Annotated in this window: 50 protein-coding genes and 1 riboswitch (1 of these 51 only partly in view); of the genes, 17 read left to right on the top strand and 33 right to left on the bottom strand. The window is 68.2% G+C overall.

The window, feature by feature from the left end:
* From FFS52_RS10660 to thiO, 6 genes are all read right to left on the bottom strand, one after another.
* A protein-coding gene (locus FFS52_RS10660; protein ID WP_137809665.1) for a LuxR family transcriptional regulator crosses the window boundary here: on the bottom strand, positions 1–86 show its start. It extends 2,521 nt beyond the left edge of the window; 86 of the gene's 2,607 nt are visible here — the first part of the coding sequence; it begins with the start codon at positions 84–86; its stop codon lies beyond the left edge, outside the window.
* 127 nt (positions 87–213) lie between these two features.
* A complete protein-coding gene (locus FFS52_RS10655; RefSeq protein WP_137809664.1) occupies positions 214–960 on the bottom strand; it encodes an ABC transporter permease in 747 nt (248 codons plus the stop codon).
* Positions 957–1,940, bottom strand: coding sequence for an ABC transporter ATP-binding protein (locus FFS52_RS10650; protein WP_249356204.1), 984 nt, complete (start codon positions 1,938–1,940; stop codon positions 957–959). Before FFS52_RS10650 ends, FFS52_RS10655 begins: the two co-directional genes overlap by 4 nt.
* A 71-nt stretch (positions 1,941–2,011) precedes the next feature.
* On the bottom strand, positions 2,012–2,800 hold the full coding sequence (locus tag FFS52_RS10645) for a thiazole synthase (protein WP_068970961.1): 789 nt from the start codon (positions 2,798–2,800) through the stop codon (positions 2,012–2,014).
* A gap of 58 nt (positions 2,801–2,858) precedes the next feature.
* Complete coding sequence (thiS, locus tag FFS52_RS10640; protein WP_137809663.1) at positions 2,859–3,071, bottom strand: sulfur carrier protein ThiS; 213 nt, start codon at positions 3,069–3,071, stop codon at positions 2,859–2,861.
* The gene (thiO, locus tag FFS52_RS10635) at positions 3,068–4,132 is read right to left on the bottom strand and encodes a glycine oxidase ThiO (protein ID WP_137809662.1); all 1,065 of its coding nucleotides are present in this window, start codon (positions 4,130–4,132) and stop codon (positions 3,068–3,070) included. The genes thiS and thiO overlap by 4 nt, the downstream gene beginning before the upstream one ends.
* A riboswitch (TPP riboswitch) is annotated at positions 4,129–4,238 on the bottom strand. Its footprint overlaps the gene before it by 4 nt.
* 48 nt (positions 4,239–4,286) lie before the next feature.
* Between thiO and thiE the strand changes: the two genes are divergently transcribed.
* Together thiE and FFS52_RS10625 are read left to right on the top strand one after the other, a co-directional pair.
* The gene (gene thiE / locus FFS52_RS10630; RefSeq protein ID WP_137809661.1) at positions 4,287–4,997 is read left to right on the top strand and encodes a thiamine phosphate synthase; all 711 of its coding nucleotides are present in this window, start codon (positions 4,287–4,289) and stop codon (positions 4,995–4,997) included.
* 316 nt (positions 4,998–5,313) lie between these two features.
* Positions 5,314–5,697, top strand: a complete 384-nt coding sequence (locus tag FFS52_RS10625) for a hypothetical protein (RefSeq protein ID WP_137809660.1) — start codon at positions 5,314–5,316, stop codon at positions 5,695–5,697.
* 4 nt (positions 5,698–5,701) lie between these two features.
* Here FFS52_RS10625 and FFS52_RS10620 read toward each other — a convergent pair whose 3' ends face one another.
* A complete protein-coding gene (locus FFS52_RS10620) occupies positions 5,702–6,184 on the bottom strand; it encodes an NUDIX hydrolase (protein ID WP_058249916.1) in 483 nt (160 codons plus the stop codon).
* Positions 6,185–6,533: 349 nt separating this feature from the next.
* On the opposite strand from FFS52_RS10620, the gene FFS52_RS10615 reads away from it, so the two are divergent.
* The 3 genes from FFS52_RS10615 to FFS52_RS10605 are packed head-to-tail and all read left to right on the top strand — an operon-like array spanning position 6,534 to position 11,583.
* Positions 6,534–7,985: a hypothetical protein gene (locus FFS52_RS10615; protein ID WP_058249606.1), complete on the top strand. Its 1,452-nt coding sequence runs from the start codon at positions 6,534–6,536 to the stop codon at positions 7,983–7,985.
* Entirely contained in the window at positions 7,982–8,977 is a 996-nt protein-coding gene (locus FFS52_RS10610) for a glutamate ABC transporter substrate-binding protein (protein WP_078113226.1), read from the top strand. Before FFS52_RS10615 ends, FFS52_RS10610 begins: the two co-directional genes overlap by 4 nt.
* 5 nt (positions 8,978–8,982) lie before the next feature.
* Positions 8,983–11,583 carry a serine/threonine-protein kinase gene (locus tag FFS52_RS10605; protein WP_137809697.1) on the top strand — a complete coding sequence of 867 codons (2,601 nt, stop codon included), beginning with the start codon at positions 8,983–8,985 and terminating at the stop codon, positions 11,581–11,583.
* Here the strand turns inward: FFS52_RS10605 and FFS52_RS10600 are convergent.
* Positions 11,580–13,418 (bottom strand): HNH endonuclease signature motif containing protein, encoded by a 1,839-nt coding sequence (locus FFS52_RS10600; protein ID WP_137809659.1) that lies wholly within the window; start codon positions 13,416–13,418, stop codon positions 11,580–11,582. The two genes, FFS52_RS10605 and FFS52_RS10600, sit on opposite strands and share 4 nt — an antisense overlap.
* Before the next feature lie 638 nt (positions 13,419–14,056).
* On the opposite strand from FFS52_RS10600, the gene FFS52_RS23675 reads away from it, so the two are divergent.
* Positions 14,057–14,221, top strand: coding sequence for a hypothetical protein (locus FFS52_RS23675; RefSeq protein WP_171011605.1), 165 nt, complete (start codon positions 14,057–14,059; stop codon positions 14,219–14,221).
* Between the two features lie 542 nt (positions 14,222–14,763).
* On the opposite strand, the gene FFS52_RS10590 is transcribed toward FFS52_RS23675, so the two are convergent.
* From FFS52_RS10590 to FFS52_RS10560, 7 genes are all read right to left on the bottom strand, one after another.
* Positions 14,764–16,431, bottom strand: coding sequence for an RNA-binding domain-containing protein (locus FFS52_RS10590; protein ID WP_137809657.1), 1,668 nt, complete (start codon positions 16,429–16,431; stop codon positions 14,764–14,766).
* Positions 16,432–16,695: 264 nt separating this feature from the next.
* Positions 16,696–17,898, bottom strand: a complete 1,203-nt coding sequence (locus tag FFS52_RS10585) for an acetate kinase (RefSeq protein WP_137809656.1) — start codon at positions 17,896–17,898, stop codon at positions 16,696–16,698.
* Positions 17,895–20,093: a phosphate acetyltransferase gene (pta, locus tag FFS52_RS10580; RefSeq protein ID WP_137809655.1), complete on the bottom strand. Its 2,199-nt coding sequence runs from the start codon at positions 20,091–20,093 to the stop codon at positions 17,895–17,897. The genes FFS52_RS10585 and pta overlap by 4 nt, the downstream gene beginning before the upstream one ends.
* A gap of 41 nt (positions 20,094–20,134) precedes the next feature.
* Complete coding sequence (locus FFS52_RS10575; protein WP_171011604.1) at positions 20,135–21,787, bottom strand: FAD-binding oxidoreductase; 1,653 nt, start codon at positions 21,785–21,787, stop codon at positions 20,135–20,137.
* Positions 21,784–22,389, bottom strand: coding sequence for a TetR/AcrR family transcriptional regulator (locus tag FFS52_RS10570; protein ID WP_137809653.1), 606 nt, complete (start codon positions 22,387–22,389; stop codon positions 21,784–21,786). The genes FFS52_RS10575 and FFS52_RS10570 overlap by 4 nt, the downstream gene beginning before the upstream one ends.
* 17 nt (positions 22,390–22,406) lie before the next feature.
* Complete coding sequence (locus FFS52_RS10565) at positions 22,407–23,006, bottom strand: hypothetical protein (protein WP_137809652.1); 600 nt, start codon at positions 23,004–23,006, stop codon at positions 22,407–22,409.
* Positions 22,964–24,055: a DMT family transporter gene (locus tag FFS52_RS10560; protein WP_137809651.1), complete on the bottom strand. Its 1,092-nt coding sequence runs from the start codon at positions 24,053–24,055 to the stop codon at positions 22,964–22,966. Before FFS52_RS10560 ends, FFS52_RS10565 begins: the two co-directional genes overlap by 43 nt.
* 96 nt (positions 24,056–24,151) lie before the next feature.
* Here FFS52_RS10560 and FFS52_RS10555 point away from each other — a divergent pair, with 96 nt between their 5' ends.
* Positions 24,152–25,051 (top strand): LysR family transcriptional regulator, encoded by a 900-nt coding sequence (locus tag FFS52_RS10555; protein WP_137809650.1) that lies wholly within the window; start codon positions 24,152–24,154, stop codon positions 25,049–25,051.
* On the opposite strand, the gene fgd is transcribed toward FFS52_RS10555, so the two are convergent.
* On the bottom strand, positions 25,052–26,062 hold the full coding sequence (fgd, locus tag FFS52_RS10550) for a glucose-6-phosphate dehydrogenase (coenzyme-F420) (protein WP_065630452.1): 1,011 nt from the start codon (positions 26,060–26,062) through the stop codon (positions 25,052–25,054).
* Between the two features lie 233 nt (positions 26,063–26,295).
* On the opposite strand from fgd, the gene FFS52_RS10545 reads away from it, so the two are divergent.
* Positions 26,296–28,212, top strand: a complete 1,917-nt coding sequence (locus FFS52_RS10545) for an ABC transporter ATP-binding protein (RefSeq protein ID WP_137809649.1) — start codon at positions 26,296–26,298, stop codon at positions 28,210–28,212.
* Positions 28,213–28,417: 205 nt separating this feature from the next.
* Here the strand turns inward: FFS52_RS10545 and FFS52_RS10540 are convergent, their stop codons facing one another.
* The 3 genes from FFS52_RS10540 to FFS52_RS10530 form a co-directional block, all read right to left on the bottom strand.
* Positions 28,418–28,699, bottom strand: coding sequence for a hypothetical protein (locus tag FFS52_RS10540; protein ID WP_137809648.1), 282 nt, complete (start codon positions 28,697–28,699; stop codon positions 28,418–28,420).
* Between the two features lie 75 nt (positions 28,700–28,774).
* Positions 28,775–29,182: a DUF202 domain-containing protein gene (locus FFS52_RS10535; RefSeq protein ID WP_068972081.1), complete on the bottom strand. Its 408-nt coding sequence runs from the start codon at positions 29,180–29,182 to the stop codon at positions 28,775–28,777.
* A 4-nt stretch (positions 29,183–29,186) separates the two neighbouring features.
* On the bottom strand, positions 29,187–30,161 hold the full coding sequence (locus FFS52_RS10530) for an alpha/beta hydrolase (RefSeq protein WP_137809647.1): 975 nt from the start codon (positions 30,159–30,161) through the stop codon (positions 29,187–29,189).
* Between the two features lie 159 nt (positions 30,162–30,320).
* Here FFS52_RS10530 and FFS52_RS10525 point away from each other — a divergent pair, with 159 nt between their 5' ends.
* The gene (locus tag FFS52_RS10525) at positions 30,321–34,187 is read left to right on the top strand and encodes a Pls/PosA family non-ribosomal peptide synthetase (protein WP_137809646.1); all 3,867 of its coding nucleotides are present in this window, start codon (positions 30,321–30,323) and stop codon (positions 34,185–34,187) included.
* Positions 34,188–34,353: 166 nt separating this feature from the next.
* Here the strand turns inward: FFS52_RS10525 and FFS52_RS10520 are convergent, their stop codons facing one another.
* A complete protein-coding gene (locus FFS52_RS10520; protein WP_137809645.1) occupies positions 34,354–34,941 on the bottom strand; it encodes a DUF308 domain-containing protein in 588 nt (195 codons plus the stop codon).
* A 107-nt stretch (positions 34,942–35,048) separates the two neighbouring features.
* Here FFS52_RS10520 and FFS52_RS10515 point away from each other — a divergent pair, with 107 nt between their 5' ends.
* Positions 35,049–35,927: an acyl-CoA thioesterase domain-containing protein gene (locus FFS52_RS10515; protein WP_065630363.1), complete on the top strand. Its 879-nt coding sequence runs from the start codon at positions 35,049–35,051 to the stop codon at positions 35,925–35,927.
* Between the two features lie 80 nt (positions 35,928–36,007).
* Positions 36,008–37,078: a DUF4185 domain-containing protein gene (locus tag FFS52_RS10510; protein WP_058252206.1), complete on the top strand. Its 1,071-nt coding sequence runs from the start codon at positions 36,008–36,010 to the stop codon at positions 37,076–37,078.
* 45 nt (positions 37,079–37,123) lie between these two features.
* Here FFS52_RS10510 and FFS52_RS10505 read toward each other — a convergent pair whose 3' ends face one another.
* The 4 genes from FFS52_RS10505 to FFS52_RS10490 form a co-directional block, all read right to left on the bottom strand.
* Positions 37,124–37,633, bottom strand: a complete 510-nt coding sequence (locus FFS52_RS10505; protein WP_137809644.1) for a nitroreductase/quinone reductase family protein — start codon at positions 37,631–37,633, stop codon at positions 37,124–37,126.
* A gap of 155 nt (positions 37,634–37,788) precedes the next feature.
* Positions 37,789–38,436 (bottom strand): DUF305 domain-containing protein, encoded by a 648-nt coding sequence (locus FFS52_RS10500; RefSeq protein WP_058252208.1) that lies wholly within the window; start codon positions 38,434–38,436, stop codon positions 37,789–37,791.
* Between the two features lie 103 nt (positions 38,437–38,539).
* Positions 38,540–38,956 carry a DUF6153 family protein gene (locus tag FFS52_RS10495; protein ID WP_068971226.1) on the bottom strand — a complete coding sequence of 139 codons (417 nt, stop codon included), beginning with the start codon at positions 38,954–38,956 and terminating at the stop codon, positions 38,540–38,542.
* A gap of 17 nt (positions 38,957–38,973) precedes the next feature.
* Complete coding sequence (locus FFS52_RS10490) at positions 38,974–40,245, bottom strand: phosphatase PAP2 family protein (RefSeq protein ID WP_137809695.1); 1,272 nt, start codon at positions 40,243–40,245, stop codon at positions 38,974–38,976.
* Positions 40,246–40,499: 254 nt separating this feature from the next.
* On the opposite strand from FFS52_RS10490, the gene FFS52_RS10485 reads away from it, so the two are divergent.
* Complete coding sequence (locus FFS52_RS10485) at positions 40,500–40,715, top strand: hypothetical protein (protein ID WP_058252309.1); 216 nt, start codon at positions 40,500–40,502, stop codon at positions 40,713–40,715.
* A 115-nt stretch (positions 40,716–40,830) separates the two neighbouring features.
* Positions 40,831–41,601: a deoxyribonuclease IV gene (locus FFS52_RS10480; protein WP_068971224.1), complete on the top strand. Its 771-nt coding sequence runs from the start codon at positions 40,831–40,833 to the stop codon at positions 41,599–41,601.
* A gap of 8 nt (positions 41,602–41,609) precedes the next feature.
* Here FFS52_RS10480 and FFS52_RS10475 read toward each other — a convergent pair whose 3' ends face one another.
* Complete coding sequence (locus tag FFS52_RS10475; RefSeq protein ID WP_137809643.1) at positions 41,610–42,176, bottom strand: hypothetical protein; 567 nt, start codon at positions 42,174–42,176, stop codon at positions 41,610–41,612.
* 252 nt (positions 42,177–42,428) lie between these two features.
* Here FFS52_RS10475 and FFS52_RS10470 point away from each other — a divergent pair, with 252 nt between their 5' ends.
* The gene (locus tag FFS52_RS10470; RefSeq protein WP_137809642.1) at positions 42,429–44,264 is read left to right on the top strand and encodes an acyl-CoA dehydrogenase; all 1,836 of its coding nucleotides are present in this window, start codon (positions 42,429–42,431) and stop codon (positions 44,262–44,264) included.
* 103 nt (positions 44,265–44,367) lie between these two features.
* Here FFS52_RS10470 and FFS52_RS10465 read toward each other — a convergent pair whose 3' ends face one another.
* The 6 genes from FFS52_RS10465 to FFS52_RS10440 form a co-directional block, all read right to left on the bottom strand.
* Positions 44,368–45,114 carry a hypothetical protein gene (locus FFS52_RS10465; protein ID WP_226511758.1) on the bottom strand — a complete coding sequence of 249 codons (747 nt, stop codon included), beginning with the start codon at positions 45,112–45,114 and terminating at the stop codon, positions 44,368–44,370.
* A 131-nt stretch (positions 45,115–45,245) separates the two neighbouring features.
* Positions 45,246–46,463 carry a glycerate kinase gene (locus tag FFS52_RS10460; RefSeq protein ID WP_137809641.1) on the bottom strand — a complete coding sequence of 406 codons (1,218 nt, stop codon included), beginning with the start codon at positions 46,461–46,463 and terminating at the stop codon, positions 45,246–45,248.
* A gap of 94 nt (positions 46,464–46,557) precedes the next feature.
* Entirely contained in the window at positions 46,558–48,123 is a 1,566-nt protein-coding gene (locus tag FFS52_RS10455) for an SLC13 family permease (RefSeq protein WP_137809640.1), read from the bottom strand.
* Between the two features lie 147 nt (positions 48,124–48,270).
* Complete coding sequence (locus FFS52_RS10450) at positions 48,271–49,050, bottom strand: SDR family NAD(P)-dependent oxidoreductase (protein WP_058252218.1); 780 nt, start codon at positions 49,048–49,050, stop codon at positions 48,271–48,273.
* Between the two features lie 106 nt (positions 49,051–49,156).
* Positions 49,157–50,854, bottom strand: a complete 1,698-nt coding sequence (locus FFS52_RS10445; RefSeq protein ID WP_240198748.1) for a VanW family protein — start codon at positions 50,852–50,854, stop codon at positions 49,157–49,159.
* Positions 50,855–51,152: 298 nt separating this feature from the next.
* Complete coding sequence (locus FFS52_RS10440; protein ID WP_137809639.1) at positions 51,153–52,466, bottom strand: acetyl-CoA C-acetyltransferase; 1,314 nt, start codon at positions 52,464–52,466, stop codon at positions 51,153–51,155.
* A 90-nt stretch (positions 52,467–52,556) separates the two neighbouring features.
* On the opposite strand from FFS52_RS10440, the gene FFS52_RS10435 reads away from it, so the two are divergent.
* Together FFS52_RS10435 and FFS52_RS10430 are read left to right on the top strand one after the other, a co-directional pair.
* A complete protein-coding gene (locus FFS52_RS10435; protein WP_137809638.1) occupies positions 52,557–53,921 on the top strand; it encodes a 3-oxoacyl-ACP reductase in 1,365 nt (454 codons plus the stop codon).
* Entirely contained in the window at positions 53,921–54,808 is an 888-nt protein-coding gene (locus FFS52_RS10430) for a MaoC/PaaZ C-terminal domain-containing protein (protein WP_137809637.1), read from the top strand. The genes FFS52_RS10435 and FFS52_RS10430 overlap by 1 nt, the downstream gene beginning before the upstream one ends.
* 114 nt (positions 54,809–54,922) lie before the next feature.
* Here the strand turns inward: FFS52_RS10430 and FFS52_RS10425 are convergent, their stop codons facing one another.
* Positions 54,923–55,525 (bottom strand): TetR/AcrR family transcriptional regulator, encoded by a 603-nt coding sequence (locus FFS52_RS10425; protein WP_137809636.1) that lies wholly within the window; start codon positions 55,523–55,525, stop codon positions 54,923–54,925.
* A 108-nt stretch (positions 55,526–55,633) separates the two neighbouring features.
* Positions 55,634–56,797 carry a glycoside hydrolase family 3 N-terminal domain-containing protein gene (locus tag FFS52_RS10420; protein ID WP_137809635.1) on the bottom strand — a complete coding sequence of 388 codons (1,164 nt, stop codon included), beginning with the start codon at positions 56,795–56,797 and terminating at the stop codon, positions 55,634–55,636.
* Between the two features lie 98 nt (positions 56,798–56,895).
* Between FFS52_RS10420 and FFS52_RS10415 the strand changes: the two genes are divergently transcribed.
* A complete protein-coding gene (locus tag FFS52_RS10415; protein ID WP_137809634.1) occupies positions 56,896–57,453 on the top strand; it encodes a universal stress protein in 558 nt (185 codons plus the stop codon).
* The last annotated feature ends 218 nt before the right edge of the window (positions 57,454–57,671 follow it).

Genomic DNA, 57,671 nt, shown 5'->3' with positions numbered 1-57,671 from the left:
CCACAGCCGGTCGTCTCACCCCTGAGAGCCGCCTGGATCGTGCGGAACTCCCGATCGCGCTCGACGAGCGGCCAATTCGTGGACATAACCGCGAATTTTAGTCTGCCGGGCCCTACAATGGGCCGCCCGGAAGCACCAATGTGGTCCGACCGGATGGCCCTGTCGACACGCGGCTAATCCCGGATTTGACATCGACGGAAGAAAATCCGCGAACTACGCATCCCGGGCATTGGTCACGGCCACTGCCGCCGCCAGCAACACGATCGTGAAGCCCGCGAAGTAGGCCAACGAACCGTAGGCGTTCCAGTGGAGCGTGTCGCTCCCGCCGGCGAGGAAGTTCCACCCGTTCAGGAACGGCAGGAACGACACGATGTGCTCACCCACGCGCGGGAGCACCGACACGATCCGCTCGAGGGCCAGCATCCAGACGAGCACGATCGCCACCGCACCGGCCGAATGCCGCACCAACGCACCCACCGCGAGGCCGATCAGCGCGCACAGCATCGCGAAAACCGGCGTCCCCCAGAGATGCCGGACGGTCTCGGGCCCGGTCAGCGAGACTCCGACGCCGGCGAGCACCTGCGCCGCCACGACCGCGACGACGGACACGATGGCCACCACCGCGAACGAGAGTCCGCCGAACACGACCGCTTTCGCGAGGAGGACCTGGGGCCGACGCGGGATCGCCGCGAACGTCGGTCGGATCGTGCCGAAGCGATATTCGGTGGTGACGCCCAGGATCGCCATGATCGCGAGCACCGCGACCCCGAACTGGTTGACGCCGAGCAGGAAGTCGTCGGTCAGGGTGTCGGTCTCGCCGGGACTGCCGTAGGAACCGCCGGCGATGGCGCCGAGCAGCACCGCGAAGCCCAGGCCCAGCACCACGACGACGCCGAGGCACCAGTACGGCGACCGGGTGCTGGCGAGTTTGATCCGTTCGGCGTTGATCGCGGCGATCACCGGTTCACTCCCCCGTGGTTCCCGACGGCCCGGTTGTGGGCGTCGGGGTCGTGGACGGCGCGGTTGTCGACGGCGGTGTAGTCGACGGCGTGCGCCGTCATCGACATGAAGACTTCTTCCAGTGACGCCGACTCGGCGGCGAGTTCGTGCAGGGTGATGCCCGCGGCGGCGGCGAGGTCGCCGACCCGATCGGTCGTGGTGTCCGGCACGCGCATCACCGGGCGCCCGTGGGCATCCGGGTCACCCGGCGCGGGATTCAGCCCCGCCGCCGCGAGCGCGGCGTGCAACTGTTCGAGCTGCGGGCCGCGCACCCGCACCGACTGCCGGGCCCGCCCGGTGAACTCCGCCACCGAACAGTCGGCGATCAGCCGGCCCCGCCCGATGACGACGAGATGGTCTGCGGTGACTGACATCTCGGTGAGCAGATGGCTCGACACCAACACCGTCCGCCCCTCCGCGGCGAGCTTGCGCATGAACCCGCGGATCCACACGATGCCCTCCGGGTCGAGACCGTTGACCGGCTCGTCGAACAGCAGTGTGTGCGGGTCGCCGATCAGGGCACCCGCCAGCCCGAGCCGCTGCGACATACCGAGCGAGAAGCCGCCGGCGCGCTTCTTGGCCACCGAGGTGAGCCCGACCGTCTCGAGCACCTCGTCGACGCGGGCGGCCGGGATCCGGTTGCTCGCCGCGAGCCACCGCAGGTGGGACCGCGCACTGCGATTGGGATGCACCCACCGGGCGTCGAGCAGCGCACCGACCTGCCGCAGCGGATGCTCGAGGTCCCGGTAGCGCTGCCCGTTGATCGTCGCCGTGCCCGATGTCGGGCGGTCGAGTCCGAGCATCATCCGCATGGTCGTCGACTTGCCCGCACCGTTGGGCCCCAGGAAACCGGTGACCCGTCCCGGACCCACCTCGAAGGTGAGGTCGTCGACCGCGCGTTGACCGCCGAAGTCCTTCGTCAGATTCGCTACCTGCAACACGCCTCGACCATAGCCGCCGAACCCGGAGCGGCCCGGTCTGTCGTTCGGATGGCCGGTCGCGGGTCCGCGCGTCAGTCCCGGTCGCGCCCGGGCGAGGACGCGTGCGCCCAGAAGCGCTTGGGGATCCGGCCGGCGCGCGCGGCCAGTCGGCCCCCGGCCACCGCGTGCCGCATCGCCGTCGCCATCAGTTCGGGGTTCTCCGCCCGGGTCACCGCCGTGGCCAGAAGCACACCGTCGCAACCGAGTTCCATCGCCAGGGCCGCGTCGCTCGCCGTCCCGATGCCCGCGTCGAGAATGACCGGCAGCGGGTCGTCGAAGCGGGTGTGGCAGTCGTCGACGATCATCTCGATGTTGTGCGGGTTGAGGATTCCGAGTCCGGTCCCGATGGGCGATCCGAGGGGCATCACCGCCGCCACCCCGAGATCGGCGAGGCGCGCGGCCAGGACCGGATCGTCGTTGGTGTAGGCCAGCACGACGAAACCATCGGCCACCAGTGCGGCCGCGGCGTCGACGAGTTCGATGGCGTCGGGCATCAGGGTGCGTTCGTCCGCGACCACCTCGAGCTTCACCCAGTCGGTCTCGAACGCCTCGCGCGCCAGCTGGGCGGTCAGGACGGCCTCGGCGGTGGTGTGACAGCCCGCGGTGTTGGGCAGGACGGCGATGTCGAGCCGGCGCAGCAGATCGAAGACCCCGGTGCCCGAGGCCGCGTCGACGCGCCGAACCGCGACGGTGGTCAGCTCGGTCCCCGACGCGACCAGCGCGCGTTCCAGGGTCGCGAGATTCGACGCGCCGCCGGTGCCGGTGATGAGTCGCGACGAGAAGTCGCGACCGGCGATGCGCAGATGGTCCGCATCCGGGATCGTCTCGTCGCCGGACTTCTGCTCGGTCCGCGAGGCGTCGGGCTTCAGATCGGCGAGGTCAGCCACCCTGCACCGCCGTGACGATCTCGACGACGGCGCCGTCGGTCATGGTGTGCCGGTCCCAGCGGCCGCGCGGGACGACCGCGCCGTCCACCGCGACCGCGATCCCCCGGTCCGGCAACCCCAGCCCCATGACGACGTCGCGCACCGACGTGTCGGCGCCGACGTCGACGCTCTTGCCGTTGACGGTGATGTTCGCGCTGATGCTCATTCCTCTGCTCCTTCCAGAATCGACAGCACGCGGGCGGCGGTGCCCGGGGCGAGGACGATCCCGTTGCGCCCGTGCCCGGTCGCCACGACCGTTCGTGTGTCCACACGGGTGACGATCGGCAATCCGTCCGCGGTGCACGGCCGCAGACCGGCCCCCGCTTCGGTCAGTTCGTAGGTCCGCAGCCCGGGGAAGACCTCGATCGCGTCGGCGAGCAGATCCGCGACCCCACCGGCTTGCGGCGCGCGGTCGGCCGTCCCCTCGGCCTCGTACTGGGTGGCGCCGACGACGACTCCGTCCTCGCGCGGCACCAGGTACACGGCCCGCCCGTGGAGGCGTGCCCGGACGACGTGGCCGGGCGGCGGCACCGACCAGCGCGTGCGGCGCAGGCGGAGGATCTCCCCCTTCGCCGCATGCAGGTCCACGTCCGGCCAGAGGGCCGCGGTGCCGAGTCCGGCGGCGAGCAGGATCTGGGTGTCGGAACCGAGGTCGTCGAGATCGGCCAGGGATTCGACGCGCGCGGAGACCAACTCGGCACCCGCCGACGTCGCGGCGGCGCGCAACGCCTCGAGCAGCCGCCGGTTGTCGACGGACCACTCGCCGACCGCGCGGTAGCCACCGACCAGTCGAGAGCTCAGCGACGGTTCCAGGGTCCGGATGTCGCGGCCGGTCACCGACTGCAGCGCGGCATCGGTGGCGGGCTGCCCGGCCCAGACGAAATCGGCGAGATGCCGCAGGTACTCGATGTCGGTGGCCGAGGCCGCGACGAACAGCGAGTCGGTGGCGGTGACGACACCCGGGTCGTCGAGCCGCTTCACGAGCGCCGGCCACAGCCGGACCGATTCGACCGAGAGGGCCAGGGACGCGTCCTCGCCGGGATGACCCTCGCCGAGTGAACCGAGCATGCCGCCGGCGACCCAGGACGCGCGCTCGTCGGTGCCGGCGTCGAGGACGCGAACCCGCCATCCGGCGTCGGCCGCGGTGAGCGCACAGGTCAGCCCGATGACACCGCCCCCGACGACCGTCAGGGCGCGGTGGGCAGGGCGCTGCGGTGGGGAGTCCACGCTGGGAATCACCTCCCTTCGCCGGAATGACCCGGATCAGGTTCGACGGTCAGCGGAATCTGTCCGCACTCTCAGCCCGGCCGATCCGGACTCCCGTGTGTTCGTGCGATCCACCCTACGCCGGGGCGTCGGGGGTCCGGTTAGCCTGGTCGGCGTGACGACCCCGAACCGCACCAGCTCCGCGTCGACGGACCCCGGCTCCGCGACGGACCGTCGCCGGCGGCTCTCCACGGCCCGCCTGTACCTGTGCACCGACGCCCGGCGCGAACGCGGTGATCTGCTCGACTTCGTCGACGCGGCGCTCGCGGGCGGCGTCGACATCGTGCAGCTGCGCGACAAGAACTCGCCGGGTGAGCGCGAGTTCGGGACCCTGGAGGCGGGCGAGGAACTCGAGATCCTCGCGGGCATGCGGACGGTCGCCGACGCGCACGGTGCCCTGCTGGCGGTCAACGACCGCGCCGACGTCGCGGCGCTTTCCGGGGCCGATGTCCTGCACGTCGGACAGGGCGACCTGTCGCCGTCGGCGGCCCGCCGGATCGTCGGACCGGACGTCGTCATCGGCGCCTCGACCCACGACCCCGAGCAGGCTGCCGCCGCGATCGCCGACGACGACGTCGACTACTTCTGCGTCGGTCCGTGCTGGACCACCCCCACCAAACCGGGCCGCGCCGCAGCCGGCCTCGACCTCGTGTCCTCAACGGCCGCAACACAATCAGCCAAGCCGTGGTTCGCCATCGGCGGTATCGACGCCGGCCGCGTCGGGGAGGTCACCGCGCTCGGGGCGCGGCGCATCGTCGTCGTGCGGGCCATCACCGCGGCCGCCGACCCGACCGCCGCAGCCACCGAGCTCGCCGGGATGCTCTAGCGGTTCGCCTCGCGGAAACACGTTTGCCCGGTCGGTGTCGCGGGTCTATGGTGGACCGATCATGTTGTGCATCATGAGCGTTCTCGTAACCCGCCGCAGCGGGGTCTGAATCTGACCGACCCCCCGCTGCGGGTCGGTTGCGCTCTCCAGTCGGTCATCCGTTCTTCGACCGAAATCGGTTTTCGAGATGCACCCTCTTCATCTACCTCGTCGATCCTGTTCGTGGACCGAGCGCGACGACCGGCACGACGGCGACCACTTCGCCGCACGTTTCGGCCGCCCGCTTCCCCTTGGGATGCACGAGGAGGCCGCCGGGATGACCTGGCAGCAATTCACCGACGAGTACTCCCGTGGCGGCACGATCCGGCTGGGCTCCTTCTCTGCCGTCCCGTGCTCGGGCGACCTGGTCGAGTGCCGCGCGACGCTCGCGATCGCCGACCGCATCATGTCCCGCAGCGCCGTCGCCGCCGGCCCCGTCGGTGCGATGACCTCGATCCTGTACGACGTCGGCGCCCCGGTTCAGATCGTCCGGCTGCACCAGCGGGTCGTCGACGGCCTGGTCACGACGTTCCTGCTGTGCGAGCACGACGGCCGGCAGGCCTGGGCCGTCGGTGAGGGCGCGAGCAGCGACGAGGCGAACGTCCACGCGCTGGTCGCCGGGGCGAACCGACTGCTCGAGTCCGACCGCGCCGGGGTGTGAGGGCTCAGCTCTGGGGATCCAACATCGCGATCCGCTCGCGGAGAACGGGCCACGCGAGTCCGAACGCGGGATGCAGCGGGAGTTGATCGACGCGCTTCTCGTCGACCCATCGCAGTTCCGTGGATTCGAAGTTGGCGACCGTGCGGACCGGCGAGTCCGTCTCGGCGATGACCGTCGTGTAGGTCCATCCGCCGGGCGCCTCGAGGGTGACGACCGCGGCGACGACGCGCAGGTCGTCGGCGGTGATCCCGGCTTCTTCCTCGGCCTCGCGGATCGCGGTGTCGATGGCACCCTCATGCGAGTCGCGGGCCCCGCCGGGTAGCGCCCACGTGCCGCCCTGGTGCGACCACGCGGCGCGGTGTTGGAGGAGCACCCCGGTCGATCCGTCCGGCAGCGGCGCCCGCAGCAGCAGACCTGCCGCGCCGTGGATACCCCAGTATCGAGAACCGTCGGGATCGATCACCCAGCCGTCGCCGTCGCCGCGCACCACGCCTCCTCGCAACCCGGTCGCCCCGACCGGGTGCCTCCACCGTAAGTGAGATGCGCAACACCTGCCAGGGAGACTCCGAAGCCCTCTCATCGCGGCTCGGAACCACGAGGTGCCATCGACGAGCACCTGGCACGCGCGAACCGCCGAGGTCGGCGGCGCGGCGCCGGTCGACTCGGGAGGAACCCGGCACGATGACATAGGGTGAAACACGCACGACCCGGTGAACGATGACCCAGATGACACAACCCCTGACGTTGATCGCCCGGTCACGCGAATCCGGAACGGGGAACCGGTGACCGTAGGACCGCACCGGAGACGATCCAGCGTTTGAGAAGGGATCAGGTAGGTGACCGGCGACGCGTCCTCCGTGCGGACGGCGCTGACGCGTGGCGGTCGCACGATCCGTCCGGCACAGGCCTCACCCCCGATCCGCCAGGTGCTCGCCGACCGACGCGAACTCGTCGCCACCGCTCGGGAACGCGCCCAGTCCCCGTTCCAGACCCTGCGCCATTTCGCGGTCACGACCCCCGGCAAGCTGATCATCATCTGCGGAATCCTGGCGCTCGGCTGTCTGAGCACCGGCCTGTACGCCTCGACGGTCCTGGAGGACCGCACCCAGACCCTGCAGCGCCTCATCGATCGGACCGAACCGCTCGCCGAGGCCGCGCAGGTTCTCTACAGCTCGCTGTCGATCGCCGATGCGTCGGCGAACGCGGCCTTCATCTCCGGCGGACTGGAGACCCCCGATCTGCGGCAGCGCTACTCCGACGCGCTGGCGACGGCGTCGTCGTCGCTGATCCTGGCCACCGGTACCTCCAGCGAACCCGGTTCCGGCATGGTGTCGGACCGGGCCGAGCAGGCGGTCAGCGCCGATCTCGAGACCCTGTCCACCTCGATCCCGGTCTACAGCGGACTCATCGAGACGGCGCGGACGAACAACCGGCTCGGCAACCCGGTGGGATCGGCGTATCTCGGCCAGGCGTCGTCGATGATGCAGGACCAGATCCTCCCGGCCGCCCAGCGCCTCTACGAACGGCGATCGATGGCCATCGCCGACCCCCAGCAGACCCTCACCCGTCCACCCTGGACCGTGTATGCGCCGCTCCTGTTCCTGCTCGCCGCGCTTGTCCTGACGTCGCGCTACCTGGCGCGGCGGACCCGGCGGCGGTTCAACATCGGCATCGTGGCGGCCATCTTCGCCCTCAGCGTCGGGACCCTGTGGTTGCTCGCCTCCGGTCTGATGTCGGTGGCCGCCACCAGCGATGCCCGCACCGAGGGCGCCGACCCGCTCCGCGACCTGACCGCCGCCCGGATCCTCACCCAGCAGGCGCGGTCGGCCGAGACGCTCTCGCTCATCCGCCGCGGTGATCAGGGCGGTCTCGAGCGCAGCTTCTCCGCGGCGACCAGCGAGATCGGCAACATCGTCGACGACGTCCGCGAGGGCACCGAAGACGGCGACAGCGCGGTCACCGGCGAACAACTGGACACGGTCACGGCGGCGCTGACCGAGTGGCGCCGCACCGACGCCGCGGTCCGCCGCTACATCCAGACCGGCAACTTCGGTCTCGCGCGCCTGCACACCGTCGGCGACGGACCGGACAGTTCGGCCCGCGCCTACACCGCGGTGGACACCGCGCTGGTCGATGCGATCACGACTGCCCGGAACTCCTTCCGGGACGACATCAACACCGCGCAACGGGTCCTCGGGTTCACCGGCACCGGCATCCTGCTGCTCACCGTCTTCGCCGGCGTCGCGGTCGTGGGCGGTCTCATCCCGCGCATCCGGGAGTACCGATGACCGTCCCCTCGCCTCGCCGCCTGCTGACCGTCGTGGTCCTGCTCGCGCTCACCGGCCTCGTCGCCACCGGCTGCGTGCGTTTCCCCGCACCCGACTCACCCCCACCGACGGCGACCGCCGGGCAACCGATGCTGCCCGGCGTCCAGTTCGACGTGCCCGTCGAACCGCCGCCGAGTTCCGAGGCCTGCAACGCGACCCTGACCCTGCGGCCGCCCGCCCAGATGCCGCCGCCTGCTCAGATGCCGATCAATTCGACGATGGCCGGCATCCTCGAGCGGGGCCGGCTCATCGTCGGGCTCGACATCGGGTCCAACCTGTTCAGCTTCCGCGATCCGATCACCGGCGACATCCAGGGCTTCGACGTCGACATCGCGCACGAGATCGCCGGCGCCATCTTCGGCGACGACCGCCGCGTCGAGTTCCAGGTGCTGAGCTCGGCGCAGCGGATCGACGCCCTGCGGGACATGACGGTCGATCTGGTGATCAAGACGATGAGCATCACCTGCGACCGGTTGCGCGACATCAGTTTCTCGGCTCCTTATTACGTCGCGTCCCAGCGCATCCTGTCGTTCCGGAACTCGAACGTGACCGGTCCGGCGCAGCTCGCCGACAAGCGGGTCTGCGCCGCGCGCGGGACCACCTCGATCGGTCGTATCCAGGCCATCCAGCCCCGAGCCAAGATCGTCAGCACGACGACCTGGGCCGATTGTCTGGTCCTGATGCAGCAGGGTCAGATCGACGCGGCGACCACCGACGACGCGATCCTCGCCGGTCTCGCCGCGCAGGATCCGTGGTTGCGGGTCGTCGGCCCCAGCCTCGGCGAGGAGTTCTACGGCGTCGGGATTCCCAAGGGCCAGGACGACATGATCCGGTTCGTCAACGGCGTGCTCGAGCGCATCCGGGTGACCGGCCGCTGGCAGGAGATCCGGGACCGGTGGCTGTCCATCCTCGACAGTGGGTACGGCGCTCCCCAGCCGTATTACCGGGACTGATGCCCATGGACGACGCGGCCCGGAACGATCACGACACAGACGACGTCCCCCACGGCGAACGGGGCGACGACCTCGGCACCCAGCGGGTCTCGCTCGACGCCCTGCTCGGCGACGACGACGCCGACCTCGACGGTCCCGGCCCGGGCGGTGGCCGTCCCGGTGGTGAGGACGCGGAGACGACCGCGAAGGTGGTCGACGTCGGCACCCAGCGGGCCGACCTGGCGGCGCTGACCGAGGGCCCCGACGACATGGACGACACCACCGACCCCCGGCCCGGCCGACGCACCGACCCGGATGTCGGAACCCAGGCCGTCGCACCGGTGTTCACCGTGGGGGTCGACCCCGACGACCGGACCGACCGCGTCGAACGGCAACCTCCCGCCGTGCCCCTTCCGGAACCCGACTCCGGTCCGCTCGGTCGGCGTCTGGTTCCGCGGCGTCGGCCGCCGGTGCACGAGCGACGGCTCGGCAGCGGCCTGGTCGAGATGCCGAAGATCACCGACATCGAGCCCGAGGACGCCGTCATCGACGACCCGGTGATCGCCGACAGCAAGCGGTTCTGCTGGCGCTGCGGCAAACCCGTCGGTCGAGCCGAGGGCGAGGGCGCCGGTCCCCCGACCGGCGACTGCGGCAACTGCGGCGCCCGGTACTCCTTCGTCCCGGGACTGGCTCCCGGAACATTGGTCGCCGACCAGTACGAGATCGCCGGCGCCATCGCCCACGGCGGCCTCGGTTGGATCTACCTGGCCATCGACCGCAACGTGAGCGACCGGCCCGTCGTCCTCAAAGGCCTGCTGAATTCCTCGGATTCGGAGGCGCAGCGCGTCGCGGTCGCGGAACGGCAGTTCCTGGCCTCGGTCAACCATCCCGGGATCGTCAAGATCTACAATTTCGTCGAGCACGTCGACGACGATGACCGCTTCGGTTACATCGTGATGGAGTACATCGGCGGCCAGACGCTCAAACAGATCACCGCGGGCGATCCGGACAACTCCCTGCTGTCGGTGGAGCAGGGCCTGGCCTACATTTTGGAAGTGCTTCTCGCCGTGGGCTATCTGCACTCGGTCGGCCTGGTCTACAACGACGTCAAACCCGAGAACATCATGGTCGGCAGCGACGAGGTGAAGCTGATCGACCTCGGCGCCGTCTCGCCTATCAACGGCTACGGGCACCTCTACGGCACGCCCGGGTTCCAGGCACCGGAGATCGTGAAGACCGGACCGCAGATCGCGACCGACATCTACAGCATCGGGCGCACTCTCGCGGTCCTGACCGTGCCGATGGAGATGCGGAACGGACGCTACGTCGACGGTCTGCCCGCCGCGTCAAAAACGCCTGTCTTCCGCAACAATCCGTCGTACTACCGCCTCCTGCAACGCGCCACCGCCCCCGACCCGGCCGATCGGTTTGTCTCCGCGGAGGAGATGAGCACCCAGGTGCTGAACGTGTTGCGCGAGACGGTCGCCGTGCACACGGGGGTCCCGCGGCCCGCGCTGTCCACGGTCTTCACGCCGCAGCGCTCGACGTTCGGCACCGACCTGATGCTCGCGCCGGTCGACGGCTTCTTCGACCCCGATCAGGCGGCGTTCTACGATCCGGTCGACATCGCCAACGCTCTGCCCGTCCCGCTGGTCAACCCCCTCGACCCGGCGGCGAGTCTGCTCACCTCGGCGGCGCTGTCGGACCCGCGACAGACCCTGGATTCCATCAACACCGCCCGGGCAGAGGGTTTCGCCTCACTCTTCGGCGGCCGGCCGGTCAAGAACGCCCACCCGTCGCGAGAGATCGACCTCGCCGAGGCCCGCGCGCATCTGCAGCTCGACGACGTCGACACCGCGCTCGCCCTTCTCCAGGAAGTCCGCGCCCACCACGGCGATTCGTGGCGGGTCGAGTGGTACATGGGCATCTGCGCGTTGATGAACGACGAACCCGAACTGGCCTATGAACGCTTCGACGAGGTCCTCGGCGCGATGCCGGGCGAGGTCGCGCCCAAGCTCGCCGTCGCCGGGACGGCCGAACTCATCGGCCGCTGGCTCGCCGACGAGAAGGGCCCCGCGAAGTCCGCGGAGAAGATCGCCAAACTGTATGACGTAGCGCAGCACCATTATCACGATCTGTGGTTGACCGATCACAGCATCGTGACCGCCGCGTTCGGTCTGGCCCGGCTCGCCGTGGCGGCGGGCGACATCGACGCCGCGATCCAGCCGCTCGACGAGGTGCCGGCGACGAGTCGCCACTTCAACACGGCGCGTGCGACGGCGATCATCGCGCTCGTGCACGGGCGACCCACCTCGCAGGTGACCCGCGAGCAGATCGTCGAGGCCGCACGACGTCTCGAGCAGATCCCGGACACCGAACCGCGCAAGGCCCGGATGCTGCTCATCGTGCTGGGCACCGCACTGGGCTGGATCCACGACAATCCCGACGATGCCAAGCAGGACAACGAGCCCTCGACGCTGCTCGGCTTCCCGTTCACCGAGTACGGCATTCGCACCGGCACCGAACGTTCGCTGCGCCAGCTGGCCCGCCTGACCCGCACCAACCGGGACCACCGGTTCATGCTCGTCGACCTCGCCAACTACGTCCGGCCGAATACGTTGTTCTAGGGCTGTCCGAAGAACGTCCCTGCTGCGTTGCGCACGAGCGGGTCTTCGCCCAGGAGCTCCGCGAGGTGGGCCTCGACCGGTGACGGACGGGTGCTGCGACGCACGCGCAGTGGCGGTCGGACGTCGATGACGTGGCTGGTTTTCAGCCATGAGCGGCGCGCTCGATCGTCGGGCCCCCTGCTCCCTGCGGAGCTTGCGGAAGGCGCGTCAGCCCGGTTCCCTGAGGAGCGCCCGGAGCTTGCGGAGGGCGCGTCACCCCTGCTCCCTGAGGAGCGCCCGGAGCTTGCGGAGAGCGCGTCACCCCTGCTCCCTGAGGAGCGCCCGGAGCTTGCGGAGGGCGCGTCACGAAGGGTCCGGCGACCGAGCCCGCGAAACCCTCGGGGTGGTGGCCCGTGAATCTCGTCGCGCACGGTGTTCAGGTGTGTCGTGAACCGCCGCGGTATGTCGGGTCGGCGGTTCAGGCGACCGGGATTGGGTGGGGCGCCGGGTTCGGCGTTCAATCGCCAGACGCAGCGGCCTTCATCAGGTCCAGAGCGCTCGATGTGCGTGGTGTACTGGCCGGGCTGGTCACCGACCATCCGGTTGTGGCGCGGACACGCGGGGGCGAGGTCGTCAATGTCGGTGAGACCGCCCTTGGCCCAGTCTCGTTCGGCGTGATGAAGCTCGACGTGGGTGGCGGGCTGATCGCACCCGGGTGCCGAACACACTTCCCCGTCGGGACGGGCGAAAGAGACGAGGCGCTGTTCGCGGGTGGCCAGACGTTTGCCCCGTCCGAAGTGCAGCGGCACAGTGGTGGCGTCTTTGAAGATCGCCAACCACGGTTGGACGTCACCGGCCATCGCGATCAAGTCCCGGATGGGCAGCAGGGTTCCCGTGGCGGTGGTCGCCAGTCCGGCTTCGCGGATCAGGTCCCCGAGGTCGGCTTTGATGATCAGTTGCACGGGCAGGCCGCGGTGCGAGGTGCCGAGTGTTCCGTCGGCGAATCCGGCGGCGAATGCGGCGTCGAGTGCGTCGTGATTGGTCTGGGCGAGGGTGCGGCCGTCGCGGTCGGCTGCGGCGGTCAGGGCGTCGGGGTCGGCGGTGCCGGCCGGGCCTTGGGGTGAGGCGGGGTCATCGGGGTTGTTGAGTCCGGGTTTGCCCCACACCGCGAACATCATGGTCAGTCGGGCGGCGAGTGCGGGTGTCAGGGTGCCCGATATCTTGGCGGTGCCATCGGCTCGTTGCCGGCCGATCCACAGGCCGCGGCGCCTTTTCTGGTCGGTGTCGTCGGCCAGGGTTCCGTCGGGATCGAGGTGGGCAAGCAGCCGCGAGCCGAGCTGGGTGATCTCGGCAGGCGTGTGAGCTTCGGCGATCTCGGCCATCTGTCGCTCGGCGGCGACCTTGATGTCGTGTTCGACAGCATGCGGGATCTGGTCGAGGACGTCGATGGCGGCCTGGACGTGCCCGGTTCCCACGGCACCCTTGGCGAAAGCCTCTGCCAGCGTGGGGTGTTCAGGTTCGAGACGGTCGCCGTTGAGGCAAGTCAGCGCGGCGGTGGCGTTCAGCTGCTTGCGTCGACGCAGCGGGTTGGAGATCCGCAGCCGGTGGGTCATGAACTGCATGAGAGTGCGGCAGCCGGTCTTGCGGGGTAGATCGCGAGCCTCGACCTCAGCGATCTGTCGGTCGCCGGCGTAAGTGGTTCGAGCGATGGCGCATTCGGTCGCGGCGGCGACTTCCATCAGCTCTTCGTCGGTGCATGGGGACAAGTCGACGGTCTGCAGTTTGTCGAGGGTCGCGTGCAGCTCGGCCACCAGCTCGACGGCGCGCGGTTGCGGCGTAGCGGATTCGTCAGACATGGTCACCCCCCGGAGACATTTGCGCGAATACATGTTCGAGTGTAGCTGCTATGCCTCTGGTGCGCAATGCTTTTCGTGGTCAAGTCGCAGAGCGCATCCTGTCGGTGGCGCGTGGTAGGGGCACGACACTTCGTCTCGAACCATCCTGGCACTTGTCCGATCGCTGCCCGAGCTCAGCGGCCCGCCGCGCTTCCCCGACGCTCGTCCTCCCTTCCGAGCTTTCATGTCAACCTTCGAGTATCTGATGAGTTTCGGACGCAATGTCGACGCCTGAGGCGTCCATGGTCCACGTAAATCTGCTGTGCTGCACCATTATTCCGAATCCGTGATCGGCGACCACCCGCAAACCAACAAACTTGCGTCATCACCGCTGATGGCTGTCTCGTTCATAGGACAAACACCATGCCAATACTGACACCGCCCTCGAAACCACCTTCGGTCATGAGTATTACGGCACGCTCATCGATGCCGTCGTCGGCGGGAGGTCGGTAGCTCTAGGGCCGCGATCGTCGTCAGCACAGAGACCACCAAATCCGGTTCCTGGTCCTGATAGCCGACCCGGCCGGTTGGTACACCGAGGACACCGAGAACGCACTGGTGACCCCGGCGACCGACGAGGTCGTCGTGGCCCCTCGCAGTTGGCCGGTCTGACCCAGGCCTCCGACGAGGCTGTCGCCGACACCGATCCGGCAGTGCCCGAGATGATCGGCAGCGCTCGCCCGTTACATCGCGAAGAGATCGACGGGGCGTTCTTCGGCGACACCGTGACCATGGTCATCCACCCGTTGATCTCGGGCGGGTGACCATGGTCATCCACCCGTTGATCTCGGGCGTCCCCGCCCAGCGGTCGCTATTCGCACAACTACTCGCACGTCTGAGCTTCGCGTCAACAGAGGCGGACCGATGCCCAGCGGACCCGGCATGCCACCGACCCGGCGATGAACCGATGACCGAAGAACGAGCCGCCCGAGGCTCTGGATGCCCGTACACGGAGCGGCTCACGATCGCACGAAGGGGTAGATTCCCTGTGACTATCAGGCACTCAACGGCCGCGTTGGCGACTGTCGCTAGAGGGAGGCACGTGGACGTGATCGTCCGCGATTGGTTACGTAGTGAACGCGGCTGCCTTGCCTGCTGCAGCCTCCTATCAGAAGGTACTGGTAGTCGGCACACCCAACGGCTCTTGACGTGGGGGAGTCCTCAGTCGCTACCCGCTACCCCGTTTCTGCATTCTTTCGGCAACCTACGCTTCGTGTCGAGTGAAAAAATAGCCCCTGACCAGCGGGTACGTCTGACCCGGTGTCCCAAATCACACTTTAACCGCGCGGTGCGTTGCAGATGCCGTCTACCGTCCCAACTCCCACCGTGGATGGCTCCTCGTGCCTGCGTTTCGGATCTGCCCGTTGCGCTTCATCTTGGTGAGTAGATTGGAGATCTTGGTCGCTTTCTGACGGTCATCCAAGGCCTCGCTGAGCTTGTCCTTGATCAAAGAATCGATGTCTTTCCGCGTAGCGCTAGTGAACTTCGTTAGGTAGTCCGTGATCATCTTGGCGTAGTGTTCGTCGTCCTGCGCCCTCGTCCGGATGTACTCCACTTTGCTCGCTGTAGCCGCCGCGACGTTTGCGGCCACATGCAAATTCGGGCGACGGCCCTCGATCAACTTTGCCTGACGTAATCGACGGACTGCATCGTCAGGTAGGGACAGCTTCTTCTGGACTCTGTCAAGTGCAAGAATATCAGTAAATGGCAGGTCCGTATGCATGAGGAGAAGTCGCGTGTAGGCAGTGTCAACCACGCCGCCGTGAATCACGAGCTTCACCGTACTGGGTTGAGAGAGATCGTAATCAGGTAATGGGAGATAGCGTTTCGCCTGGCTGTTGTTCATGCGCCGGATGCCATAACCCATGGTGTCTATCATATTGAGCTCCACCATTGCCTGCACTAAGAACGGATTGCGATACCCGAGCGGCACGCGAGTGCTCTGGACGTAGTCGTCGGGGTGGCCCTCGAAGAAGGACCCAGCGTTCTGAAACAGCAACCGATCGGGATATTCGGTTACAAGAATGCGAGAGTTTCGCGAATAGTCTTGATGTGCAATGCAGTTGTGGAGAGCCTCCAAGACGGATTGCTGGTCATATTTTGAAACCTCCTCGGGTAGAAGCTGATCCTCGGGCAGCAACCGTATTCGAATGTTTCGAATTCGCTGGAACAGCTCAGTGGTGTTCAGCAAGAAGGGAGGACTGAAATGCTCATAGGCACTCTCCTGGCCAATGAGGTTCCAAGTCATCTGTGCCGGATTTGGCGATAGTCGCCACGCGGACTCGGAGGTCCCCAGGAGGAGTAGTGCGGCACGCGTCATCTGCCCGTTGATGGTGAGTCGCGCTCTGTCTAAGAGCGTTTCGATGGGCCAGTCAGTGACATCGACGCCTCGGGATCGATTAGTGAATTTCTTCTCGATAGCCTCGCGCGCCCTACTCAGGGCGGCGGGATCGAGATCGGCGAGCGTCGCGTCCGGCACTACTACAGCAGACCAGTCCTCGAGAGTCTGTCCGCGAATCTCGTCTAGCTTATCCAGTGCAAGTGACGTCAGACTCTCGCCAGCTCGCGCATAGTAGTGGCCGTTCCAAGCGATAGGAATACCACGAGGCGCAGCTGGTATCTCCATGAGCAGCACGCGCCCTGAGGGATGGTCTAGTTCGTGGATCTCGCGGAACGTTGAGCTAGGTTCAGTGCCGTTTGCGATCTGCATCTTCAAGCTCTGTAGCCGATCACGTTCTGGCCTATAGACGGTGCCAACCACCTCACGCGTGCGGTTACTTACGCCGAATACCAACCATCCTGCTGCCTCTCCCCGCAGGTTGGCTTCGTTAGAAAGAGCAGAGAAGTACTCCCCGATCTTGCTAGTGGAGAATCCATCACCGGCCTCCTTGAACTCAACTACTTCGTTCTCCCAGCCGACCAATAGGCGGCCAAGGAGGGACGTGAGATAGTCGTCGGGTGGCTGGTTAGTCATCCCCGAATACTACTTCGCTCCCGACTCATGACGTCGTCGCCGCAGCGAGCAGGGTTGTAAATGGGAACGGCCGAGTAGGCGGCGAACGATGCCGACCACCCCCACTCACTGGCACTCACGTAACTTCCGGAGCGCGCATCAACTCGCCAGACAGAACAGGACACCACCCAATCCCAAGCAGGGGTACCCCCCCGGTGCGCTTGTTCAAAGACCCGGCGCAAGTATCCCTACAGCGAGACGCGCGGCCCCCCCTCGGGCAGAGGGTCAGCCCCCGACCACCGCCGCCGACTGCCGCGCGATGGCCAACTCCTCATTGGTAGGCACAACAAGCACGTCCACCGCACTGTCATCCGCCGAGATACGTCGAGCCTCCTTGCCACGAACCGCGTTTCGCTCGTCATCGACGATGATCCCGAACCCTTCCAACCCCGCGAGCGCACGGGCGCGGACGACTGCGGAGTTCTCCCCCACGCCGGCCGTGAACGTGATGGCATCGACGTGGCCTAGGGCGAAGGCGTAGGCGCCGAGGTAGCGGCGCAGGCGGTGGATGTAGACGTCGAAGGCGCGTCGGGCGGCGTCGTCACCGTTGTCCATCAGCTCGGTGATGGCACGGAAATCGTTCTCGCCGCACAGACCTCGAAGTCCCGAACGCTTGTTGAGCAGCGTGTCGATCTCGTCGACGGACAGGTTCGCCACCCGGTTCAGATGCAGGACCAGCCCGGGGTCGAGGTCACCGCTGCGGGTTCCCATCACCAGTCCCTCGAGCGGGGTCATACCCATCGACGTGTCGATCGGCTGCCCGCCCGCGATGGCCGACGCCGACGCGCCGTTGCCCAGGTGCAGCACGATCTGGTTCAGCGACGCCGGGTCGCGGTCGAGGAACTCGGCCACCCGGCCGGAGACGTATTCGTGGCTGGTGCCGTGAAAACCGTAGCGGCGGATGGCATGTTCGTCGGCGACCGCACGGTCGATCGCGTATGTCGCCGACGCGTCGGGGAGCCCATGGAAGAACGCGGTGTCGAACACGGCTACCGAGGGGACGTCGGGGAGCAACTCCCGAGCCGCCAGGATGCCGACCAGGTTGGCCGGATTGTGCAGCGGCGCCAGCGGGGAGATCCGCTCGATCTCCGAGATCACCTCGGGGGTCACCACCGTCGGCTCGTAGAACGACCGGCCACCGTGCACCACCCGATGCCCGACCGCACTCAGTCCCGCGTCGGCCAGATCGGTTCCGTTGTCGGCGAAGAAGCGCTCCGCCCGTCGGACCGCGGCGAGGTGATCGTCGAGTTCCAGTGTCTCGGTGACGGTCTCACCGTTCTGCTCGTGCGTCATCGACGAACCGGAGTCGCCGATCCGCTCCGCGATGCCCTCCGCGATCACCGTGCCGTCCGCCGGTTGCACAAGTTGATATTTCAGCGACGACGAGCCGGCGTTGAGCACCAGCACCGCACCCGACGCCCCGCTCATCGGGGACCCTCGGCCTCGGCGGAGGCGACGTTCTCGGCGAGTGGGTCCACACCTTCCTGCTGGGCCTGGATCGCGGTGATGGCCACCGTGTTCACGATGTCGGAGACGAGGGCGCCGCGGCTCAGGTCGTTGATCGGCTTGTTCAAGCCCTGCAGCACCGGACCGATCGCGACCGCCCCTGCGCTGCGCTGCACCGCCTTGTACGTGTTGTTGCCCGTGTTGAGGTCGGGAAAGATCAGCACGGTCGCACGGCCGGCCACCGGCGAGTCGGGCATCTTGGTCTTCGCCACCGAGGGTTCCACCGCGGCGTCGTACTGGATCGGCCCCTCGACCAAGAGGTCGGGTTGCCGCTCGCGCACGAGTTCGGTTGCGGTCTTGACCTTCTCGACGTCGGCGCCCGATCCCGACGTCCCGGTCGAGTACGACAGCATCGCGACCCGGGGATCGATACCGAAGGCCGCGGACGTCTGCGCCGAGGAGATGGCGATGTCGGCGAGCTGTTCGTCGGACGGATCCGGGACGATGGCGCAGTCCCCATAGGCGAGCACCTTGTCGGCCAGGCACATGAAGAACACGCTCGACACGGTGGACACCCCCGGTTTGGTCTTGATGATCTCGAAGGCCGGCCGGATCGTGTGGGCCGTGGTGTGCGACGCCCCCGACACCATCCCGTCGGCGCGCCCGGTGTGCACCATCATCGTGCCGAAGTACGACACGTCCCGCATCTTCTCCTGTGCCCGTTCCAGATCCATGCCCTTGTGCTTGCGCAGCTCGGTGTAGATCCGGGCGAACTCGTCGAGATACTCCGACTCGGCCGGGTCGATGACCCTGACGTCGGAGAGGTCGAGTCCGAGTTCGATGGAGCGCTCGCGCACCGCTTCGGGATCACCGAGCAGAGTGAGGTCGGCAACGCTGCGCCGCGCAAGCCTGTTGGCGGCCCGTAGGATTCGGTCGTCGTCGCCCTCCGGTAACACGATGTGCTTCCGGTCGGCGCGCGCACGGGAGATCAGCCGGTACTCGAACATCTGCGGCGTCACCACGGTCGGCGTCGACACGTTGAGGTTGCGCATGACCTTCTCGGGGTCGACATGGGTCTCCATCATCGCCAGCGCGGCCTCGATCTTGTGTACCGAGCCCACCCCCACCTTGCCGCGCGTGTGGGCGGCGGTACGCGCGGTGTCGTAGGTGCCCTGCGGGCAGCTGATGATCGGCAGGGTCGGCTTCAACCCACTCACCAGCGCCTCGATCATCGGGTGCGGCTTGAGTCCGCCGTTGAGGATGATGCCGGCGAGACGCGGGAAACCCTGTGCGGTGTTGGCGTTCACGAGTGCGAGGAGAACATCCGACCGGTCGGCGGGCGTGATGACCACGGTGCCGTCGGTGAGCCGTTCCAGGATGTGCTCGACGGTCATGCCACCGACCATCACCCGGAGCGCCTCGCGGTCGAGCAGTTCCTCGTCACCGCTGTACATCGTCGCGCCGAGCGCCTCCTTGAGCTCCCCCATCGTGGGGGCGAAGAGCACCGGCTCCTCGGGTAGGCACAGCGCCGGAATCCCGGTGCTGCGCAACTGGTCCCGGATCTCGTCGAGGCGATCGGGGTCGCACCGGTTGGCGACGAGCGCGACGGGGGTGGCATGGGCAGCGGTCACCTCGGCGATCAACCCCTCGGCCAGACCGTGCATCTCTTCCGGCGACCGGTCGATCGCCTTGATCGCCAACACCATCGGCGCCGAGAGATTCGCGGCGATCCGGGCGTTGTAGCTCAGCTCCGACGGGGTGCCGACGTCGGTGTAATCCGAACCCACGATGACCACGCGGTCGCAGCGGGACTGGATGGCGTGGAATCGCGCGACGATCTCGGCGACCGCGCCCTCGGGATCGTTGTGCACCTCCTCGTAGGTGACACCGAGACAGTCCTCGTACGGGAGGTCTGCGGATTCGTAGTCGAGGAGGAGATCGAGGATCGGATCACGATCCTCCGCGGCCGTCCGCGAGATCGGACGGAACACCCCGACCCGCCCGCCGGTCGCCGACAGCAGGGCCAGCAACCCCAGCGCGACGATGGACTTACCGGTCTCACCTTCGGCCGAGGCGATGTAGATGCTGGTCGTGGGGTCGGAGACGACCTGATCCGCGCTCGCGGGTCCGTCGGCGTTGGCGGTCTGGACTCTATCCGTGGCCATGCGCCCCAGCATAGTGGCGGGCGGGCGCGGTATCCCGCTCCTCGGATCGAGGGTCAGAGCAGGATACCCGGATTGCACACACCGTCGGGATCGAGCGACGCCTTGACCGCCCGCAACGCGTCCAGGGCCAGGGGCCCGATCTCGTCGTGGTACGCGTCACGGTGATCCCGCCCGACCGCGTGATGATGGGTGATGCTGGCGCCGGACGCCCGGATCGCGGAACTGGCCGCGACTTTCGCCGCCGCCCACTGCGCCAGCGGGTCGTCGGCGAACGGTGCGACGACCGTGAAGTACAGCGAGGCACCCGACTCGTAGACGTGACTCACGTGGCACATGATCAGCGGCGGCGTACCCGACGCGGTGAGCGAGTCCGTCAGCGCGGCCGTCACCGCGGCGCGCACGTCGTGCAGCCGCGACCAGAACGCGACGGTCTCGAGCGTCTCGACCAACACCCCGGCATCGAGCAACGGGTCGCGAAGGTACGGTCCCGCGAAACGTCCTGTCCGCCAGGCCTCCCCGGGACCATCTCCCAGTGCGCTGCCACCGGCTTCGATCAACATCGACGACGCCGCATCGCGTCGCCGCGCCACCTCGTCGGCCGCGCCCTCATACCCGGCGACGACCAGGCACCCGGCCCCGTCATCGCCGTGCTCGCTCCCGGCGCCGGTGTCATCCGGCCCGCTCGCTTCGCTCCCGGCGCCGGCGGGATCAGCGAGATTCAACGCCGTCTCCACCTCGTCGGACAGCCGGAGAACCGTCGGCAGGGGACCGTCCTGGGCCAGCCGACGGAGAGCTGTTGCGCCCTCGGCGAACGAGGCGAACCGCCAGGCGTCGAAGACGCGGGTCGTCGGGGCCGGCCGGATACGGATCTGCACGCTCGTGATGACACCGAACACGCCCTCGGACCCGAGGACCAGCTGACGCAGGTCGGGTCCGGCCGCCGACCGCGGCGCGGTACCGAGTTCGATCGTTCCTCGCGGAGTCGCCAACACGAGACCCTCGACCATCTCGTCGAAGCGCCCGTAACCCGCCGACGACTGGCCGGCCGAACGAGTGGCGGCATAACCACCGATCCCGGCGCCCTCATAGGACTGCGGGAAATGACCGATGGTCCAACCCTTCTCGCGCAGGAGCGCCTCGGCCGCGGGTCCGCGCAGACCGGCCTGCAGGGTCGCCGTCCGGGAGATCTCATCGATCTCCACCACGCGGTCGAGACGGCGCAGGTCGAGACTGATCACGCCGGCGAATCCGGCGCGGTCGGGCGTCAACCCACCCACCACGGACGTCCCGCCGGTGAACGGCACCACCGCGATCCGTCGCTCCGAACACAACCGCAGGATCGCGACAACTTCCTCGTGGTCGCCCGGGTACACGACGAGGTCGGGCGCGTCGTCGGCGTCACCCGCGCGCAACCGCAGGATGTCCGGGGTGGAGTACCCGCGCGTGTGCTGTACCCGTGTCGCGTCCGCGTCGGAGACGTGGTCGGCGCCGACGACAGCCGAAATCTCTTCGCGGACAGCAGCATCGACCGCCGACCGAGCCGGCGAGATGGTGTCCGGGTCGACGCCGGCGTCGGTTTTCCGGTCCCCGGACAGCGCAGCCGCGGCGCCGGGCAGTTCGGCCGTGCGCGCCGGGTCTCCCCAGCGCGGCCGAAGCATCCCCACGACGGGGATCGCGGTTTCGTCGGACACGTGCTCGCCGGTCATCGGACCGGGCCCGGCCGGTTGCCGCCCGTCGGCGCGCCACCGCTCTCGGTGTCGTCTCGGACGATCGCCCGCACGACCAGTTCGGCGATCTGCTCGTCACTCAAGAAGCTGTCGGGGATGAGCATGAGGGAGTAGATGGTGCGCACGAGGAACTCCGCGGCACCCCGCGGGGTGGGGAACAGCTCGTCCCCGATCTCGGGTTCCAGATCGGGCAGGGCCTCCGACACGATCTGATGGATGAGCGTGGGCCCGGCCGAATCGTTGGTGGCGACGAGCGCGCGGACCACTTCCTCCGGCTCCTTGCGCAGCACGTACTGCAACGCGTCGTGGTTGCGGATGTAGGGCAGCACGTTCACCACCTGCGCGTGGATCTTGCCCGCCGCGTCGGGCGCGGTCGCCGACCACTCGATCAACTTGACCCGCAGCAGCGACACCTCGCGTTCCACGATGGCCGTGACCAGCGCTTCGCGGCCGCCGAACATCCGGTAGGCGGTCGCCCGCGCCACCCCGGCGTGCCGGGCCACCGACGTCAGACTCAGCGTCTTGGCGCCGAACCGGGACACCAGCCCGACTCCGACATCCACCATGCGGTCACGATCCATGCGAAAACCGTAGCGAATCAGGATGCGGCGGGAACCGTCGTGGTGGTCGTCGTGGTCACGGCGCGCTCCGGTGCGGCGTCCTCGGTGGTCGGGGGTGTCGTGGTGATCTCGGCGGGGCCCTCCGGTTCGGATGACGTCGAAGGCGCCGATGGGACGGGCGCCGGTGACGTATGGCGGACCGAAGGCGTCGTCCGCGCCGGCTCCGGCGTCTCGGCGCGCGCGGTGATCGTGGTCTGCCGGTCCACGCGGTCGGCGCCCGCACCGCCGCCGAGGCAATGGACGACGAAGGTCCTCGGCACATTCGGATACACCGACGCCGTGAGAACCCCACGCGACCCCGGCCCCATCGTGGTTGCGCCGGTGGGATGGACCGCGCCGCTCGGAGTGAGGGTGCATTCCACCGCCGGATTGCGCGTCGCGTTGTTGTAGAGACTGATCTGCAACCGGGTCCCGTCGACGCGGTACGAACACCCGGGGATCGGTCCGGAACCGGCGAGCGGTCCGCAGTTCACACTGGGCGACGCCGCGGGCGACTCCGAGTCGACAGCCAGAAGCGTTGTCGCCGTGGCGAAAGTCAGCGATCCGCCGATGGCGAGGCCGGCGACGAACTTGCGCATGGCGATGTCTCCTCGGTTGCGGTCGTGCCGGGAACGCGTCGTGTATAGGAGGGCGTCATCGCCGGCGACGACACGTCCAGGCTACGCGCCGACCGGCCCGTACGCGGCCTCATCGGCAGCAACCGCCGGGCGATGGCGACCCCGCCGAGACAGAGGAGTCCGCCGACGATGCCGACACCGGTGGGCAACTCGTCGAGCAGCGCCCACGACAGGACGATGACGATTGCGGGGACCACGAGGGTGGTGGCCGCCATCGCACTCGCATCAGTGCGGGCCAGCGCATAGGCCCACGTGGAGAACGCGATCGCGGTCGGCCCGACCCCGAGGTAGATCACCGCCCAGATCGCCCCCGACTCGGCGCCGGACAGTTCGGTTACGGCCACGGGGGCGAAGGGCGCGGTGGCCACGAGACCGGCGACCGCACCGAGCCAGGTCGCGGTCAGCGCGTCGACGCTGCGTAGGGCCGATTTCTGGATCAGCACCCCGGTCGCGTACAGAACCGCCGCGCCGACCCCGAGCACGATGCCGAGCCAGTCGGCGTGCGCGTCCGCGGTGGCGGACCCGCCGACGGCGATCAGCACCACGCCGGCGAAGGCGATCGTCATACCGATCACGAGGTGACGCGGAAACCCCTCTCCGAGAAAGAGTCCCGCGGCGACGGCCACGAGGATCGGTGCCAGGTTCACCAGCAGCGCCGCGGTCCCGGCGTCGAGGTGGCGTTCGGCCCAGTTCAACAGGACGGTGTAACCCGCGAACCAGGCGACCCCGTACGCCGTCACCAGGGCGAGCGCACGGCCGCGCGGTAGCAGCGGACGGGCCGGCGCCCCGGTTGTCCGTGCGCGCAGACGTACCACCATCACGATGAGCGTCAGCGGGATCACCGCCGCCAGCAACCGCAGGAACGCCATGGAACCCGGCGAGAACGTGTCACCGAGCGCGCGGATGCCGATGAACGCCGACGCCCACAGCACGACGGTGACGACGGCGGCCAGAGCCGGCAGGGATGCGGTGGCGGACCCAGCCGATGCCGGTGTCGGGCGCGAGGACATGTGTTCCAGATTTACTCATCCGGCACTTCAGGACAAGTGAATACTTGTTCCGAACATTTCAGCGCCGCTGCACAGTCGCCGCGGTATCGTCGCCCCATGGTCGACATCCATCGCCTTCGGGTTCTGCGCTCGGTCATCGGCGAGCAGTCCATCGGCGGAGCCGCGGCCTCGCTCGGATACACGCCGTCAGCGGTCAGCCAGCACATCGCCACCCTGCAGCGCGAGACCGGGCTGTCGCTGGTGAAGCGAGACGGTCGCGGCATCGTGCCCACCGAGGCCGGCACCATCCTGGCCCGCGAGTCCGACACCGTCTTCGAGCAGATCGCCCGTATCGACGGTCTGATCTCGGAGCTGCGCGACGGCCGGCTCGGTCAGCTGCGCATCAACTACTTCGCCTCGGCGGGCGCCACCTGGATCCCGCCGATCGTCGCCACCATCTCGCGCGAATTCCCCGGACTGCGACTGGATCTCCGCCTCATCGAGCTGATGGGCCCGTCGTCGGCGGCACCCGACATCGAGATCTATGTCGAGGACAGTCAACGCCCGTCCGCGGACGTGGCCGGGTTCGTCGGACGCCGGCTGACCACCGACCCGTATTCCGCTGTCGTACCCGTGGATTCAGCATGGGCGGCGCTGGAATCGGTGACCCTGCGCGAACTGTCCCAGGTGCCGTGGGTCGACAACGACGTGGCGCGGGGACCCTGCCGGCAGGCAGTGCTCGACGCATGTACGTCGGTCGGTTTCGTACCCGACTTCAGCGTCGAGACCCAGGACTACCCGACCGCGATACGGTTCGTCGCGGCCGGGGTCGGACTCACCGTCGTCCCCCGGCTCGCGCTCGTCGACCTGCCGCCCGGCGTCACGGCAGTTCCCATTGTCGACCCGACGCCCGCACGCGAGGTGCGGGTCCGGGTGCGACAGAGCGGACTCGACCTGCCGCCCGTCCGACGAGTGCTCGAGATGCTCGACGCCGCTGTCGCGCAGGATTTTTCGTGATCAGCCGAGTTTGCGTAGGCGCGGGGCGAGGTCGCGTTCGAAGTTCTCCAGGAACCGCTGCTGGTCGTGTCCGGGGGCGTGGAAGACGAGGTGGTTGAGTCCGGCGTCGGTGTAGAACTTGACCTTCTCGACGGCCTCGTCGGGGTCGGAGGAGACGATCCACCGTTTGGCGACCTGTTCGATCGGGAGCTCATCGGCCAGCCGCTCCATCTCGGTCGAGCTGTTGACGCTGTGCTTCTGCTCCGGGGTCAGCGACAGCGGGGCCCAGAACCGGGTGTTCTCCAGCGCCAGTTCGGGATCGGGATCGTAGGAGATCTTGATCTCGATCATCTTGTCGATGGTGTCGACATCGCGCTCGGCCTTGGCCGCACCCTCGGCGACCGCGGGCAGCAGCTTCTCGGTGTAGAGCTCGGGCCCCTTGCCCGAGGTACAGATGAAACCGTCGCCGGCACGGCCCGCATAGCGTGCGACCACCGGCCCGCCGGCGGCGACGTAGACCGGGATCGGTTGCTCGGGAATGTCATACATGTAGGCGCCCTGCGTGTGGTAGTACTCGCCGTCGAAGTTGACCTCTTCGCCGGTCCACAGTTCGCGCATGAGTTTGATCGACTCGCGCAGGCGCGCGAAGCGTTCCTTGAACTCCGGCCACTCTCCCTGGAAACCGGTCGCGTACTCGTTGAGCGCTTCGCCGGTGCCGACACCGAGCATGATGCGTCCGGGGTAGAGGCAGCCCATCGTGGCGAAGGCCTGCGCGATGACCGCGGGGTTGTAGCGGAAGGTCGGGGTCATGACCGAGGTGCCGATCTGCACGCGCTTGGTGCGCTCGCCGACCGCCGCCATCCAGGCCAGCGAGAACGGGGCGTGGCCGCCGTTGTGCCGCCAGGGCTGGAAGTGATCGCTCACCGCAACCGAATCCATGCCGTGCTCTTCAGCCGCGACCGCGATCTCCACCAGCTCGCGCGGATCGAACTGCTCCGCCGATGCCTTGAAACCGAGCTTGAGTTCTGCCATGTCCATCGCTCCTTCGCCACCGGCCCTCACCCGCCGGCGCGGGCCGGTCTGCGGAGTCGGCCCCATCGTCGTGTGACCTCGCATACCAACGTAGAGCATGCGGACAGACGCCGACGTCGGGAGCCGGACGGGACCTCAGCCGGCCGGGGCGACCCAGCATGTTCGCACTCGGGATTCCTCTGGCAGCGAAAAAGCTGGACCTCAAGTTGGGTTTAAGTTCTACCGTGGACGGCATGAGTATGCAGTCCGTGGCCTGGGACATGATGTACAAGTCCTCCACCCAGCCCAGCAGCAAGCGATTACGGGGCGACCGCCGGGTGACACTTCGCCGTATCGGTGGGTTCGCCCGACCGCACCGACGCCGGATCGGATGGTTCCTCCTGCTGTCGGTCTTCACCGCGGTGCTGACCGTCGTGACCCCGCTGTTGGCGGGTCGCGTCGTCAACGTCATCACCGAGAGCGGCTCGGAGATGATGATCGTCGGACTCGCGGTCGCCATCGCGCTGATCGCCGTCGCCGAGGCCGCCGCGGGAATCGGGGTCCGGTGGCTGTCGGCGAACATCGGGGAGGGTCTCATTCTCGACCTACGGCGAGCTGTCTTCGACCACGTGCAGCGGATGCCGATCGCGTTCTTCACCCGCACCCGCACCGGGGCCCTGGTGAGCCGGCTCAACAACGACGTCATCGGCGCCCAGCGGGCATTCAGCGACACCTTGTCCGGCGTCGTGTCCAACATCGTCACCCTCACCCTGACGCTGGGCGTCATGATCGCGATCAGCTGGCAGATCACGTTGCTGGCGCTGATCCTGCTGCCGGTCTTCGTGATACCGGCGCGGCGGATGGGCCGGCGCATGGCCGCGCTCTCCCGCGAGGCCGCCGAGCACAACGCCCGGATGTCGACGCAGATGACCGAGCGCTTCTCCGCCCCCGGCGCCACGCTGGTGAAACTGTTCGGGCGCCCCGATCTCGAGTCGCGCGAGTTCGCCGACCGCGCCGACCGGGTCCGCGACATCGGCGTACGGCGGTCGATGTTGCAGGCGTACTTCATGACGACGCTGATGCTGGTGTCCGCGTTGGCCCTCGCCCTGGTCTACGGGCTCGGCGGATGGCTTGCGGTACAGGATCATCTGTCCGCGGGCGCGGTCGTCTCTCTGGCTCTGTTGCTCACCCGGATGTACGCGCCGCTCACGGCCCTGGCGAACGCACGCGTCGAGATCATGAGCGCCCTGGTCAGTTTCGAGCGCGTCTTCGAGGTCCTGGACCTGCAACCCCTCATCGCCGACGCACCCGACGCGGTCCCGGTGCCCGGTACCGAGAGCGGGCGGCTCGTGCCGGTGTCCGTCCGATTCGACGACGTGTCCTTCGCCTATCCGGCGGCGGACAAGGTGTCGCTGGCATCGCTGGAAGAGGTTGCCCAGCTCGACAATCGGGCCGGCACGACGGTCCTGCACCATGTCGACCTCGATGTCCCGGCCGGCAGCATGGTGGCTCTCGTGGGCAGTTCCGGTGCCGGCAAGTCGACCATCGCGAGTCTCGCGACCCGCCTCTACGACGTCGACGAGGGCTCGATTCAGCTGGCCGGAGTCGACATCCGGAAACTGCAGACCGCATCGGTCCATCGAACCGTCGGTCTCGTCACCCAGGACGGCCACCTCTTCCACGACACCATCCGGGCGAATCTCGTGCTCGCCCAGCCGAACACGTCCGATGACGAGATCTGGGACGCACTGCGACGGGCTCGGCTCGACGAGCTGGTCGGCTCGCTGCCCGACGGACTGGACACCGTCGTCGGCGAACGCGGTTACCGGCTGTCCGGCGGTGAGCGCCAACGCATGACGATCGCCCGCCTGCTGCTGGCACAACCGTCGGTGGTCATCCTCGACGAGGCGACCGCGCATCTCGATTCGACGTCGGAGGCGGCGGTCCAGGCGGCGCTCGGCGAGGCCCTCGAGGGACGGACCTCGATCGTCATCGCGCACCGGCTCTCGACGATCCGGGCCGCCGACGAGATCGTCGTGCTCGAAGCCGGGCGTGTCGTCGAACGCGGTGATCATCCGACGCTCCTGGCGCGCAACGGACGCTATGCCGAGCTCTACCGCACGCAGTTCGCCGAGGACGACCCCGAGGACTCGGATTCGCTGACGGCGTGACCCTTCGTGACGCGGCCCGGTTTCCTGCTCCCTGAGGTGCGAACGAAGCGAGCCCAACCACCGCTCCCTGAGGTGCGAGCGAAGCGAGCCACGAAGGGTCTCGCAAGGTGTCTCACCAGGCCCTTCGTGGCTCGTCGCTAGCGCTCCTCGCACCTCAGGGAGCAATGGATATGTCGTTCTCTCGGATCAGGGAGCAGGGGTGAGCTCAGTCGTCGAGGTCGTCGAAGTTGTCGATCAGGCCACGGCGCCGGGGGCGATCGTCGGTGTCCTTGACCCGTTCACCGAGGCGGCGGCGGAGCTGCATGGCGATCAGCACGACGTTCACGATCACCACGGCGATCCCGACGACCACCCAGAACCACCGGCCGTCCTGCCACCAGCCGACCGTCAGCCAGCCGATGCAGAAGATGAGGATGGTCGCGCCGACGATGGTCAGCGTCATCGAGAACGTCTGCGCGCTCCGCGAGAAGTCGGGGCCGGTGGTCACGATGATCTCCTGCAGTGGTGGACAGCTGATGGTCGCGGCCGCCGACATGGGCAGCGTGCCGTTGTGGAGCGCAGGTCAGGACTGGATCACCATGGCAACCGCGACGAGGACGGCCACCACCACTATCGCAGCGACCACAAGCATGACCTGCGTCGGCCCCGGCATCTCGCCACCGGAGGTCAGCGCTCGCGTGGTCCGTCGCCACCGCCAGGCCCCGAGAACCGCCAGCGAGGCACCGAGTCCGACCATCACGACGCCGAGCGTGATGTCGACCATCGGCGTCGTCTCGTCGGGAGCGAGGTAGACCACCGCGATACCGGCCGCCATGAAGCCGAGTGCGGTCCGGACCCAGGCGAGCAGCGTTCGTTCGGCGGCGAGGGTGAATCGGGCGTCCACTGCGCCTGGCGGTCTGGTCTCCAGCTCGTCGGCGTACGACTGCCCCGGGTTCACCGCATCCGGAGTCGCCGGGTTCGGGGCACTCACCCCGTCAGCCGGCCCGTTTGCCCGTTCGCTCGTCAGTGCTCTTGCCCTCTCGGATCGCTTCGGCGGCGAAGGCCGCGGTCACCTCGACCGCGTCCAGGGTCTCCGGGTGGCGGGCGCTCAACACCGGGAAGGCGTGCACCTGCCATGCGTAGAGGTGCGCCACGGCCGTGACGCCCGCAGCGTCGAGCGACTCGACGAGGTCGATGACGTCGGGCTCGAGCATCTCACCTTCGGCCGCGACCAGCACGGTCGGCGGGAACGAGGTGAGATCGGCGTCGGCGATGCGGCGCACACCGGTCAGCTGGACGGGCCCCTGATCGAACTGGGGCGCCAACCGGGCCATCTTCGACTTGGGCAGATAGGCGTCGGATCGACTCGAACGGTCCGGGTGGACCCCCAGGTCCATGTCGAGGAGTGGCGAGAACCCGATCAGCGCCGTGGGTGTGGGCAGGCCGCGCGCCGTGGCCGCCTCGACCACCTTCGCGGCCAAGAAACCGCCGGCCGAGTCACCGGCGACGATCACCCGCCGGAAGCCACGCTCGTTGATCAGCTCGGCGTAGGCGTCGACCGCGTCCACGACGGACGTCCCGACACCGGCCTTCGGCAGCTGCCGGTACTCGAGTGAGAACACCGGCACCTCACACGCCCGCGCCATCCGCGCGGCGATCGATCGGTGGGTGCCGAGCCCGCAGACCACGAAGGCCCCGCCGTGCAGGTAGAGCATCGCGGTGTCGCCGTCCCGGCGGGACGGTCCGACCGGCATGATCAGCTCGGCGGGTCGCCCGGCGAGGACCAGCTGCTCACGGACCACGCCGCGGGGTTTGGGTCCAACGGCAAAGATGCGGTCGATGAGGAACAGCCCCGCCAGCCCCTGCTTGTTGACCGGCCACAGCGCCAGGGTCGGTTTCAGCAGCGCACGCGCACCGAACCAGATGGGGAACGACCGCAGGCTCGGCCGACGGTGATGAACGATGGGCATCAGATTCCTCCTGTGCCCGAACGTACACCCCGGGAGCGTCCGTTTCAGTCCGTTCGTCGGGGTCGCCGTTCATGGTGTCGAGGTCGTTCGGTCACCTTCGTCGGCTATATTCTCGGACTCGTGACCAGATCGCGGATGCGCCCGGCAGGTGCCGTTTAGGTGCCCATTCCACCTCGATTCCTCCTGTCTGCACAGGCAGACCCGCCGCGCACCCTCTGCGACGTGCTCACCGCCACCGCGCGTGCACACCCGGATGCCGCGGCCATCGACGACGGCGAGATGACCCTCACCTACGGCCAGTTGCTGGCCGTGGTCCGCCGCACGGTCGCACGTCTCGGCGAGGTCGGCGTCGGGCGGGGAAGCCGGGTCGGCATCCGGATGCCGTCGGGGTCGCGGGACCTGTACGTCGCGATCCTGGCGACCCTCTATGCCGGCGCCGCGTATGTGCCGGTCGACGCCGACGACCCGGACGAACGCGCCGAGCTCGTCTTCGGCGAGGCCGAGGTCGACGCCATCGTCGACGCCGACGGACCCCGTTCGACGAAACCGGCGTCGACGCCTGCGCAACCCCCTGCCCGCCCCACACCCGACGACGACGCGTGGATCATCTTCACCTCCGGTTCCACCGGCAAGCCGAAGGGCGTCGCGGTCACCCACCGCAACGCGGCGGCGTTCGTCGACGCCGAGGCGGCCATGTTCCTGCCGGACGCCCCGATCGGCCCGCACGACCGTGTCCTGGCCGGACTGTCGGTCGCGTTCGACGCCTCGTGCGAGGAGATGTGGCTGGCGTGGCGCAACGGCGCGTGCCTGGTGCCCGCACCGCGCTCGCTGGTCCGCAGCGGGATGGACCTCGGGCCGTGGTTGGTGGCGCGCGACATCACGATCGTGTCGACGGTTCCCACGCTGGCATCCCTGTGGCCGCCGGAGGCGCTGGAAGCCGTGCGGCTGTTGATCTTCGGCGGCGAGGCCTGCCCGCCCGAGCTCGCCGACCGGCTCGCCGTCACCGGCCGCGAGGTGTGGAACACCTACGGCCCCACCGAGGCGACGGTCGTGGCGTGCGCCGCCCCGCTGGGAGGTGACGGCCCGGTCCGTATCGGATTGCCGCTGCGCGGTTGGGATCTCGCGGTCGTCGACGCCCAGGGCCAGCCGGTGGCCGAAGGCGAGGTCGGCGAACTGGTTATCGGCGGCGTCGGCCTGGCACGCTACCTCGATCCCGCGAAGGACGCGGAGAAGTACGCACCGATGCCCACGCTCGGCTGGGAACGCGCCTATCGCAGCGGCGATCTCGTGCGCCTGGACACCGCCGGCCTGTTGTTCATGGGCCGCGCCGACGACCAGGTGAAGGTCGGCGGACGGCGCATCGAACTCGGCGAGATCGACAACGCTCTGCAGAACCTGCCCGGCGTGAGCGGAGCCGCGGCCGCGGTCCGCAAGTCCGCGGCTGGCAACAGTCTGCTCGTCGGCTATCTCGTGTCGGCCGATCCCGGCTTCGACGTCGCCGAGGCGCACGCCGAACTACGACGACAGCTGCCCGCCGCGATGGTCCCCACCCTCGCCCTCGTCGACGAATTGCCCACGCGCACTTCGGGGAAGGTTGATCGTGATGCGCTGCCCTGGCCCCTGCCGGGCAGCGACAGACCAGTCGATGACGACGTTGAACTCAGCGAGACCGAACTGTGGCTGGCACAGCTGTGGACCGACGTCCTCGGCATGGCCGTCTCCAGCCCGGACGTCGACTTCTTCGCCGAGGGCGGTGGATCACTGGCCGCGGCCCAGCTCGTCACCGCGGTGCGGGAACGCTACCCCGACATCTCGGTGGCCGATCTCTACGACCGTCCGCGACTGGGCTCCATGGCCGAGATGCTCGACGCCCGCCGCCCGACGACGAGCATCGATGAACGCCTCGTCGAACCGACCCCGCGCTCGGCCGGGCTGGCGCAGCTCCTGCTGACCATCCCGCTGACGACGCTCACCGGATTGCAGTGGGCCACATGGCTCGGCGTGGCGAACAACGTGGCGCTGCTCGTCGCCGACCGGATGGATCGCACGGTCGAGTGGCTGGTCGAGATCAACTGGTGGGTCCTGCTCGCGGCGTTCCTGATCTTCATCACCCCGCCCGGCCGCATGTGCATCGCGGCGCTCGGTGCGCGGGTGCTCCTCGCCGGGGTCGCTCCGGGCGTTCATCCGCGGGGCGGGAGCGTCCACGTCCGCTTGTGGGTGGCCGAGCGACTCCTCGACGCCAGCGGTGCCGCCAACCTGTCCGGTGCGCCGTGGATGATCTACCTCGCGCGGGCTCTCGGGGCGTCGATCGGGCGCGGCGTCGACCTGCACACCATCCCGCCGGTGACCGGACTGCTCACGGTCGGGGACGGCGCGTCCGTCGAACCCGAGGTCGACATCTCCGGATGGTGGATCGACGGCGACGACGTCCACATCGGCGAGATCGCCATCAAACGCGGCGCGTCGATCGGTGCCCGGTCGACGCTCACCCCTGGTGCGGTCGTCGGGCGTGACGCGGTCGTCGCCCCGGGTTCGGCGGTGTTCGGCCGGGTCAAGGCCCGGCAGCACTGGGCCGGGTCGCCCGCGGTGAAGATCGGCAAGGCCGAGCATCCCTGGCCCGACCACCGGCCCCCGCGGGCGACGTGGTGGGTACCGATCTACGGACTGTCGTCGTTGGGGCTCGCCGCGATCCCCCTGCTCTCGCTGGCCTCGGGCCTGGCCGTCATCGGCGCCTGGGCGCTGACCGCGGACCGGTTGCGCGACGTCGGGATCCGCGCGCTGATCCTGTTACCCGTGGCCACCGTGACGAGCCTGTTCGTGTTCGCGGCGATCACCGCGGTCCTGGTCCGGCTCGCCTCGATCGGGCTCCACACCGGGTATCACCCGGTCCGGTCCCGCGTCGGCTGGCAGGTCTGGATCACCGAACGCCTCCTCGACGCGGCCCGCACGTATCTGTTCCCGCTGTATGCCAGCCTGCTGACCCCCACGTGGTTCCGCATCCTCGGCGCGAAGGTCGGCGAGGGAACCGAGATCTCGACCGCGCTCGTGCTCCCCCGATTCACCACGATCGGCGACGGCGCCTTCCTCGCCGACGACACGATGGTCGCGTCGTACGAACTCGGCGGCGGCTGGCTGCACATCGACGAGGCGAAGATCGGCAAGCGCTCATTCCTCGGCAACTCCGGCATGACCGGCCCCGGGCGCAAGGTCCCCAAGAACGGTCTGGTGGCCGTGCTGTCGGCGACGCCCGACCGGGCCAAGTCGGGCTCGAGTTGGCTGGGCAGCCCACCGGTCCGCCTGCGCCGCACCGCCGCCGAGATCGACACCTCGCGCACCTTCGACCCGCCGGCGACGCTCAAGGTCGCCCGCTCGCTGATCGAGACATTGCGCCTCGTGCCGGTCATGGTCTCGTTCGGGCTCGGCGTCGGACTACTGCTCGCGCTGCAGTACGTGGCCGTCCATGAGCACTACGGGCTCGCGGCAGCGGTGAGCGGTCTGCTCCTGCTGGTCGTCGGCGCGATCGCCTGCGTCACCGCGGCGGCGGCGAAATGGCTGGTCGTCGGCCGCATCACGGTGAGCGAACATCCGCTGTGGAGTTCGTTCGTGTGGCGGAACGAGCTGTCCGACGCCTTCGTCGAGACAGTCGCGGCTCCGTGGTTCGCCAACGCCGCGACCGGCACGCCGATCCTCAACCTGTGGCTGCGGATGCTCGGCGCCAAGATCGGCCGCGGCGTCTGGTGCGAGACCTACTGGCTCCCCGAGGCCGACCTCGTCACCCTCGGCGACGGCGCGACCGTGCAGCGCGGCTGCGTCGTGCAGACCCACCTGTTCCACGATCGGGTCATGGCCATCGACCGTGTCACGCTCGGGGCCGGCGCGACCCTCGGCCCGCACTGCGTCGCCCTACCGGCGTCCGGACTCGGCGACTCGGCGACCGTCGGGCCGGCATCGCTGGTCATGCGCGGCGACGTGGTCCCGGCCCACACCCGTTGGCAGGGGAACCCGATCGCTCCCTGGCCGCGCTGATCCGAGAGGATCGCATAACCCCACCCCTGCTCCCTGAGGTGCGAGGAGCGCAAGCGACGAGCCACGAAGGGTCCTGGCGAGACGAGTTGCGAAGACCCTTCGTGACGCTCGCAAGCACGCTCCTCAGCTCAGGGAGCAGAGCAGTGACGCTCACGAGTGTTCCGGGTCAGACCGCGGGCTCCCCGGCGGCCGGCTGCTCGACCTTCTTGGGCAGCGTGAGCAGCGTGGCGATCGACAGCGCGACGAGCATGATGCCGCCGACCCAGGCCAGCACCTCGAGCGAGAACGCGGGCAACACCATCATCACGATGCCCGCGATGATCGCGATGATGCCGGAGAGGATCAGGAACCAGGTGGGTGCGTGCCCGGACTTGGTGATCGCGGCGTACAGGTCGGCAACTCCCTGGAAGATCCAGCCGATGCCGATGAACACGGCCAGCAGCCACACGGCGTCGCCGGGACTGAACAGCGCGATCACGCCGGCCAGCAGCACGATCGCGCCGACGATGCCGAGCATCACCCGGACCCCGGTGCTCAGGAACGACGCCGCGAAGGCCTGATAGATGCGGAAGATGCCGGCGATGATCAGCGAGATCGCGAACAGGATGGCGAGGACGACGATGGTCGGCCCCGGCCACAGGATCGCGATGACCCCGATCACGATGCCGACGATCGACGTGATGATGAGTGCCGTGCGGACGGCACCGACCAGTTCGTCGGGGAAGTGCTTGGTGTACACCGTGGCGAAAGTCATGGTGGGAGGTTATCCGGCACAGCAGGATCCGGCGCGCTATTCGCTCAGGAGCGGCACAAACCCGACCGCATCGCCGACGCAGATGAACAGCGGGGTAACAAGTAACGATGACCAACATCGCGTTCTTCGAGCCGATCTCCGACACCGGCCGGCCCGGCGCCGGTCTCCGATACCGGCCGACACCCTTCGCCGCCAGCCTGTGGGCGCCCGGCACCCTGAACGGTCCGGCGGTGTGCGGCCTCGCCGCGCGGGCGGTCGAGACCGAGTTCGGTGACGATGAGTTCGTACCCGCCCGGTGCACCATCGACCTCTTCAAGGCCGCGCGCGACATCGTCACCTCCACCCGGGTCCGAATCGTCCGATCGGGCGGACGAATCCGGGTCGTCGACGTCGACGTGGTCCAACACCCCGAAGGTGCGGATGAGGTGCTCGTCGCGCGCGGCACGACGGTGTTCCTGCGCACCTCGACCAACCCGCCCGGGCGGCGGTGGCATCGCCCCGCCGACGCGGTCACCTTCCACCCACCCGAGATCGCCTCCGACGACGACCTGTCCCCCCGGTTCGCCTCCGATGCCGCGGACGACGCCGTCGGTGAATGGGAGCGCGACATGGGCAATCACCAGAACGGGCACCGCAAACGGATGTGGTCGCGGGCCGCACCCATCGTGGCGGGCGAGAAGCTCACCCCGTTCCAGCGGGCGGTCGTCAGCGCCGAATCCGCGAGCCTGGTGTCGAACTGGGGCACCACCGGCATCGGATTCATCAACTGCGATCTGACTGTCGCCCTGAGCCGTCTGCCGTCGGGTGAGCGGGTCGGGGTCGAGGCCGACGTCCACATCGAGGACGACGGCGTCTCGGTCAGCAACGCCGGACTCTACGACGCCGACGGCATGTTCGGGACCGCGCTCGTGACCGCGGTGAACAACGCCGCCGCGCAGATCGACTTCACCACCGTGGACACCTCGGAGCGCTATCGCGAAGCCTGAGTTCGACACGACCGTTCGCGGTGGTCGGGCACCGTAGCGGACCTCACACATATCTCTCAGGTCTTGATAAGGTCACGGCCATGACACGGCGCCTCGCACGGCTTTTCCTGGGTCTAGTCGTCACCTTGCTCGCTCTGGCCCTGACGACGACCCTGGCCGCCTCCCCCGCCCACGCCGCCCGCTACGCCAACGGTCCGGCGACCATCGTCAACCGATTGACGGGGCCATTCGCGATGAACGACACCATCGGACGGTTCAACATCGTCGGTACCGATCTCGGTGTCATGTGGGACAACGGCCGAGGTGAGATCCTCACGGCGTTCGGTGACACCCAGTCGTTCAACGGGTGGTCCCTCCTGTACGGCGAGCTCTACTACTGGCGGTCCAACGTCCTGCTGCGCAGCACGGACCGCCACCTGGCCGACGGCATGACGTTCACCTCGCACGCCGGCCGGCCGGGTCATGCCAAGCGCCTGCTCAAGCCGAACGTCCGCCGCGAGATCACGATCATCCCGACCGCCGGCGTGGCCGCCAACGGCAAGCAGTACATGACCGTGATGTCGGTCAAACGGTGGGATTCGCCCGGCATCTGGACCACCAACTGGGCGGGCCTCGTCTCCTCCACCGACAACGGCGAGAACTGGCGCTCGGTCGGTGCGTTCCGCCCCAATGGCGGCGGCAACAAGAAGTTCCAGATGGGCGCCTTCCTGAAGGTCGGCAAGACCGTCTACTACTACGGCACACCCGACGGCCGCTGGGGCGGTGTCTACCTCGCGCGCGTCGACGAGAAGGACATCGAGAATCTCGGCAAGTGGCAGTACTTCTCGTACGGCCGTTGGGTTCCGAACAACCCCGACGCAGCCACCCCGGTGATGGGCGCCCCTACGGGCGAGATGTCGGTCCAGTGGAACGACTATCTGGGCAAGTACATCTCGCTGGCGAGCCAGGACGTCGGCGTGACGCTGCGCACCGCCGACAACCCTTGGGGCCCATGGACTTCCGGTGAGATCGTCGCACCCTCGGTGGACCCGTACACGGGTTACGCGCCGTACATCCACCCGTGGTCGAAGGGCAGCACACTCTACTTCACCTACTCGGTCTCCATCGGCTATCAGGTGTACCTGATGCGTCTGCCGCTGCGGCGCGGCTGATCTCGACCACTGCCATCGGGGCGGTTGCCCCGAGTCTGCCGATGGTCAACTGGCGGCGATGGTGAGCACGACCAGCGGGATTGGGCGGTCGACCTTGGACTGGAAGTCCGCCAGCAGTGGGTTGTTGGCCAGCACCCAGGCTGCGTACTCGTCGTAGTCCTCGCCTTCGAGCACCTTGCCGGTCCCCTGGTGCGTATTGTCTCGGAATTCGATCATGACCTGTGGATTCGCCTTGATGTTGTACCACCATGCCGGGTACTTGTCCTCGATGAACGAGCTCACGTACATGGTGTCGTCGCGGTGACAGGGTCCCAGTGGAACCGTGTGTGGCTTTCCGCTCTTGGCCCCGGTGGTGGTGAGCAGGATGAGGTCCGCGCCCGCGTAAGCGCCGCCCACCTTGCCCGCGTTCTCCCGAAACTCCTTGATCACATCATCGTTCCAGTTGGCGATGCCACCCTCTTGATCCCACGCCTGGTTCCACGGCGCGTTCGGATCGTCGTAGTCGGTGATATTGGTCTGATCGGGTTGTCCTCCTGTCGATTCGGTTTCACTCATGATCCGAGTGTGTCGTCGAGTTAGGACAGTTACGGTCCTAACTCGAAATCGCTACGAAAACTCGTCCTGCGCCTGTCGGTAGGTGACCCGCCGACACGTCGGGGCGGTTGACGTCCGTTTCCGGACCCAACCGCCCCGGCGCCGTCTGTTGGTGCTCAGCTCTGGCCGAGCAAGCCCTTCATCTGGTCGATCTCGGCCTGCTGGGTCCGCTTGACCTCTAGGGCAAGGGTTTTCGTCGCGGGGTCTACGCCGTCGGCGAGTACCGCGTCGGCCATCGCGATGGCGCCCTCGTGGTGCCGGATCATGCCCTCGAGCCAGAGCCGGTCGAACTCGGGACCGCGTGCGTCCCGCAAGGCGGCCATCTGGTCCGGGCTGAGCATGCCCGGCATCGCGGAGTGACCACCGTGGCCCATGTTCTCGTGGCCGTCGTCGAGGCCGTCGGTACTGACGCCCCAGCTCTGCAGACGGTTCTCCATCTGCTCGATCTCGGCGTCCTGGGCCTTCTCGATCGTCGACGCGAGGGCGATCAGTTCCGCATTGTCCGTCCGGCCCTCGACGAGTTCGGCCATCTCCACGGCCTGGTCATGGTGTCCGATCATCGTCGAGGTGAACTCGACGTCGGCCTCGTTGTGAGTGGCCGACGCCGGAGCTTGCGTCGCCACCGATGCCGAGGTGTTGGCGGAGGTGGCGTCGCTCGCTGTTTCGTCGGGCGAGCAACCGGCGACTGCGATGAGTGCCGCCGCGGCCAGGCCGATCCCTGCCGCCGTCCGGATACGGCGCCGAGATGTGTTGTGTACGTACATGAGTGCATTCCTTGCTGCTGTCGGAGTTCCCGGCGGGCGCGACGCCGGCCGAGAGGGAGGAGAGATGACGACACGACGGACCGAGCGGTCCGCGGAGGTCAACTCAGCAGCGGATCACCTGTAGTTGCAGATGGGAGTACATGGCCCACGGCGGCGGACGACCCAGGATCGTCGTCCGACGGCGAGCGGTGTCGACGATCCGCGGAAGCGCCGCAAGCGACCAGAGCAGGAGAACGAGAACCACGGCCGGGAGATCGACGCCGGCCGCACGGATGAAGACGCAGTCGTGCGAGTGCTCACCACAGTCGTCGGTTCCGGTCATCTCCGGGGCTGAGGTCATCGTCGACGATGCCGTGAGCGCCGAATGCTCCGCATGGTGGGACATCCCGCTCTCGCCACCGGAAGGCCCGCCATGACCCGACACCACCGTGTGCATAAGCATCACGGCGAGAGCGAGTACGAGAACGAGTGCGCGGCGCCAGACGACGGCGCCACGACCGGTTCTGCGGCGGCTGCTCACGGTGCCAGGTTACGAGATCAGGATGCCGTCGTCGACGCCCTGGCGTCGTCGGGACGCCGATCGTCTCCCGAATCCGCCGCTGCTTCCTCGGCGGCTCGGCGTCGTTGTCGCGGGAGCAAGATCTTGCGGTCGATGATCTGGTAGGTCGCGATCACCGCGGCGGCCAGCAGCCACCCGAGCACGATGTCGAAGATGTAATGCTCGGCGGTGTACACCAGGGCGAACGCCATAGCGAGGGCGTAGCCCATGAACAGTGTCTTGCCGAGCGCCTTCACCCGCGGCCACATGAAGAGCGCGAGGAGCATCGTCAGACCCGCGTGCAGCGACGGGATCGCGGCGACCAGGTTGGACTTGCCCTGCCCGACCTCGACGAGGTTCGACGCCGCGTGGATGTTGAGGTAACCCCAACCGCGAGCCGAGATCCGTTCGACGTAGGGGTTGGCGTCCGGGTACTCGTTGTCCAGCGGCCCGAGCAGACCGCCGGGTTCCTTGGCCTCGGGCGAGTACATGCAGATCGGGTCGCGCGGGAAGTCCTGGACCTCGGCCGCGGTGCATCGCGCGGCGGCCCACGGCGGGGCGCCCGGGACGAGGGTGTACCCGACCAGGGCGAGGAAGGTCGTCGCCACGAAACACGCCGCGTAGCGTCGCCAGGCGGCGCGGTCCTTCAGCCACAACACGGCCGCGACCGCGTACGGGATGATGAAGTACGACATGTAGACGATGCTGACGATGACCTCCCACCAGGGCGGACTCGCCTGCTTGAGGTGCTCCTGCAGCCAGGCCGTGGGATTGACCCCGCCGGTCAGCCAAGCGTCGAAATCGATCGCCAGATGCCAGTGGGTGGGCATGTCGACGATGCGCGCGACGTCCCGGGTCCAGTCGTAGAGGATCAGGATCAGCGCGAACGGCGCCCAGTCGATGAGGATCGTGATGAACTTGCGCCGGCCGATACAGGCGGCCGCGAGTCCCAGACACATCAGGATGATCAGGCGCGTGCGGTCGAAGGCCAGACCGTAGAGGGCGACGTGCACCGCCATCAGCACGATCCAGGCGCCGATCGCGATGCGCCGGACCATCGTCAGATCGCGACGGCTCTCGGGATCGGCTTCCATCTCGGCGGCGGCGGCAAGGTCGTCGAGGATCGGTTCCACACCCGCGCGTCCGGTGTCGTCGCGGTCGGTGTCCTCACGACCGGTGGCCACCACGGAGTCCTTGGTGTCGGAGGTGGTCGTCTCGGTGCTCTCGCGCTCGTTGCGCTTGGAGGATCTGCCCGGCTGCGGGACGCCCACCGTCTCGTCGACACTCACCCGACACAACCCCGCCCGTCACACCCCGCAGGGCAACCACCCACTTAAACTGCCGTCAGTGTAATGGTCATCTGTTGTTCGCGAGCCAAGCCGACGGCCAGGCATGTCGGATTTGAGCATTTCCGATGCCGCAACCCGGGGCGAACGGTCTCCGCCAGCGGTTTTCGCCGGACGCCTCGCCGATCAGGGTGTTGTGGATCACACTGGAGGGCGTCGATCCCCTGAAGGAGGTCTCGGTGCCCAATCGCTACCTGCGCTACGGCGACCAGCGCTACATCATCAACAAGGAGGCGGAGGCCCGTCTCAACCGCACCCTCGACGCGGTGTACGCCGACGGAACCCGCGGTCACGAGTGGCTGAACCTCTATCACGACAGCGCGGCACCGTGTCGACTCCTCATCGCACCCGGGGTCCCGATCACCATCGAGACCGAGCCCTGTCTGGGCGACTGATCTCCCGTCGCCGCGGAGAGCCGGTTGGACGATGGAGGTGACCGCCCCGGCGTGTCCCCGTGATCGACGACGACGGGGGCGTCCGCGTGTCGGGGCGGGCCACTATCGTTGCCACATGCGCATCGGAGCCCATCTTCGCGAGGACGCCGACCCCTTGGCCACTGCCGCCGAGCTCGGGATCGATGTCTTCCAGATGTTCGTCACGGACCCTCAGAGCTGGAAGAAGCCGCAGCCGAACCCGCGCGCGGCGGAGTTCCGTGAGTCCGACATCGACGTCGTCGTGCACTCGAGCTACCAGATCAACGTCGCCAGTCTGAACAACCGGCTGCGGATGCCGTCGCGCAAGGCCGTCGAGCAGCAGGCCGCGGCCGCCGCCGAACTCGGCGCCTTCGGGCTCGTCGTCCACGGCGGGCATCTGCGCGACGGGGAGGACAGCGCCGAGGGATTCGCGAACTGGCGCAAGCTGTTCGACCGCCAGGCCGACAAGGGCGGTTTCGGCGTCCCGATCCTCATCGAGAACACCGCGGGCGGCGACCACGCGATGGCACGCACGCTCGAGTCCATCGACCGTCTGTGGGAGGCCGTCGGCGACTTCGACCAGGCCGGCTTCTGCCTCGACACCTGCCACGCCTGGGCCGGCGGCGAGGATCTCGTCGGACTCGTCGAGCGCGTCCGTCAGATCACCGGCCGGATCGATCTCGTGCACCTCAACAACTCTCGCGACGAGTTCGACTCGGGCCGCGACCGTCACGCCAACCTCGCGTCGGGCCACATTGACCCCGAGGTGCTCGTCGCGGTCGCCGAGGCGGCGGGCGCACCGGTCATCCTGGAGACACCCGGCGACGGCATCCCCGACGATCTCGAGTACCTGCGCTCGGCGCTATAAGACGTCGATCACGACAGATTCCAGGCGGGCGCCGGCGGAGTCACCGGGTATGCGGCGACGTTCATGACGACCGTCCCGTCGCAGGGCACGCCGTCGATCGTGGTCCGCCACACGCCCTTCAGCGTGCCGTCGCCCTGCGGGGTGTAAGTCGCGATCGACGTCGCCGGGCGCCACACCTTGGGCACACCCGCGCCCTGCCAGCAGTCCCATTCCCAGTCATAGCGATGCACCCAGGATCCTGCCTCCCAGGTGTAGCGCGGCGGCTGCGGCAGCGTCGGATTCGCGGGTTTCGGCCCGTCGATCACCGTCGCCACGCACGTACCGCCGTCGCACGATGTCCTGAAGGTGTAGTCGTCGGAGAAGTCCGGCTCCGCCTGCCGGGCCGCGAGGCTCGTTCCGGTCTTCGAGGCGGCGAACCGCTTCAACGAATACACGCCGTCCCACGAGGGCGTCGCCGCGGCGTCTGCCGGGGCGACAGCCACCAGAAGTCCGGCGGCCAGGGCGACGATCGAGATCACGACGCTCACGAAACCTGTCGCACCGACACGTGCGGGTCCGATCACCAGTCTGCGCATTCGTTCATTGGAACGTACTCGCGGTTCCTGCGCCGGCGTTGCGGATTTCTCGGCGCTCCGGGTGCGCCAACCGGCGCAGATCACACATCTTCTGATTGATCCGGCGGGGATATGGGGCTATTCTAGGGTTACCGGCGAGTAACATAGCTCGGACCGAACAGCCCCTCATCCGGCCGGTACGCGCACAACCGTGAGCGATCGGACCGGGTCGAGGACGCCATCGCAGACGGCCACACCAGACAAGGAACAACCATGGGCCATTACAAGAGCAACATGCGCGACCTGCAGTTCAATCTCTTCGAACTGTTCGAGCTCGACAAGGTACTGGAGTCCGGCGACTTCGGGGACCTCGACCACGAGACAGCCGTCGACATGCTGCGCGAGGTCCGTGCGCTGGCCGAGGGCCCGATCGCCGAGTCCTTCGTCGACGCCGACCGCAATCCCCCGGTCTTCGACCCCGACGAGCACACCGTCACGATCCCCGAGTCGTTCAAGAAGTCGTACAACGCCCTGGTCGAGGGCGGCTGGGACAAGATCGGCATCGTCGAGGAACTCGGCGGCCTCCCCGCCCCGCGTTCGCTGTACTGGGCCATCGGCGAGATGATCCTCGGCGCCAACCCGCCCGTGTTCATGTACGCCGCCGGCGCGGGCTTCGCGAACATCTTCTACAACAACGGCACCGACGAGCAGAAGAAGTGGGCTGCCATCTGCTCCGAGCGCGGCTGGGGCGCCACCATGGTGCTGACCGAGCCCGACGCCGGTTCCGACGTAGGTGCCGGACGCACCAAGGCCGTGCAGCAGGAAGACGGTTCCTGGCACATCGACGGTGTGAAGCGATTCATCACCTCGGCCGATCAGGACATGACCGAGAACATCTTCCACCTGGTGCTCGCCCGCCCCGAAGGCGCCGGCCCGGGCACCAAGGGTCTGTCGCTGTTCTTCGTGCCCAAGTACCACTTCGACTTCGAGACCGGCGAACTCGGCGAGCGCAACGGCGTCTTCGTCACCAACGTCGAGCACAAGATGGGCATCAAGGCGTCCGCCACCTGTGAGGTCACCTTCGGACAGCACGGCACCCCCGCCAAGGGCTGGCTCGTCGGCGACGTCCACAAGGGCATCGCGCAGATGTTCGAGGTCATCGAGCACGCGCGAATGATGGTGGGCACCAAGGCCATCTCGACTCTGTCGACCGGTTACCTGAACGCGCTCGAGTACGCCAAGGAGCGCATCCAGGGTGCGGACATGACCCAGATGACCGACAAGGCCGCACCGCGCGTGTCGATCACCCACCACCCCGATGTGCGTCGTTCGCTGATGACCCAGAAGGCCTACGCCGAAGGTCTGCGCGCGATCTACCTCTACACCGCGTCGCACCAGGACACCGCCGCCGCGAAGATCGTGTCCGGCGCCGATCCCGACATGGCCCACCGCGTGAACGATCTGCTGCTCCCGATCGTCAAGGGCGTCGGCTCCGAGCGCGCCTACGGCACCCTCGGTCACGAGTCGCTGCAGACGCTCGGCGGGTCGGGATTCCTCCAGGACTACCCGATCGAGCAGTACATCCGTGACTCGAAGATCGACTCGCTGTACGAGGGCACCACGGCGATCCAGGCCCAGGACTTCTTCTTCCGCAAGATCATCCGCGACAAGGGCCAGGCTCTCGCGCATGTCGCCGGACAGATCCAGAGCTTCATCGACTCCGAGGCGGGCAACGGCCGGCTGAAGACCGAGCGGGCACTGCTGAAGACGGCGCTCGACGACGTGCAGGCGATGGCTGCCTCGCTGACCAACGATCTGATGGCGGCACAGGAGAACTCGGCCGAGCTGTACAAGGTCGGACTCGGTTCGGTCCGCTTCCTGATGGCCGTCGGCGACCTGCTCATCGGCTGGCTGCTCCTCCGCCAGGCCGAGGTCGCCCTCGCAGCTCTCGACAACGGGGCCTCCGACGCCGACAAGTCCTTCTACGAGGGCAAGGTCGCCGTGGCGAGCTTCTTCGCGAAGAACATGCTCCCGCTGCTCACCTCGGTCCGCGTCACCGTCGAGAACATCGACAATGACATCATGGAACTCGACGAAGCGGCCTTCTGAGCCCGACCATACTGAGAACTCCCACCGGCGAATCCGCCGGTGGGAGTTCTTCTTTGCGGCGAGCCCGCGCACATCGCGGCTCAGACCCCGCGGTGCGCCATCGTCACTCGATCACGCTGAAGCAATAGCCGACGGGGCGCGGTTTCTGCGCGAAGTAGGTCCCGTCCGAGTCGGGACATTGGGGCTCCCCCGCAGCCTTGGTGTCCACGCGGATGTTCGTTCCGCCGGAAACCGGCGACCCGCAGTCGATCTCACGAATGTCGGCGAGCGCGGTACCACCGGTCGCCGACGGAATGTAGTAACAACGGCCCTCCTGGTACACCGGCGCCAGACAGAGCGCGCCCTCCTCGCCCGCGACCCAGTAGCGCGAGTAGTTGGGACCGCAGAGTCCTTGCGTGATGGACTTCTCCGCGACGAGGTAGTGGAAGTCGGTGTCGCCGCAGGACACCTCGTCGGCCTTGAGGGTCTCCGGCTCCGCCGTCACGACGATGCACTCGCCGGCGTCGACGTCACTGGTGTCGGTGACCCCACCTCCCTGCGCCGACGACACCAGCACCCGCGCCACGCCACCGGCGATCACGATCAAGAGCAGCACCCCGACGATTCCCAGCGCGACCCACAGACCGGTGCGCTTCTTCTTCGGTGGCGGCGGGAACGGCGCCCCGGGCGGGTACATCCCGCCCGGCATCGGACCCGGGTACGGCTGCGGCGCACCGTAAGGCCCCTGATTCGGTGGCGGAGCACCGTAGGGCTGATTCGGTGGCGGATACCCGCCGTTCGGCGGGTACTGCCCGGGTTGCGGTTGTGGCCCGAATCGCGGGTCCCCCGGCTGGTATGGCGAGTTGGTCACGCGCGAAGACTACCCGTGCGCCGGTGCCGTTACCGGACCGGCGGCCGAACCCGCAAACCCACCGCTTTTCGGCATATCCACCCCGTCTGAAGGGGGTGGATATGCCGAAAAGTGGTGGGTTTGCGCAGCGATCAGACCGCCTTCTTCCGCTTCCGCTGCCCGGCCCGGGCGGAGACCGCGGCGCCGAGGAGGATCATCCGCATGGTGCGCTCGGCGGCGTCGGCGAGGAGCTTCTCTCCGTTGGCGACCGCCTCCGACAGCGGCATCGGTACCGTGATGATCGACGCGATCGCCCCGATCCCCACGTCGTGGACGGCGGGCGCACCGTGCCCGAGCGAACCCGCCAGCGCGACAACGGGCACACCCCGCAACTGGGCGCGGCGGGCCACCTCCGCGGGCACCTTGCCGCGCGGGGTCTGGAAGTCGATCGAACCCTCTGCGGTGATCACCAGATCTGCCTTGCCGATCCGATGATCGAGGTCGATGCCGGACAGCCCGGAATCGAGTAGTGCGTCGAACCGCGACCGCAGTTTCCCGCCGGCTGCCGCCAGCCCCGCTCCGAGTCCACCCGACGCGCCGGACCCGGCCCCCTGCCGATAGTCGATGTCGGCCAGCCCATCCCGCTGCAGTATGTCCGACCAGACGTCGAGCGCCGCCGACAGCGAGTCGACCTGTGCGGGCGTCGCCCCCTTCTGCGGCCCGAAGACGCGGGCGACGCCGTTCGGTCCGCAGAGGACGTTGTGCGGGTTGCCCGCGACCACCACTTCGGTCTCCCGCAACCGCGGATGCAGACCGGTGAGGTCCAGCGACGCCGCGCGCGCCAGTTCGTTTCCGCCACACCCGATCTCGTGACCGTCATGGTCCAGGACGCGCGCACCGAGGGCCTGAAGCGCCCCGGCCCCGCCGTCGCATGTGCCCGAGTCGCCGCAGCCGACGAGAATCGCCGACACCCCCGCGTCGAGGGCCGCGGCAATCAGTTGTCCCACTCCGTAAGTGGTGGTGGCACCGGGATCTCGCTGCCCCGCCGGAACGAGCGCCAATCCAGCGGCGGCAGCCATCTCGACGACGCCGATGCGGTTCCGACCGACGCCGACCTCGGCCCAGTGCGACTGCACCGGCTCACCGGTGGGGCCGCAGACGGTCAGCTCGTGGAGCCGCCCGTTGCCCGCGGCCGCCAGGATGCGCGCCGTCCCCTCCCCGCCGTCCGCGATCGGTGCGATGTCGACGCGCACCCCGGGGAGCGTGCGCCGCACCCCCGCGGCGATGGCGGTCGCCACGGATACGGCGTCGAGGCTCTCCTTGAAACCACTCGGGGCGACCAGGATTCGTTGCGGAACTCGGACGGACATCGGCACTCCTGTTGATCGATCGGACAAGGTCTTGATGAGGAGACGGGAACTCGCACCCGGAGGCACATTCGGGACAGTCGCGGCGATGCGACGGTCAGGACGAGAGCAGGGGCAGACCCAGGTAGGGCCAGACCCAGAACGCGAAGATGATGAGCAGCACCAGCGACACCGGCGCGAGCAGCGCCGACATCGTGAGCAGATGTCGGGGTTCGTAACCCGGGACGTCGTCGCTCGCCGCGAACATGGCGACCGGTTTGGCCGAGCTGGTGAGGGTGATGCAGAACCCGGCGGCCGCGGTGGACAGGAAGGCCGCGGCGACCGGGTCGACCCCGACGGCCGGGGCGGTCACCACGATGATCGGGATCAGTACCGCCGAACGGGCCGAACGGGATTGGATCACCAGATGCGCGAGCAGCGAGACGATCGCCGCGACGACGACGAACACCATGGCCGCCGCCGGCCCGGTCTCGGCGATGGACCCGAAAGCCTGATCCGCCAGCCACTCCGCGGCACCACTGGAGTTGAGCGCCATCCCCAGCGCGAGGGTGGCGGCCATGAACAGCAGGAGCGTCCACGGGATGGTCTTCAGCGCCGCGCCCAGCGTCGTCGCGCCGACCGCCGGCGCCGACGCGGCCAGCGCGCCGAGCACCGCGACGATGGCCGGGTCGACACCGTGCAAGGGTTCAGAACACCACAGCGTCACAACGAGTCCGAGAATGACGGACACCCGTCGTTGTGCAGACGTGAGCGGTCCGGAGGTCACCGTGCCGGTCGTCGCGAGAGCGGTCGGCGGCACGCACAGCGGACGTGCCCGCTCGGCGTGATCGGTCATCAACCACAGTGCCGACTCGGCCGCGAGATGCGACCACACGAGGGCCAGGGGGATGCCGAGGACCGCCCAGTGCAGAAATCCGATACCGCCACCGGTTGCGGCCGAGACGATCTCGACGGTGATGAGGTGTGCACCGGGTCCCAGAAGCGATCCCACCGCCGAGAACAGGATCACCATCGGGAAGACCAGCGCGAGGCACAGCACCAGGCGGGGTCGGTCACGCAGGACCGCGGCGAGCGCGAGAAAGATCGGAAGAGCAAGGGCCGCGCGCCCGGAGGTCGCCGGGATCGCGAACGTGGTCAGCAACAGGGCCGCGGTGATCAGATGGACCAACTGACGAGGCGTCCGGGCCCGGCGGACGACCCGCGCCGACACACGAGCCGACAGACCTGACGCCGTGACCGCGGCCGCGATCACGAAAGCACCGATCAGCAACCAGATCACGCCGGAGCCGAGCGTGCCCGCGAAGGTGTTGGCGTCGATGATGCCGAAGACCACCAGAGCGATACCGCCACCCAGCGCGACATAGGTGTCATCCAGCGGCGAGAAGATCCACGCCCACACCGCGATCAGGAAGACGAGGAGGGTGACGACGGCGTCGAACGGCAACTCCCCGGTCCACCCGGCATGTCCGACGAACGCGCCGGCGCCGAGAACGACGACGAGACCGGCTGCCGCCCACGGGGACAGCGCGCTGCCGACGGCGGCGAGGAGGGTGCGTCGTGGCGACGGTGGCGGCGTCACCGTGCGCACGGGTGGGCGCGTCGCGTACATCGTCACCGGGCCCGGGTGATCCGGAAGTCGGTCGATCGCGTGCGGAACGTTCATGGCGACCACTCTGCGGTGCCGGCGTGACACCTTCATGAGGCGCGAATGAAAGTTCTTTCACGGAAAGAACCGGTGAACAGACGGCAAACCCACCACCGGATCGGGCCGGTGGTGGGTCTGCGCGGTTACCTCGGTGGGGTGTCGGATCTACTTCGGTGGCATCCGGATGCCACCGTCGACGCGGATGACCTCCGCGTTCATGTAGCTGTTGGTGACCAGCTCGACGACCATCGAGGCGAGCTCGTCGGGTGCACCCAGGCGATGCGGGAACAGGACCGACTCGCCGAGCTTGGCCTTGAACGCCTCGGCCGCTTCGCCTTCACCGTAGATCGGGGTGTCGATCAGACCGGGGGCGATGGTGTTGACGCGGATGCCGACCGCGGCCAGGTCGCGCGCGACCGGGAGGGTCATGCCGACGACGCCGCCCTTGGACGACGAGTACGACGCCTGGCCGATCTGGCCGTCGAAGGCCGCAACGCTGGCCATGTTGACGATCGCGCCGCGCTCGCCGTGGCCGTCGAGCGGCTCGTTGCGGCTCATGGCGGTGGCCGCGAGACGGATGCAGTCGAAGGTGCCGATCAGGTTGATCGCGATGACCTTCTTGTAGGCGTCGAGGTTGTGGGCCGACCCGAACTCACCGTCGCGACCGATGGTGCGCTGCGCCCAGCCGATGCCGGCCGAGTTGACCAGCGCACGCAGCGGGCCCAGTTCGGTGGCCGCGTTGACGGCGGCTTCGATCTGTTCGGTCGAGGTCACGTCGACGGCGACGAACTGTCCGCCGATCTCCTTGGCGAGTTCCTCGCCCTTGTCCGCGTTCAGGTCGGCGACGATGACCTTTGCACCCTTGGCCGCCAGCTGGCGAGCCGCAGCCGCGCCGATGCCGGACGCGCCACCCGTGACGATTGCACTAGCTCCATTGATATCCACGCCCCGGAGCCTATCGAGCGTTCTATCGCTCGGTAAAGCCCTTCGGGGAAACACCCCGCATCGAAATCCTCCACATCAGATTACCCCGCGCCGAACCACCCCGGGGTCAGACGCACTTCACGATGGGTTCGGGCGCGTAGCGGACGGTGCGGGTGGACCGATCGATCTCCCGTCCGGTACGCGCGTCCTTGATGATCCGGGTGTTCGACGCCGTGAAACCCTTGCTCCCGCTGCTCGGGATGCAGTCGTCCCCGCGCGGAACGCGGACGCGCGGCGGATCGGTGGGGGCAACCCGCTCACCCGTGACCGACTCGACCTCGAACGCCTTCGTGCCCCAGAGCCGCACGGTCACCGACGACGGCGACCAGGCGGTCTCGATCAGCACGCCGTGCCGCGTGTTGTTGCGGAACTTCAGGTCGATGGCGCCTTCGAACACGGTCGCCTCCCGCGCCTCCGGGTACCGCGAGATGTAGTACGCGTGCTCGGTGTGATCGACGTCCTCGAGCCCGGCGAAATACGTCGCGTTGTACAGGGTCGTCGCGAACTGGGAGATCCCGCCGCCGACCGCGTTCGACGCCCGACCGTGGTCGATGATCGTCGACTCGACGTACCCCTGCTCCGCTCCGCGCGGCCCGGTGTGCCCGTTGAGCGAGAACACCTTTCCGGGCAGGACGAGGGCCCCGTCGACCTCGGCGGCGACGAGCCGGATGTTCTCCCCGGAAGCGCTCGAGAAGCCACCGGTGGTGTACTCGCTGATCAGTTCGGTGACCCCGAGCTTGCGCGCGGCATCGGTCGTGAGCTTCGGCTCGACGTCGTCGTAGACGACCTCGACCCTGCGATCGCCACCGTCGGCCGCAGCACTCGTGGCGACGGCGGCGAGGGTCTTCGGCCAGTTGATCGCGGCGCCGTCGACGCCCGGCACCACCTGCGGACGGCCGGACGCCAGACTGAACGTCGCGCTGACGGGGGCCCGTTGCGAGGCGTCGAGGTCGGGGGCGAGGATCTCGCGCCCCACCTTCTCGTCGGCTCGGGGAGTGAGCCCGCCGCGGCCGTCGGGCCCGAAGGTCACCATCGACGCCAGGTCTCCCGCGGGCACCTCGACCGTCCGTTTGCGGCGGTCCACGAGACTCACGGGAGCCGCGACCACCCGTTCGGCCGGTCCGGCGACGGTCGCGGCCACGACCTCGGCGCTCACCGTCGGCGAGAAGGGTTCCATGGGCAGGTCGACGGGGGCGCCGTCCAGCCAACGGTCGACGAGGGTCGCGGCGGCAGCGTCTCGCGCGATGCGTTCACCCTTGGCGGGCTGATCCCCGACGGGATCGGTGCCGTCGTAGTGCACGCCACCCTCGACCGCGGCCTTCTCGAGTGACGCGCGCTGGGCGTCGAGCGCCGCGTTCATCGTCGTCCGATCCAGCGTGACGACCGGCTCGACGTCGACGTCGCGGCCGAACAGCGCGGCCAGACGGACGAGCGGATTGCGCGGTTGTTCGAGGAGACGAGCCCGCGTCGCGTCGGCGTCGTATGTGAGTCCCAGCTCGGCGGGCGGGACCTCGGCCGAGCCCTCCGGCGTCCGCAAGACGACCGGTTGCCGCGAACGCACCGTCAGCTCGTCGAGTACGGAGGTCAGTTCGGCGGAGTTCCGACCGCCCGCATCGATACCGCCGACGACGGCGTTGCGTGGCGAATCGGAGCGGGTGGCCACGAACTCCGCGGCGAGGACGAGCGTGATCACGGCGACGACGGCGAGCACGGCGCGTAGCGCAGATCGTGCTCGGCGAGAGCCTGGGGTCACAACTCCATCCATCGGGGCTGGCAGCTCGGCCGGGCTGACGATTTACCGATCAGGGGGTGGCCGCAGAACTACGGTCGGGAAAGTAGGCGCTCCGGCCGAGCTGTCGGGTCGGGGGTCTGACAGCGCAGCCGGAGCTATAGACATAATTACGCTACTTTTCGGCCGGAGGCATCCCCGGACGGCCGATTCTGTCGAATATGTGACGGAGTACCCCGATTCGTCCCACGAAAGTGAGACGGATCGGCCGATCAGTCGCCGATCCGTCTCACTTATCGGGATTCCAGCTCTCGATGACGTCCGCTTCGGGTCGTCAGCCCTCGATGATCGCGGTGACGCCCTGGCCGCCCGCGGCACAGATCGAGATCAGCGCGCGACCGCCGCCGTTCTCCTTGATCTGCTTGGCCGCCTGCGCGACGATCCGGCCGCCGGTCGCCGCGAAGGGGTGACCCGCCGCGAGCGACGAACCGTGGACGTTGAGCTTGCTGCGGTCGATCGAACCCAGTGCCGAGTCGAGGCCGAGGCGCTCCTTGCAGTACTCCTCGGACTCCCAGGCCTGCAGGGTCGCGAGGACCACCGACGCGAAGGCCTCGTGGATCTCGTAGAAGTCGAAGTCCTGCAGCGTGAGCCCGTTGCGGGCGAGCAGGCGCGGCACCGCGTAGGTGGGGGCCATGAGCAGCCCGTCGGGACCGTTGACGTAGTCGACCGCGGCGGTCTCGCTGTCCACGAAGTAGGCGAGCACCGGCAGTCCGCGGTCGGCGGCCCACTCGTCGCTGGCGAGCAGCACGGTCGACGCACCGTCGGTGAGCGGCGTCGAGTTGCCCGCGGTCATCGTCGCGTCGCCGAGGGAGACGCCGAAGACCGGCTTGAGCTTGGCGAGCTTCTCCGCGGTGGAGTCGCCGCGCAGGTTCTGGTCGCGGGTCAGGCCCAAGAACGGGGTGATCAGGTCGTCGAAGAAGCCGGCGTCGTAGGCGGCCGCCATGTTCTGGTGGCTGCGGGCGGCCAACTCGTCCTGGTCGGCCCGCTTGATGCCGAATTCCTTGGCCGTGACGGCGGCGTGCTCGCCCATCGACATGCCCGTGCGGGGCTCGCCGTTGCGCGGGATCTCGATGCCGAGCTTCGTCAGCAGCTTCGCGGCGCCGAGGATCTGGTCCTTGGTGCTACGCGCCCGGTTGACCTCGAGCAGCTGACGACGCAGGCCCTCGCCCACAGCGATCGGTGCGTCGGACGTCGTGTCGACGCCACCGCCGATCGCGGCGTCGTAGCGACCGCGGGCGATGCCGTCGGCGACCGTCGTGACGGCCTGCAGGCCGGTGCCGCACGCCTGCTGGATGTCGAACGCGGGGGTGTACGGCGACAGCGCCGAGCCCAGCACCGACTCGCGGATGAGATTGAAATCACGGGCGTGCTTGAGCACGGCGCCGCCGGCGACCATGCCGAGCTGCTCGCCCTGCAGGTTGAAGCGGCTCACCAGGCCGTCGAGCGCGGCGGTGAACATCTCCTGGTTGCCGACCTTCGCGTACGCCTTGTCCTGGCGTGCGAACGGGATGCGGTTGCCGCCCAGGATCGCGACGGGACGATCGCTGCGGGTCTTCGGCTTGCTGGTGGGGTTGGACTGTTCGGCCACGTCGATCTCCCAAGGGTCGGGTGCGGTATCTATAGCGTATTCTTACTCATCAGTAAGTTCGTTGTCGAACGACAGTCAGAGGAGATCAACGTGGCCGCCAACGGAAACACTGGCCTGTACTCGAGCTTCGTCCATTCCGCGCCCGGCGCATTCATCGCCAAGCAGGCCGGTTTGCCCGTCCCGCCGCCGCTACGGCGCTACAAGGCCTCCGAGCCGCCGCTGCCCGGCCCCGTGCTGCTCGGCGGGTCCGGCCGGCTCGTCGAACCGCTTCGCGAGATGCTCTCGACCGAGGACTACGACCTCATCCAGAACGCCACGACCGGGCGCAGCGCCGACAAGTACGGCGGCCTGGTCTTCGACGCGACCGGAATCACCACTCCCGCCGAGTTGCGTCAGCTCTTCGAGTTCTTCCAGCCCGCGATGCGCTCGACCGCGGCCTGCGCGCGGTTCCTGGTCATCGGCACCACGCCGGAGCTGGTCACCGACCCCTCCGAGCGCGTCGCGCAGCGTGCACTCGAGGGCTTCACCCGCTCGCTGGGCAAGGAACTCCTGAAGGGGTCCACCGTCCAGCTCGTCTACGTCTCCCCCGACGCCAAGACCGGGCTGACCGGCCTCGAGTCGACCGTGCGCTTCGTGCTGTCGGCGAAGTCGGCCTTCGTCGACGCCCAGGTCATCCGGGTCGGCGGCGCCGACGCCACCGCGCCGAAGAACTGGGACAAGCCCCTCGAGGGCAAGGTCGCCGTCGTCACCGGTGCCGCCCGCGGCATCGGTGCAACGATCGCCGAGGTTCTCTCCCGCGACGGCGCGCACGTGATCGCCGCCGATGTCCCGCAGGCCGGGGACGCGCTGTCGGAGACGGCGAACAAGGTCGGCGGCACCGCCTTCCCGCTCGATGTCACCGCGGCCGACGCCGGCGCGAAGCTCGCCGAGCACGCTCTCGAGCGTCACGGCGGCATCGACATCATCGTCAACAACGCCGGCATCACCCGCGACAAGCTGCTCGCCAACATGGACGACTCCCGCTGGGACGCGGTCATCGCGGTCAACCTCATCGCACCGCAGACCCTCGTCGAGACGCTGCTCGAGAAGGGTGCGCTGCGCGAGGGCGGCGCCGTCGTCGACGTCTCGTCGATCGCCGGCATCGCGGGCAACCGCGGCCAGACCAACTACGGCGCCTCGAAGGCCGGCGTCATCGGCCTCGTCGACGCCTACGCGCCGATCCTCGCCGAGAAGGGCATCACCATCAACGCGGTGGCACCCGGCTTCATCGAGACCAAGATGACCGCGGCCATCCCGCTCGCGACCCGCGAGGCCGGCCGCCTGATGAGCTCGCTGCAGCAGGGCGGCCAGACCGTCGACGTCGCCGAGACCGTGGCCTACTTCGCCAACCCGGCGAGCAATGCCATCACCGGCAATGTGGTCCGCGTCTGCGGCCAGGGATTCCTGGGGGCCTGATGGGCAAGACGATCACCCTCCCGTCCGCACCCGGCACCGCCGAGCTGTACGGCAAGGCGGTCACCGCGCTGCTGCCCGGCATCGGCAAGCCGCCACGGGTCCCGGCCGACGCGACCGCACCCGAGACGCGTTACCGACTCGACGGCGTGCGGGTGGATTCGACTGCGCTGCAGGCGTACTGCCACGCGACCGGGCAGCGGTTCGGCGGCACCCTGCCGCTGACGTACCCGTTCGTGCTGCAGTTCCCGGTCGTCATGAAGCTCATGACGTCCGACGAGTTCCCGTTCGGCGCCGTCGGTTCGGTACACATGACGAACACCATCGAACGTTCGCGGCCCATCGAGGTCGGTGAGCCGCTCGACATCGTCACGCATGCACAGAACCTGCGCGAGCACCGCAAGGGCATCCTGATCGACGTCGTCAGCGAGATCCGCGTCGGATCGGAACTCGTCACCACCCAGACGGCGACGTTCCTGAACCAGCAGCGCACCAGCCTGTCCGACGAGCCGCGGGGTCCTGAACCGAAGTCGAAGACCCCGCCGCCGCCGGACGCCATCCTGGCCGTCGACCTCAAGCGGATCCGCGAGTACGCCGCCGCCTCGGGCGACCGCAACCCGATCCACATGGGCAACCTGCCGGCGAAGGCCTTCGGCTTCCCCAAGGCCATCGCCCACGGGATGTGGAGTGCCGCAGCAGCTGTCGCGAACGTGGAGGCGCAACTGCCCGACGCCGTGACCTACGACGTCAGGTTCGGCAAGCCGATCCTGTTGCCGGCCAAGGTGAACCTCTACACCCGTCGCATCGACGGCAAGGGCAACTTCGACATCGCGATCCGCGACCGCCGCAAGGGATTCCCGCACCTCACCGCGACGACGCGGGAGGGCTGAGGGCTCTCGCCTTTCGCTCCCGCGGTCTCGTTTCCGTCCCGCTTATTGGATCCAATCAGCGGATAGGAAGCGGGGCCGCGGGAGCGTTTGCGTTGCACCTCAGGTGTCGACACTTCAGGCGTCGGTACCGACGCCCTTCAGGCCGCGCCAGGTGATGCCGACGAGGAGGCTGGTGGCCCGCTCGAGGTCGACGTCACCCTCCGTGATGCGGTCGGCGACGGCCTCGGCGGCGCCGACGATCGCGACGGCGGTGAGTTCGAAGTCGATGTCGCTGTCGACCTCGACGGTCGTGCCCGCCTTGATCAGCTGGGCGACCATCTCGGTGACCCGCTGGCGGCTCTCGGAGACGATGCCGGCGAAACCGGCGGTGCCGATGGCGACGCGGTACAGCACCCGCCAGGACTGCCGGTGCTCGTGCACGAAGCGGAGGAACTCACGGATCACCGTGACGGCCTGCTCACGCTGCGACAGCGACGGGTCGAAACCGACGCTCATCGCGTCGATGAAGAGACCGGACTCACGGGCGATGCACGCGCTGAACAGTTCGTCCTTGGAGCCGTAGTACAGGTACAGCATCGGCTTCGAGATCTGCGCCTCGGACGCGATCGCATCCATCGAGGTCTCACGAAAGCCGTTCTGCGAGAACACCTTGACGGCGGCGTCGAGCATCTGCTGCTCGCGCACCGCGCGTGGCAGGCGCTTGGTTCCGCCCGACATGACCGCCACCTCCGTTCCCGACATCTGTTCCGTCGACGATATCAACAACTTACCAATCGGTAAGGTGAAACCCCATTCAGGCCGTCGGCGCCGGGGGGACTCAGCAGGTCAACAGTTCACCACACCCTTGGATCGAAGGATTCGCACGACCTTGTCGTCGAGCCGTGCCGGCGCCAGTCGACCCGCTGACACCGCGCGTTCGAGATTGTCGAGCACCGACGAGACACGGTCGGTCGACAGCCAGAGCGCGATGTCGCCGCCGGCGAGGATGAACTTCTCCACCGCCTGCTCGATCGGGTACTGGGCGTTGATCGCCGCCATGCCCGACAGGTCGTCGGAGTAGATGACGCCGTTGAATCGCGGACCGTCGTAGCCGACGCCGGTGCGCAGCATCTGGATCGCGGGCCGGCTGATGCTGGCGGGCAGCCCCTTCGTCAGACCGGGCACGATCAGGTGCCCGACCATGGCGCCCGCGGTCCCCGGGTCGCGCAGCAGTGTCCGGAACGGCACGAGGTCGCTGTCCTGCAGCTCCGCGAGCGACGGAACCGTCACGATGCCGAGATGCGAGTCGCCCGAGCCGTGTCCGTGACCGGGAAAGTGCTTGTACACGGGCGTGATTCCCGCGTCGGCCAATCCCGCGGCGTACGCGCCCGCGTACTCGGTGACGACGGCCGGGTCGTTGCTGAAGGACCGGTCGCCGATCACCTCATTGTCCGATTCGTCGCTGACGTCGGCGACGGGAGCGAAGTCGACGGTGACCCCGAGCCGCTTGAGCTTGCGGCCCACATCGGCCGCGATCGCCCGCACCTGCTCGGGCGTCCTGGTCTGTGCCAGTTCGCGCGGCGACGCGTGGTCGATACCGAGCGCGGACAGGCGCGACACCCGACCACCCTCCTGATCGACGGTGACCATCAGCGGGATCGGCGAGTTCTGCGAAATACGTGCTGCCGCACCGCTTGTCAGTATCGCCTTGTCGGTCCAGCTCCCGACGAAGATCCCGCCGATCTCCTCGTTCTCGACGATCTGCTGCGCGTCGGCCGCCCCGGTGACACCGACGACGATCAGCTGCGCCAGCTTCTGGCGTACGGAGAGCTTCGCGAGTTCGCTTGCGCCACAACTGTTTGCAACCGGAACGGTCGTCGGCGACGCCGACGAAGACGTCGAAGCGAGCGACGACGCCGAGTACGAGGGAGTCGGTGGCGGTGAGTCCGGCGTCGACGACGCGCACGCCGCCAGCGCCGCGCACAGTACGGCGACCGTCCCTGTCGTCATCGCATTCCGGATCCAGTTGTCACGGATCCCTTCGCGACGAATCCGTCGGGGTCTGCGAGTTGGGCCCATGGCACGAGTCTGGCATGTAGTCTGAGCCAATGGACGTGGGGTCCGATTCGTCCGGGTCCGCCACCGCCGGGCGCGGTAGCGGCGGCAACAGTGCCGCACAAACACTGATGATCGCCTATGACGGGTCCCCGAACGCCGACCGCGCCATTCGCTACGCCGGACAATTTCTCCGCGCGCAATCCGCAGTGGTCGTCACCGCCTGGCAGCCCGGCGGCATGACGCCGGCACGTATGTCCACCCTCGCCGGCGGGATGCAGCCGTTCATCGACACCCAACTCGACGCCGGCGTCGACCAGGCGCTCGAAGACGAGGCCGCCTCGATCAACGAGCGCGGCGTGACACTCGCCGCCGACTGCGGGCTGACCGCGCGCGGATCACTCGTGGAAGTGGAGTCGACGGTGTGGGGTGCGCTCGTCGCCGCCGCCGAAGCGCTCGACGTCGATCTCCTGGTCACCGGAACGCGCGGCGCATCGGGACTCAAGGCACTGCTGCGGTCCAGCGTCGCCGAACGGGTCCTCAAACATTGCCATCGGCCGGTGTTCATCGTGCCCGCGAAGTGCGAGAAGGGACCGCAGGTCACGCTGTAGCGCAGCTCTGCTGGCCGAGCGTCCCCACCTGACGGCCGAGCTAGTCGAGGTCACCAAGTGGCTTCGACACGGCGCCTCGCTGCGCTCGGAGCCGGCTCAACCAGCGGGGGCGGGGCGCCCGCCGGGCCGAGCGTCCCCACCTGACGGCCGAGCTTGTCGAGGTCACCAAGTGGCTTCGACACGGCGCCTCGCTCCGCTCGGAGCCGGCTCAACCAGCG

The sequence above is a fragment of the Gordonia sp. ALPHA1B1 genome (genome assembly GCF_005502615.1).
GTDB lineage: Bacteria > Actinomycetota > Actinomycetes > Mycobacteriales > Mycobacteriaceae > Gordonia > Gordonia hongkongensis.
Note: the sequence above shows the minus strand (reverse complement) of the source record. Positions and strands in the feature narration are given on the sequence as shown.

What these genes read in the sequence shown, in the direction of transcription:
- thiS (WP_137809663.1), bottom strand. Translation starts at nt 3,071, where the DNA reads ATGAGCATCAGCGCGAACATCACCGTCAACGGCAAGAGCGTCGACGTC.
- FFS52_RS10625 (WP_137809660.1), top strand. Translation starts at nt 5,314, where the DNA reads ATGACCTGGCAGCAATTCACCGACGAGTACTCCCGTGGCGGCACGATC.
- FFS52_RS10610 (WP_078113226.1), top strand. Translation starts at nt 7,982, where the DNA reads ATGACCGTCCCCTCGCCTCGCCGCCTGCTGACCGTCGTGGTCCTGCTC.
- FFS52_RS10605 (WP_137809697.1), top strand. Translation starts at nt 8,983, where the DNA reads ATGGACGACGCGGCCCGGAACGATCACGACACAGACGACGTCCCCCAC.
- FFS52_RS10600 (WP_137809659.1), bottom strand. Translation starts at nt 13,418, where the DNA reads ATGTCTGACGAATCCGCTACGCCGCAACCGCGCGCCGTCGAGCTGGTG.
- FFS52_RS10590 (WP_137809657.1), bottom strand. Translation starts at nt 16,431, where the DNA reads ATGACTAACCAGCCACCCGACGACTATCTCACGTCCCTCCTTGGCCGC.
- FFS52_RS10585 (WP_137809656.1), bottom strand. Translation starts at nt 17,898, where the DNA reads ATGAGCGGGGCGTCGGGTGCGGTGCTGGTGCTCAACGCCGGCTCGTCG.
- pta (WP_137809655.1), bottom strand. Translation starts at nt 20,093, where the DNA reads ATGCTGGGGCGCATGGCCACGGATAGAGTCCAGACCGCCAACGCCGAC.
- FFS52_RS10575 (WP_171011604.1), bottom strand. Translation starts at nt 21,787, where the DNA reads ATGACCGGCGAGCACGTGTCCGACGAAACCGCGATCCCCGTCGTGGGG.
- FFS52_RS10570 (WP_137809653.1), bottom strand. Translation starts at nt 22,389, where the DNA reads ATGGATCGTGACCGCATGGTGGATGTCGGAGTCGGGCTGGTGTCCCGG.
- FFS52_RS10565 (WP_137809652.1), bottom strand. Translation starts at nt 23,006, where the DNA reads ATGCGCAAGTTCGTCGCCGGCCTCGCCATCGGCGGATCGCTGACTTTC.
- FFS52_RS10560 (WP_137809651.1), bottom strand. Translation starts at nt 24,055, where the DNA reads ATGTCCTCGCGCCCGACACCGGCATCGGCTGGGTCCGCCACCGCATCC.
- FFS52_RS10555 (WP_137809650.1), top strand. Translation starts at nt 24,152, where the DNA reads ATGGTCGACATCCATCGCCTTCGGGTTCTGCGCTCGGTCATCGGCGAG.
- fgd (WP_065630452.1), bottom strand. Translation starts at nt 26,062, where the DNA reads ATGGCAGAACTCAAGCTCGGTTTCAAGGCATCGGCGGAGCAGTTCGAT.
- FFS52_RS10545 (WP_137809649.1), top strand. Translation starts at nt 26,296, where the DNA reads ATGAGTATGCAGTCCGTGGCCTGGGACATGATGTACAAGTCCTCCACC.
- FFS52_RS10530 (WP_137809647.1), bottom strand. Translation starts at nt 30,161, where the DNA reads ATGCCCATCGTTCATCACCGTCGGCCGAGCCTGCGGTCGTTCCCCATC.
- FFS52_RS10520 (WP_137809645.1), bottom strand. Translation starts at nt 34,941, where the DNA reads ATGACTTTCGCCACGGTGTACACCAAGCACTTCCCCGACGAACTGGTC.
- FFS52_RS10515 (WP_065630363.1), top strand. Translation starts at nt 35,049, where the DNA reads ATGACCAACATCGCGTTCTTCGAGCCGATCTCCGACACCGGCCGGCCC.
- FFS52_RS10510 (WP_058252206.1), top strand. Translation starts at nt 36,008, where the DNA reads ATGACACGGCGCCTCGCACGGCTTTTCCTGGGTCTAGTCGTCACCTTG.
- FFS52_RS10505 (WP_137809644.1), bottom strand. Translation starts at nt 37,633, where the DNA reads ATGAGTGAAACCGAATCGACAGGAGGACAACCCGATCAGACCAATATC.
- FFS52_RS10500 (WP_058252208.1), bottom strand. Translation starts at nt 38,436, where the DNA reads ATGTACGTACACAACACATCTCGGCGCCGTATCCGGACGGCGGCAGGG.
- FFS52_RS10480 (WP_068971224.1), top strand. Translation starts at nt 40,831, where the DNA reads ATGCGCATCGGAGCCCATCTTCGCGAGGACGCCGACCCCTTGGCCACT.
- FFS52_RS10475 (WP_137809643.1), bottom strand. Translation starts at nt 42,176, where the DNA reads ATGCGCAGACTGGTGATCGGACCCGCACGTGTCGGTGCGACAGGTTTC.
- FFS52_RS10470 (WP_137809642.1), top strand. Translation starts at nt 42,429, where the DNA reads ATGGGCCATTACAAGAGCAACATGCGCGACCTGCAGTTCAATCTCTTC.
- FFS52_RS10460 (WP_137809641.1), bottom strand. Translation starts at nt 46,463, where the DNA reads ATGTCCGTCCGAGTTCCGCAACGAATCCTGGTCGCCCCGAGTGGTTTC.
- FFS52_RS10455 (WP_137809640.1), bottom strand. Translation starts at nt 48,123, where the DNA reads ATGAACGTTCCGCACGCGATCGACCGACTTCCGGATCACCCGGGCCCG.
- FFS52_RS10445 (WP_240198748.1), bottom strand. Translation starts at nt 50,854, where the DNA reads ATGGATGGAGTTGTGACCCCAGGCTCTCGCCGAGCACGATCTGCGCTA.
- FFS52_RS10430 (WP_137809637.1), top strand. Translation starts at nt 53,921, where the DNA reads ATGGGCAAGACGATCACCCTCCCGTCCGCACCCGGCACCGCCGAGCTG.
- FFS52_RS10425 (WP_137809636.1), bottom strand. Translation starts at nt 55,525, where the DNA reads ATGTCGGGCGGAACCAAGCGCCTGCCACGCGCGGTGCGCGAGCAGCAG.
- FFS52_RS10420 (WP_137809635.1), bottom strand. Translation starts at nt 56,797, where the DNA reads ATGACGACAGGGACGGTCGCCGTACTGTGCGCGGCGCTGGCGGCGTGC.
- FFS52_RS10415 (WP_137809634.1), top strand. Translation starts at nt 56,896, where the DNA reads ATGGACGTGGGGTCCGATTCGTCCGGGTCCGCCACCGCCGGGCGCGGT.